The 57,008-nt window shown below is 67.2% G+C and carries 53 protein-coding genes (2 of these 53 cut by a window edge); 20 read left to right on the top strand and 33 right to left on the bottom strand.

The annotated features are described in order from the left end of the window. A protein-coding gene (gene ilvD, locus ACFWO8_RS21075; protein WP_378953509.1) for a dihydroxy-acid dehydratase crosses the window boundary here: on the top strand, positions 1–511 show its 3' end. It extends 1,331 nt beyond the left edge of the window; the window shows 511 of its 1,842 coding nt (coding positions 1,332–1,842); its start codon lies beyond the left edge, outside the window; the stop codon is at positions 509–511. Positions 512–696: 185 nt separating this feature from the next. Here the strand turns inward: ilvD and ACFWO8_RS21070 are convergent, their stop codons facing one another. Continuing rightward, entirely contained in the window at positions 697–1,554 is an 858-nt protein-coding gene (locus ACFWO8_RS21070; protein WP_378953507.1) for a DoxX family protein, read from the bottom strand. Positions 1,555–1,806: 252 nt separating this feature from the next. Between ACFWO8_RS21070 and ACFWO8_RS21065 the strand changes: the two genes are divergently transcribed. Next, positions 1,807–2,928 (top strand): PQQ-dependent sugar dehydrogenase, encoded by a 1,122-nt coding sequence (locus tag ACFWO8_RS21065; RefSeq protein WP_378953505.1) that lies wholly within the window; start codon positions 1,807–1,809, stop codon positions 2,926–2,928. A gap of 188 nt (positions 2,929–3,116) precedes the next feature. Here ACFWO8_RS21065 and gatB read toward each other — a convergent pair whose 3' ends face one another. The 9 genes from gatB to ACFWO8_RS21020 all read right to left on the bottom strand — a co-directional run bounded on the left by gatB (position 3,117) and on the right by ACFWO8_RS21020 (position 14,482). Next, complete coding sequence (gene gatB, locus ACFWO8_RS21060; protein ID WP_378953503.1) at positions 3,117–4,622, bottom strand: Asp-tRNA(Asn)/Glu-tRNA(Gln) amidotransferase subunit GatB; 1,506 nt, start codon at positions 4,620–4,622, stop codon at positions 3,117–3,119. Between the two features lie 45 nt (positions 4,623–4,667). Further along, positions 4,668–6,047, bottom strand: a complete 1,380-nt coding sequence (locus ACFWO8_RS21055) for an alpha/beta hydrolase family protein (protein ID WP_378953501.1) — start codon at positions 6,045–6,047, stop codon at positions 4,668–4,670. Between the two features lie 61 nt (positions 6,048–6,108). Beyond that, positions 6,109–7,143: an ATP-dependent 6-phosphofructokinase gene (locus ACFWO8_RS21050; RefSeq protein ID WP_378953499.1), complete on the bottom strand. Its 1,035-nt coding sequence runs from the start codon at positions 7,141–7,143 to the stop codon at positions 6,109–6,111. A 28-nt stretch (positions 7,144–7,171) separates the two neighbouring features. Beyond that, positions 7,172–8,062, bottom strand: coding sequence for a hypothetical protein (locus tag ACFWO8_RS21045; protein ID WP_378953497.1), 891 nt, complete (start codon positions 8,060–8,062; stop codon positions 7,172–7,174). A gap of 109 nt (positions 8,063–8,171) precedes the next feature. Further along, entirely contained in the window at positions 8,172–8,981 is an 810-nt protein-coding gene (fdhD, locus tag ACFWO8_RS21040) for a formate dehydrogenase accessory sulfurtransferase FdhD (protein ID WP_378953495.1), read from the bottom strand. An 83-nt stretch (positions 8,982–9,064) separates the two neighbouring features. After that, on the bottom strand, positions 9,065–9,235 hold the full coding sequence (locus ACFWO8_RS21035; RefSeq protein WP_378953493.1) for a hypothetical protein: 171 nt from the start codon (positions 9,233–9,235) through the stop codon (positions 9,065–9,067). 245 nt (positions 9,236–9,480) lie between these two features. Further along, complete coding sequence (locus ACFWO8_RS21030; protein WP_378953491.1) at positions 9,481–12,381, bottom strand: protein kinase; 2,901 nt, start codon at positions 12,379–12,381, stop codon at positions 9,481–9,483. A gap of 101 nt (positions 12,382–12,482) precedes the next feature. Next, positions 12,483–13,172, bottom strand: coding sequence for a response regulator (locus ACFWO8_RS21025; RefSeq protein WP_378953489.1), 690 nt, complete (start codon positions 13,170–13,172; stop codon positions 12,483–12,485). Next, positions 13,169–14,482: a sensor histidine kinase gene (locus tag ACFWO8_RS21020; RefSeq protein ID WP_378953487.1), complete on the bottom strand. Its 1,314-nt coding sequence runs from the start codon at positions 14,480–14,482 to the stop codon at positions 13,169–13,171. Before ACFWO8_RS21020 ends, ACFWO8_RS21025 begins: the two co-directional genes overlap by 4 nt. A 156-nt stretch (positions 14,483–14,638) precedes the next feature. On the opposite strand from ACFWO8_RS21020, the gene ACFWO8_RS21015 reads away from it, so the two are divergent. Genes ACFWO8_RS21015 through ACFWO8_RS21005 form a run of 3 tightly spaced genes read left to right on the top strand, consistent with a single transcriptional unit; the run spans position 14,639 to position 18,201 of the window. Then, positions 14,639–14,962, top strand: a complete 324-nt coding sequence (locus ACFWO8_RS21015; RefSeq protein ID WP_378953485.1) for a hypothetical protein — start codon at positions 14,639–14,641, stop codon at positions 14,960–14,962. Between the two features lie 27 nt (positions 14,963–14,989). Then, positions 14,990–15,712 carry an ABC transporter ATP-binding protein gene (locus ACFWO8_RS21010; protein ID WP_378953483.1) on the top strand — a complete coding sequence of 241 codons (723 nt, stop codon included), beginning with the start codon at positions 14,990–14,992 and terminating at the stop codon, positions 15,710–15,712. Beyond that, positions 15,709–18,201: an ABC transporter permease gene (locus ACFWO8_RS21005; protein ID WP_378953481.1), complete on the top strand. Its 2,493-nt coding sequence runs from the start codon at positions 15,709–15,711 to the stop codon at positions 18,199–18,201. The genes ACFWO8_RS21010 and ACFWO8_RS21005 overlap by 4 nt, the downstream gene beginning before the upstream one ends. 222 nt (positions 18,202–18,423) lie before the next feature. Here ACFWO8_RS21005 and ACFWO8_RS21000 read toward each other — a convergent pair whose 3' ends face one another. Beyond that, entirely contained in the window at positions 18,424–20,892 is a 2,469-nt protein-coding gene (locus ACFWO8_RS21000; protein WP_378953479.1) for a protein kinase, read from the bottom strand. 156 nt (positions 20,893–21,048) lie between these two features. On the opposite strand from ACFWO8_RS21000, the gene ACFWO8_RS20995 reads away from it, so the two are divergent. Continuing rightward, positions 21,049–21,945 (top strand): hypothetical protein, encoded by an 897-nt coding sequence (locus ACFWO8_RS20995; protein ID WP_378953477.1) that lies wholly within the window; start codon positions 21,049–21,051, stop codon positions 21,943–21,945. A 10-nt stretch (positions 21,946–21,955) separates the two neighbouring features. Here ACFWO8_RS20995 and ACFWO8_RS20990 read toward each other — a convergent pair whose 3' ends face one another. Both ACFWO8_RS20990 and ACFWO8_RS20985 read right to left on the bottom strand, forming a co-directional pair. Next, complete coding sequence (locus ACFWO8_RS20990; protein ID WP_378953475.1) at positions 21,956–22,621, bottom strand: response regulator; 666 nt, start codon at positions 22,619–22,621, stop codon at positions 21,956–21,958. 9 nt (positions 22,622–22,630) lie between these two features. Beyond that, a complete protein-coding gene (locus tag ACFWO8_RS20985) occupies positions 22,631–23,794 on the bottom strand; it encodes a sensor histidine kinase (RefSeq protein WP_378953473.1) in 1,164 nt (387 codons plus the stop codon). Positions 23,795–23,961: 167 nt separating this feature from the next. Here ACFWO8_RS20985 and ACFWO8_RS20980 point away from each other — a divergent pair, with 167 nt between their 5' ends. Continuing rightward, positions 23,962–24,726: a hypothetical protein gene (locus tag ACFWO8_RS20980; protein WP_378953471.1), complete on the top strand. Its 765-nt coding sequence runs from the start codon at positions 23,962–23,964 to the stop codon at positions 24,724–24,726. A gap of 40 nt (positions 24,727–24,766) precedes the next feature. Beyond that, complete coding sequence (locus tag ACFWO8_RS20975; protein ID WP_378953469.1) at positions 24,767–25,198, top strand: SRPBCC family protein; 432 nt, start codon at positions 24,767–24,769, stop codon at positions 25,196–25,198. Between the two features lie 104 nt (positions 25,199–25,302). On the opposite strand, the gene gatA is transcribed toward ACFWO8_RS20975, so the two are convergent. Both gatA and gatC read right to left on the bottom strand, forming a co-directional pair. Next, entirely contained in the window at positions 25,303–26,790 is a 1,488-nt protein-coding gene (gatA, locus tag ACFWO8_RS20970; protein ID WP_378953467.1) for an Asp-tRNA(Asn)/Glu-tRNA(Gln) amidotransferase subunit GatA, read from the bottom strand. After that, positions 26,787–27,083, bottom strand: a complete 297-nt coding sequence (gene gatC, locus ACFWO8_RS20965; RefSeq protein WP_101466314.1) for an Asp-tRNA(Asn)/Glu-tRNA(Gln) amidotransferase subunit GatC — start codon at positions 27,081–27,083, stop codon at positions 26,787–26,789. The genes gatA and gatC overlap by 4 nt, the downstream gene beginning before the upstream one ends. A 233-nt stretch (positions 27,084–27,316) precedes the next feature. On the opposite strand from gatC, the gene ACFWO8_RS20960 reads away from it, so the two are divergent. Further along, a complete protein-coding gene (locus tag ACFWO8_RS20960; protein WP_378953465.1) occupies positions 27,317–27,967 on the top strand; it encodes an amino acid-binding protein in 651 nt (216 codons plus the stop codon). Between the two features lie 5 nt (positions 27,968–27,972). Here the strand turns inward: ACFWO8_RS20960 and ACFWO8_RS20955 are convergent, their stop codons facing one another. The 3 genes from ACFWO8_RS20955 to ACFWO8_RS20945 all read right to left on the bottom strand — a co-directional run bounded on the left by ACFWO8_RS20955 (position 27,973) and on the right by ACFWO8_RS20945 (position 30,146). Next, on the bottom strand, positions 27,973–28,488 hold the full coding sequence (locus ACFWO8_RS20955; protein WP_378953463.1) for a GNAT family N-acetyltransferase: 516 nt from the start codon (positions 28,486–28,488) through the stop codon (positions 27,973–27,975). 70 nt (positions 28,489–28,558) lie between these two features. Further along, positions 28,559–28,903 (bottom strand): hypothetical protein, encoded by a 345-nt coding sequence (locus tag ACFWO8_RS20950; protein ID WP_378953461.1) that lies wholly within the window; start codon positions 28,901–28,903, stop codon positions 28,559–28,561. A gap of 19 nt (positions 28,904–28,922) precedes the next feature. After that, a complete protein-coding gene (locus tag ACFWO8_RS20945; RefSeq protein WP_378953459.1) occupies positions 28,923–30,146 on the bottom strand; it encodes an ATP/GTP-binding protein in 1,224 nt (407 codons plus the stop codon). Positions 30,147–30,388: 242 nt separating this feature from the next. On the opposite strand from ACFWO8_RS20945, the gene ACFWO8_RS20940 reads away from it, so the two are divergent. Beyond that, on the top strand, positions 30,389–30,700 hold the full coding sequence (locus ACFWO8_RS20940) for a hypothetical protein (RefSeq protein WP_378953457.1): 312 nt from the start codon (positions 30,389–30,391) through the stop codon (positions 30,698–30,700). Positions 30,701–30,759: 59 nt separating this feature from the next. Here the strand turns inward: ACFWO8_RS20940 and ACFWO8_RS20935 are convergent, their stop codons facing one another. From ACFWO8_RS20935 to ACFWO8_RS20910, 6 genes are all read right to left on the bottom strand, one after another. Continuing rightward, complete coding sequence (locus ACFWO8_RS20935) at positions 30,760–31,191, bottom strand: type II toxin-antitoxin system VapC family toxin (protein WP_378953455.1); 432 nt, start codon at positions 31,189–31,191, stop codon at positions 30,760–30,762. Then, positions 31,184–31,423: an AbrB/MazE/SpoVT family DNA-binding domain-containing protein gene (locus tag ACFWO8_RS20930; protein WP_378912555.1), complete on the bottom strand. Its 240-nt coding sequence runs from the start codon at positions 31,421–31,423 to the stop codon at positions 31,184–31,186. The genes ACFWO8_RS20935 and ACFWO8_RS20930 overlap by 8 nt, the downstream gene beginning before the upstream one ends. Before the next feature lie 68 nt (positions 31,424–31,491). Next, the gene (locus ACFWO8_RS20925) at positions 31,492–32,562 is read right to left on the bottom strand and encodes a methionine synthase (protein WP_378953453.1); all 1,071 of its coding nucleotides are present in this window, start codon (positions 32,560–32,562) and stop codon (positions 31,492–31,494) included. Between the two features lie 127 nt (positions 32,563–32,689). Beyond that, entirely contained in the window at positions 32,690–33,805 is a 1,116-nt protein-coding gene (gene mnmA / locus ACFWO8_RS20920) for a tRNA 2-thiouridine(34) synthase MnmA (RefSeq protein ID WP_378953451.1), read from the bottom strand. After that, positions 33,805–35,025, bottom strand: coding sequence for a cysteine desulfurase family protein (locus ACFWO8_RS20915; protein WP_378953449.1), 1,221 nt, complete (start codon positions 35,023–35,025; stop codon positions 33,805–33,807). Before ACFWO8_RS20915 ends, mnmA begins: the two co-directional genes overlap by 1 nt. Before the next feature lie 250 nt (positions 35,026–35,275). After that, positions 35,276–35,554, bottom strand: coding sequence for a hypothetical protein (locus ACFWO8_RS20910; protein WP_378953447.1), 279 nt, complete (start codon positions 35,552–35,554; stop codon positions 35,276–35,278). Between the two features lie 175 nt (positions 35,555–35,729). Here ACFWO8_RS20910 and ACFWO8_RS20905 point away from each other — a divergent pair, with 175 nt between their 5' ends. Both ACFWO8_RS20905 and ACFWO8_RS20900 read left to right on the top strand, forming a co-directional pair. Beyond that, the gene (locus tag ACFWO8_RS20905) at positions 35,730–36,161 is read left to right on the top strand and encodes an NUDIX domain-containing protein (RefSeq protein ID WP_378953445.1); all 432 of its coding nucleotides are present in this window, start codon (positions 35,730–35,732) and stop codon (positions 36,159–36,161) included. Positions 36,162–36,791: 630 nt separating this feature from the next. Then, positions 36,792–37,901, top strand: a complete 1,110-nt coding sequence (locus tag ACFWO8_RS20900; RefSeq protein WP_378953443.1) for an AI-2E family transporter — start codon at positions 36,792–36,794, stop codon at positions 37,899–37,901. An 18-nt stretch (positions 37,902–37,919) separates the two neighbouring features. On the opposite strand, the gene ACFWO8_RS20895 is transcribed toward ACFWO8_RS20900, so the two are convergent. Then, entirely contained in the window at positions 37,920–39,143 is a 1,224-nt protein-coding gene (locus tag ACFWO8_RS20895; RefSeq protein ID WP_378953441.1) for an MFS transporter, read from the bottom strand. A gap of 106 nt (positions 39,144–39,249) precedes the next feature. Between ACFWO8_RS20895 and ACFWO8_RS20890 the strand changes: the two genes are divergently transcribed. Next, positions 39,250–39,579, top strand: a complete 330-nt coding sequence (locus tag ACFWO8_RS20890) for a hypothetical protein (protein WP_378953439.1) — start codon at positions 39,250–39,252, stop codon at positions 39,577–39,579. Positions 39,580–39,602: 23 nt separating this feature from the next. On the opposite strand, the gene ACFWO8_RS20885 is transcribed toward ACFWO8_RS20890, so the two are convergent. Genes ACFWO8_RS20885 through ACFWO8_RS20875 form a run of 3 tightly spaced genes read right to left on the bottom strand, consistent with a single transcriptional unit; the run spans position 39,603 to position 42,829 of the window. Continuing rightward, a complete protein-coding gene (locus ACFWO8_RS20885) occupies positions 39,603–40,715 on the bottom strand; it encodes a hypothetical protein (RefSeq protein WP_378953437.1) in 1,113 nt (370 codons plus the stop codon). A 26-nt stretch (positions 40,716–40,741) separates the two neighbouring features. Next, the gene (locus ACFWO8_RS20880; protein WP_378953435.1) at positions 40,742–42,409 is read right to left on the bottom strand and encodes an MFS transporter; all 1,668 of its coding nucleotides are present in this window, start codon (positions 42,407–42,409) and stop codon (positions 40,742–40,744) included. Between the two features lie 42 nt (positions 42,410–42,451). After that, positions 42,452–42,829 (bottom strand): glutaminase, encoded by a 378-nt coding sequence (locus ACFWO8_RS20875; RefSeq protein WP_378953433.1) that lies wholly within the window; start codon positions 42,827–42,829, stop codon positions 42,452–42,454. A gap of 269 nt (positions 42,830–43,098) precedes the next feature. Between ACFWO8_RS20875 and ACFWO8_RS20870 the strand changes: the two genes are divergently transcribed. The 3 genes from ACFWO8_RS20870 (at position 43,099) to ACFWO8_RS20860 (ending at position 47,037) form a co-directional block, all read left to right on the top strand. Continuing rightward, a complete protein-coding gene (locus tag ACFWO8_RS20870; RefSeq protein WP_378953431.1) occupies positions 43,099–44,703 on the top strand; it encodes an SLC13 family permease in 1,605 nt (534 codons plus the stop codon). 201 nt (positions 44,704–44,904) lie between these two features. After that, positions 44,905–46,242 carry a M20/M25/M40 family metallo-hydrolase gene (locus tag ACFWO8_RS20865; protein WP_378953429.1) on the top strand — a complete coding sequence of 446 codons (1,338 nt, stop codon included), beginning with the start codon at positions 44,905–44,907 and terminating at the stop codon, positions 46,240–46,242. A 102-nt stretch (positions 46,243–46,344) separates the two neighbouring features. Beyond that, a complete protein-coding gene (locus tag ACFWO8_RS20860) occupies positions 46,345–47,037 on the top strand; it encodes a GAP family protein (RefSeq protein ID WP_378953427.1) in 693 nt (230 codons plus the stop codon). A 64-nt stretch (positions 47,038–47,101) separates the two neighbouring features. Here ACFWO8_RS20860 and ACFWO8_RS20855 read toward each other — a convergent pair whose 3' ends face one another. Then, on the bottom strand, positions 47,102–47,719 hold the full coding sequence (locus ACFWO8_RS20855) for a TetR/AcrR family transcriptional regulator (RefSeq protein WP_378953425.1): 618 nt from the start codon (positions 47,717–47,719) through the stop codon (positions 47,102–47,104). A gap of 60 nt (positions 47,720–47,779) precedes the next feature. On the opposite strand from ACFWO8_RS20855, the gene ACFWO8_RS20850 reads away from it, so the two are divergent. The 3 genes from ACFWO8_RS20850 to ACFWO8_RS20840 are packed head-to-tail and all read left to right on the top strand — an operon-like array spanning position 47,780 to position 51,646. Next, positions 47,780–49,084, top strand: coding sequence for a CapA family protein (locus ACFWO8_RS20850; protein WP_378953423.1), 1,305 nt, complete (start codon positions 47,780–47,782; stop codon positions 49,082–49,084). Then, on the top strand, positions 49,074–50,327 hold the full coding sequence (locus ACFWO8_RS20845) for a threonine/serine exporter family protein (protein ID WP_378953421.1): 1,254 nt from the start codon (positions 49,074–49,076) through the stop codon (positions 50,325–50,327). Before ACFWO8_RS20850 ends, ACFWO8_RS20845 begins: the two co-directional genes overlap by 11 nt. After that, a complete protein-coding gene (locus tag ACFWO8_RS20840; protein ID WP_378953419.1) occupies positions 50,324–51,646 on the top strand; it encodes an amidohydrolase family protein in 1,323 nt (440 codons plus the stop codon). Before ACFWO8_RS20845 ends, ACFWO8_RS20840 begins: the two co-directional genes overlap by 4 nt. 690 nt (positions 51,647–52,336) lie before the next feature. Here ACFWO8_RS20840 and ACFWO8_RS20835 read toward each other — a convergent pair. Continuing rightward, on the bottom strand, positions 52,337–52,873 hold the full coding sequence (locus tag ACFWO8_RS20835; RefSeq protein ID WP_378953417.1) for a DinB family protein: 537 nt from the start codon (positions 52,871–52,873) through the stop codon (positions 52,337–52,339). Between the two features lie 215 nt (positions 52,874–53,088). Between ACFWO8_RS20835 and ACFWO8_RS20830 the strand changes: the two genes are divergently transcribed. Then, positions 53,089–53,706 carry a pyridoxamine 5'-phosphate oxidase family protein gene (locus ACFWO8_RS20830; RefSeq protein ID WP_378953415.1) on the top strand — a complete coding sequence of 206 codons (618 nt, stop codon included), beginning with the start codon at positions 53,089–53,091 and terminating at the stop codon, positions 53,704–53,706. A 75-nt stretch (positions 53,707–53,781) separates the two neighbouring features. On the opposite strand, the gene ACFWO8_RS20825 is transcribed toward ACFWO8_RS20830, so the two are convergent. From ACFWO8_RS20825 to ACFWO8_RS20815, 3 genes are all read right to left on the bottom strand, one after another. After that, on the bottom strand, positions 53,782–54,216 hold the full coding sequence (locus ACFWO8_RS20825; RefSeq protein ID WP_378953413.1) for an ester cyclase: 435 nt from the start codon (positions 54,214–54,216) through the stop codon (positions 53,782–53,784). Between the two features lie 214 nt (positions 54,217–54,430). Next, complete coding sequence (locus ACFWO8_RS20820) at positions 54,431–56,005, bottom strand: GMC family oxidoreductase (protein ID WP_378953411.1); 1,575 nt, start codon at positions 56,003–56,005, stop codon at positions 54,431–54,433. Positions 56,006–56,028: 23 nt separating this feature from the next. Continuing rightward, positions 56,029–57,008 carry the 3' portion of an aldehyde dehydrogenase family protein gene (locus tag ACFWO8_RS20815; RefSeq protein ID WP_378953409.1) on the bottom strand. 736 nt of this gene lie beyond the right edge of the window, so the window shows 980 of its 1,716 coding nt (coding positions 737–1,716); its start codon lies off the right edge, out of view — the gene reads right to left on this strand; its stop codon occupies positions 56,029–56,031.

Below are 57,008 nucleotides of genomic sequence, written 5' to 3'. Positions count from 1 at the left end.
CGAAGACCTGTTCACCTTCGAAGGCCCGGCCGTGGTGGTCGAGTCGCAGGAGGACGCGGTGACGATGATCCTCGGCAAGAAGATCCAGCCCGGTGACGTGGTCGTCATCCGCTACGAAGGCCCGGCAGGCGGTCCCGGCATGCAGGAGATGCTGCACCCGACCTCGTTCCTCAAGGGCCTCGGTCTCGGCAAGGTGTGTGCGCTGATCACCGACGGCCGCTTCTCCGGTGGTACCTCGGGGCTTTCGATCGGCCACATCTCCCCCGAGGCCGCCTCGGGCGGTGCCATCGGCCTGATCGAGAACGGCGACCGCATCCGCATCGATGTGCACACCCGCGCGCTGGAAGTGCTCGTCTCCGACGAGGTCATGGCCGACCGCCGCGCGAAGATGGAAGCATCCGAGCGCCCCTGGCAGCCGCTGAACCGCGAGCGCACGGTCACCACCGCCCTGCGTGCCTACGCGGCGCTCGCCACCTCGGCCGACAAGGGCGCCGTCCGGCGCGTGCCGTAAGAACTACCGAAAGATGAACGGCGTCCCTCGAATTCGAGCGACGCCGTTCGTATCGGTACCGCTAGGCCCGCCTCCCCGCGAATTCTGGCCAGACGCGAGAGCGTGGTCGGCTAGCAAGGCGACCGACGGCCTGATCGCCGGTAGCGTCAGTCGGTTCCCGATGAGTTACCCATGTTCGTGCGTGATCAGTTCTTGCTGTCGAATGGACCAACGCCCTGGAACGGGTTGCCGCCGTGCAGGAACCAGAAGGTGAGGATGGCGGCGGCGATGGCCAGTAGGACCACTACGAAGGAGCCGTAGGAGGGGCGGGTGGCCCAGCCTCTGGTGCGGTCGAGGGACCAGCGGCCGGGGCCGGTGAGGATGATCGCCAGGGCGGAACCGACCAGGACGGAGTCGAGTTCGACGCCGGTGGGGGTGCTCGCGTTGTACTGGAAGCCGGGGACCATGCCCTGCTTCCACATCCACGCGTTCAGGATCGTGGCCAGGATGGCGCCCGCGGCGAGCGGGGTAGCCAGGCCGATCACCAGGAGGATGCCGCCGCCGAGTTCGCCCGCGATCACCAGGGCGGTCGACAGCGACGGGTAGTCCCAGCCGCCGCTTTCCATCATGGTCTTGGTGCCGTCGAGGCCGGGGCCGTGGAACCAGCCGGTCAGCTTTTGCAGGCCGTGGTAGATGAAGGTGTAGCCGACCACCAGGCGCAGCACGAACAGGCCCAGGTCGAGGGTGCCGCGGCGGGCCTCACGGTTGCGGCGCTGCAGGCGGACGGTGCCGGCCGAGGCGGCGGACGCGGGCGGAATCGTCGCGTATCCGTAATCGTCGTCGCCGCCACGATCGGTTCGGTTCGCACTCGCGCCGGGAACCTCGTCACCGGGGTCGAGACCGAGGTCCTCGTCGGTGCGTGGGATGTCCTTCGGATCCGGCTTACGCATCTGCGTCGTCGGCGAATCGAACGGGCTGGTCACCGGACGACCAGCCGCCGACGCGCCCTGCCCGGCCTGCGCCGAACCATCGGCCTGCGGATTGTCATTCGACTTGTCGGTCACCGACTCACCTTATGACGCGCTGTCGCGGCGCGCCGCTCTTCTCCGCAACGGGCGTGTCAGGCCCGCTCGACTGCCAGGCGCGTCTGACAACGCATTCCCGACGCAATGGGGCGCGTCAGGCCCGCAGGCGTGTCGGCAACGACTCACAGATGAGTTCGGACGCTTCCGGCAGCGGTGCCGGTAACGACTGACAGATGTATTCGGACGCAACGGGCGCGTCAGGCCCACGGCGGTGCCGGTAACGTCTGACATATGAGTTCGGGAATCGCGGGCCGCGTGGCAGTCGGGGTGGCACTCAGCACCGTTTTGCTAGCCGGGTGCGCCCGTTTCGACGAGTCGGCCTCGAGTCCGTTCACCACCGAACCGCAGCTGGGTGGGTCCGGCGCGGAGCCGAAGAAGCCGCAGGACGAGCCGTCGCAGGCGCCGCGGCCGACCGGGCCGTGTATCGACCCTGATCCCAATGTCATCGCCACCTGCATGGAGTCGGGCGCCGGGCTGATCGCGGTGGGCGAGGGTGCCTTCGTCGCGGAGCGAAAGACCGGGCGTATCCTGCAGGTGAAGGCGGTCGACCCGAGCACACCGCAGGAGACGCCGGTGGAGATCGCCAGCGTGCCCGTCGACGGGTCGGCCGACGGCGGCATCTCCGATATCGTGCTCTCCCCCACGTTCGGTGAAGACGGGCTGATGTACGCCTACATCACCACCGGCAGTGACAATCGGGTCGTCCGGCTGTCCAAGGGCGGGGCGGCCAAGCCCATCCTCACCGGAATTCCCAAGGGCGCCAGCGGAAATCGCGGCGCCCTGGAATGGTCGACGCCGACGCAACTGATGGTCCTCACCGGTGACGCCGGAAACCCCGGCGCGGCAGCCGATCCCGGCTCGCTCGGCGGCAAACTGCTCCGCTTGGAATCGCCGTCGGCGGGCGCGAACACCCCGCAGGTGGTGGCGTCGGGAATCGGCTCGGCCGGTGACATCTGCCGCGACGGCAAGGAAGGCATGTGGGTCACCGACCGCACTGCCGCCGAGGACCGCCTCCAACACCTGAGCCCTGACGGCACGCTCAGCGTCGCCTGGACCTGGCCCGACCATCCCGGCGTCGGCGGCTGCACGGCCACCGGCGACGGCGTCGGCATCGCACTGAGCGAGGGCAAGGCGCTGGCCGCCGTCACCGCCGACCCCACCACCTTCGCCGTCACCACCGCCCCCACCCTGATCGCCCAGGACAAGTACGGCAAGCTCCTCGGCGCCACCGCCAGCGCCGACGGCAGCATCTGGGTCACGACCACCAACAAAACCGACGGCGAGCCGGGCGAATTCGACGACCGCGTCGTCCGCATCCCGCCCCCGCAGGGTGGAGCAGGCGGCCCGGACTAAAAGGCAGCCGTCCGCGCCCCACGGGGCACGCGGACCGACCAGAGAGCGAAACGGCCGCCCGCCCTGCGAAAGCAGAACGGGCGGCCGGGTTTTGGTTCTTGACGACGGGCTGCGATCGACGAGCTGGACCTATCCGCGCCGCCTTCTCGACGTCGCGGCTGGGCCGGCCCAGCGCCGAAATCGCCGCGCTAGCTGCAGGCTGCGATGACCAAGTCGCGAACGCGAGCTGCATCGGCCTGGCCGCGCGTCGCCTTCATGACGTCGCCGACGATCTTGCCCGCGGCCTGAACCTTGCCGGAGCGGATCTTCTCGGCGATATCGGGGTTCGCGGCGAGCGCCTTCTCGACCTCGGCCTGGAGGGCGGAGTCGTCGCTGACCATGCCCAAGCCCTTGGCTTCGACGATGGCGGCGGGTTCGCCCTCACCGGCGAGGACGAAGTCGACGACCTGCTTGGCGACCTTGTTGTTGACGGTCTTGGCCTCCACCAGCGCGATCACCGCGGCGACCTGGGCGGGGGTGATGGGCAGCTCGGCCAGGGCGATATCGCGTTCCTTGGCCTTCTCGGTGAGGTAGGCGACCCACCAGGAGCGCGCCTCGTTCGCGGGCGCGCCTGCCTCGACGGTGGCGATGATGAGATCGAGGGCACCGGCGTTGACGAGATCGCGCATGACCTCGTCGGACAGGCCCCAGTCGGCCTGGATGCGGGCGCGCACCAGCCACGGGTACTCGGGAATGGTGGCGCGCAGTTCCTCGACCCACTCGGCCGCGGGGGCGACGGGCTCGAGGTCGGGCTCGGGGAAGTAGCGGTAGTCCTCGGCGGTTTCCTTGCGGCGACCGGCGGAGGTGGACCCGTCGGCTTCCTGGAAGTGGCGGGTCTCCTGGACGATCTCGCCACCGTCGGTGAGTACGGCGGCCTGGCGGCGCATCTCGTAGCGCACCGCGACCTCGACGCTCTTGAGCGAGTTCACGTTCTTGGTTTCGGTGCGGGTGCCGAATTCCTTGGCGCCGACCGGCATCAGCGACACGTTGGCGTCGCAGCGCAGCGAACCCTGCTCCATCTTCACGTCGGAGACATTGAGTGAACGCAGCACCTCGCGCAGCGCGGTGACGTAGGCGCGAGCGACCTCGGGGGCGCGCTCACCGGCACCGGTGATCGTCTTGGTGACGATCTCGATCAGCGGCACGCCGGCGCGGTTGAAGTCGAGCAGCGAGTGGCTGGCACCGTGGATGCGACCGGTCGCACCACCGACGTGCAGGGACTTGCCGGTGTCTTCCTCCATGTGCGCGCGCTCGATCTCGACGCGGAAGATGGACCCGTCGTCGAGGGTCACGTCGAGGTAGCCCTCGGTGGCGATCGGCTCGTCGTACTGGCTGATCTGGTAGTTCTTCGGCTGATCGGGGTAGAAGTAGTTCTTACGCGCGAACCGGCCCCACGGGGTGATCGAACAGTTCAGCGCCAGACCGATGCGGATGGCCGATTCGATGGCCTTCTCGTTCACCACGGGCAGCGAGCCGGGCAGGCCGAGGCACACCGGGCACACCTGGGTATTGGGTTCGGCGCCGAACTCGGTGGGGCAACCGCAGAACATCTTGGTCGCCGTGGACAACTCGACGTGGACCTCCATGCCGAGCACCGGCTCGTACCGGGAGATGACATCGGCGTAATCCATCAACTCGACCGTGGGTGCGCTCATAACGAGCAGTCTAGGTAAGCCCGCTGACACACTCGGCCGGTGGTCCTAGCGGGGCGGGACGCGCTGGGTGAGCCAGTCGGTGACGTAGGTGAGTACTGCCGGGTCGATGGTCGTCTCGATGGTGGCGTATTCGCTGGGTTTGCCGGTCGCGGTGGGCTGCATCATGTGGTTGAGACCAGGGAAGACGTGCACCGTCGCGTCGGGACCGGCGGCGAGGTTCTCGCGCATCGGGCCCTCGTTCTGGGTGAGGACGACCTGCTGGTCCTTGTCGCCGAAGAACGCCAGCACCGGCACGCGTAGCGCCTGCAGCGCCGGTTTCGGATCGTAGGTGATGAACGAGGTCATGTACGGGGTGTTGAACCCGTCGACCACCTGCTGGGGCGCGCGTTCGGCTACGGGCAGGGAATCGTTGTGCCGCTGGGTGAAGGCCTTGGCGCCCTCGATATCGCCCGCGCGCAGCAGCGCCGACCAGGCCGTGACGTAGGCGACCTGTTGGTCGATCTGGTCCTGCGGTGCGCCCGTCGAGGCCATGATCACTTTGTTCTGCTCGATCAGCACGTCGGCGCCGGGGACCGATGGGCCTGCCATCAGGACCGCGAAGGCGACATTGCTGTCCGGCAGCGCGGCGACGACCGGCGCGAGGTAGCCGCCTTCGCTGTGCCCGAACAGACCGACCCGGGCGGGATCGATCTCGGGGCGGGCGCGCAGGAACGCGACGCCCGCGGCCGCGTCGGCGGCCAGGTCGGGGTAGGTGGCGTCGTCGAGTTTTCCGCTGGTGCCGCCGACACCACGGTCGTCGGTGCGCAGCACGGCATAGCCCGCGCGGGTGAAGGTGTCGGCCAGCAGCTGGAACGGGCGATGGTCCATCAACTCTTCGTTGCGGTCCTGCGGTCCACTGCCCGTGATCAGCAGGATCGCCGGAAACGGGCCGCTGCCTTCGGGTTCGGTGAGGGTGCCCGCGATGGTGATGTCGCCGTTGCGATAGGTGACGTCCTCGCTGCGGTACGGGTACGGGGGTTTCGGATCCTGCGGGCGGGGCGGGCTCTCGATCTTGCCGCGCTGCAGCGTGACCGGTGCCTTCTCCCCGAACTGGACCCAGTCGCCGACGAGCCGGTCACCATCGAGTTTGCCGCGGAAACCCGGGTCGCCCGGTACGTCGGGAATGTTGAACTCCACCCGGTCCGGTTCGGTACGAACGTCTTTCAGCGGCGCCTCGCGCACACCCTGAACCGGGATGTCGATGGTGGCCGACCCGTCCTCGGCGAAACTCACCCCGATCGCGATCGGCTGCCCCGGCACCTCGATGTCACCGTGCCAGCTGCCATCCACGGAGGGGGCCGCAACGTCGTCCGAAGCCTCCGAACACCCCGCCACCAGCGCGGCGACGACGAACAGAACCGAAACGATCACTCGACCGGTGCGCATGAACCCCACGGTACCGACGCGCACCGACAAAGTTCGACAACCCGGGGCAACCGGGCCGATATCAGCCGAAGAAGGCCGACGCCTCACTGAGCCGTTCCGGCGGAACGCGTTTGAGCTGCTTGGTCGCCTCCGACAGCGGAACCAGCCCGATCTTGGTGCCGTGCAGCGCCACCATCTGACCGAAATGTCCCGCGTGCACCGCCTCGGCGGCGTGCACCCCGAACCGCGTCGCCAGAATCCGGTCGTAGGGCGTCGGACTGCCACCGCGCTGGATATGGCCGAGGACCGTGGTGCGGACCTCCTTGCCGATGCGGCGTTCGATCTCCGAGCCCAACTGCTGGGCCACCCCGGTGAACCGCTCGTGGCCGAACTCGTCGATCCCGCCCTCGCGCAGCGCGAATCCGGAATCGGGCGCGGGATGCGCGCCCTCGGCGACCACGCAGATGAAGCTCTTGTCGCCCCGCTGGAAGCGGGCCTTGATCATCGCGCACACCTGCGCCACGTCGAACGGTTCCTCGGGTACCAGGGTCAGGTGGGCACCCGCGGCGATACCGGAATTCAGCGCGATCCAGCCCGCGTGCCTGCCCATCACCTCCACCAGCATCACCCGCTGGTGGGATTCGGCGGTGGTGTGCAGGCGGTCGATGGCCTCGGTGGCGGTCGACAGCGCGGTGTCGTGGCCGAATGTGACGTCGGTGCAGTCGATGTCGTTGTCGATGGTCTTCGGCACGCCGACCACCGGCACGCCCTCGTCGGCGAGCCAGCTCGCGGCGGTGAGGGTGCCTTCGCCACCGATCGGGATCAGCGCCTCGATGCCGTTGTCGTCCAGGGTCTGCTGGATCCGGCCGAGGCCCGCGCGTAGCACCTCAGGATTGGTGCGCGCGGTGCCGAGCATGGTGCCGCCCTTGGTGAGCAGCCGGTCGGTGCGATCGTCGTTGTGGATGCGGATCTTTCGATCCTCGAGTAGGCCGCGCCAGCCGTCTTCGAAACCGACGATGGCATCGCCGTAGCGTCCGTTCGCGGTGCGGACCACAGCCCGGATCACCGCGTTCAGACCTGGACAATCCCCGCCTCCGGTCAAGACTCCGATGCGCATGCCGTTCATCTTGCCGCACCGGCGCAGATCAGGGGCAGTGACCTCCGGCGAGCTCACTCAGGTGTCCCGAGATGAGCGTCGCCATCTTGTCGAGCATGGCCATACCGTCGTTGAAACTGCCCGAATCCGGTTGTGCGGCGAAGGCGATCGCGATCCGGCCCGTGGGTGAATCGATCAGTCCGAACTGACGGACGAGGTACTTACCCCCCAGGTCGGGACCCCAGCCGCCCTTGAACTCGGCGCTGCCGAACGCGCCGAGACCCCAGTGGTGGCTCGCGATGATCTGCTGCATCAGCCCCACCACGCGCTCGCTCTGCGGTATGCACGGCAACTGCGAGGCGAAGCGCACCTGGTCCGCCAGCGTCCATTCGGCCTGGCCGTAGACCGACACGTCGGCACGGGTGCGCGTCGTCGGCACTGTGGTGCGCGCGTCGCCGCCTTCGCGCAGGACGCCCTCCACCGCCTTGGCCGCGTCGGCGCCACCGCCGAGCGAGGCCCACAGGGTGTCGGCGGCACCATTGTCCGAGGCGGTGATGGCGGCAGACGCGTACGACGAGTAGGCAGCACTGTTGCGCAGGGCCGCGATGGCCAGCGGCACCTTGATCGTCGACCAGGCCGGCCCGGATGACCAGGTGCCGAAGGTGACCATCGTCTTGCCGCCCACCGGCATGACCGCCAGCCCCGCGCTGCCACGGAATCCTTGCTGGAGCTCGGCGAAATCGGCAGCCAGGCTGCCCGGCATCGCGATGGAGAAGGTGCCGTTGCCGGCGCCGGGATCGGGATCGGCGACGGGAACCGTCGTTGTCACGCGCGGTGGGGCGGCCTTCGGCTCGCTACCGCAACCCGCGGTGGCGAGCACGGCCACGCCCACTATCGCGGACAGCACCACCCAGAAGCGGTGGCGTCGTTCATTATTCATGATCTGAAGCATTTTCTTTTGTAAACTCCCCCGGGGCGTTCGGTGCTGGCGACCCGTACCGTTACCGTACTGCGACATATGCCGATCGCCCACTTCGAGCGGTCAACCCTCAGGTCAGGCGGTGTTCGCCGGTGTAGATATTCATCGTCTCGGCACGGAGGAACCCCACCAGTGTGAGATCGGACTCAGCGGCCAGGTCGACGGCGAGGGCGCTGGGCGCCGACACCGCGGCCAGGATCGGGATCCCGGCCATCACCGCCTTCTGAGCCAGTTCGAACGACGCGCGACTGCTCACGACCAGCACCGAATCGTGCGCGGGTACCCGGTTCTCGCGCACCGCCCAGCCGATCACCTTGTCGACGGCGTTGTGCCTGCCGATGTCCTCACGCAGGGCGAGCAGGGTGCCGTCGGTGGTGAACAGGCCCGCCGCGTGCAGGCCACCGGTGGACTCGAACAACTTCTGCCCGGCGCGCAGCTGTTTCGGCAGTTCGGCAAGGGTGTCGGTACTGATCGACACGGATTCGTGCGGGATCGGGAAGCGACTGTGGGTGCGCACGTCGTCGAGGGCGGTCTTGCCGCAGAGACCGCAACCACCCGTGGTGAGGAAATTGCGGGTGTGGATCGGAACCTGGTGGCGTAGACGCAGGTCGAGGACGTTGTAGGTGTTGTGGCCCGCGCTGTCGGTGCCCGCGCAGTAGCGGGCGCTGACGATGTCGTCGGCCGAACCGATGATGTCCTCGCCGAAGAGGAAGCCGTGGACGAGGTCGATGTCGTTGCCGGGCGTGCGCATCGTGACGGTGAGCGATCGGCCGTCGACCCGGATTTCGAGTGGCTCCTCGACGGCGAGCGTGTCGGGTCGCTCAATCCGCCCGGTTGGGGAAAGGCGGGTCGTCTTGCGCCGTGCGGTGACTCTGCTCATCCCATGACTCTGCTCAATGCGCGGGATCTGATCAACACGGCTTACCGATCAGCTGATCGGCCCGACCGCATCCAGGCGCCGGGTCAGTCGTCCTGGTCGTCAGCGGCTTTGTTGCGCGCCTTCGCGATCTCGAGCGCCTTCTCGGCGGTGGCCTGATCCGGGTAGGGGCCCATTCGGTCGCCGTACCAGCAGGTTTTGCCCTGTTCGGCCTTGTGGTGCTCGAGGCAGTAGTACCACGCGTTGTCATCAGCCATGCCAGCCAGTATGCAACGTTTCGCATACCGGTGTCTCGAAGGCGGTACCTCGGGAGTCGCGGACAAGTTTCACGCCGCCGAGCAAGTCGAGCTCGGGCGGCGTAGGCGCATGTCGCGGCGCCAACCAGCTGCGCCGCTCCACGGTGGAGGCCGACGGTGAATCGGCTCGGGGACACAGTGGTCGCTTCGGCGAGCTGAGGGTAGTTGTGGCCGCGGCCCCCTGTCGGGGCCGCGGCGGATTTGTGTCAGTAGACGTACACCACGGCGTTCTCACCGCCGGTGCAGGTAACGAGTTTGCCCTCCGGGGCGCACGTCATCGTGTAGGTGCGGCCGGTCACCGGGCTGGTCGCCACCACTGGGCGCGCGCCCGAGCCGCCGCCTGCGTAGGCCTCCCGGACCGCCTCGGCGAAACCACAGCTGGTGACCTCGCTGCCGACGGCGACCTTGCTGTAAGTGCCGGTGGCGGAACCGGATTCACAGGGTTGCGCGCCTACCGGCAGGGTGACCGGTCCCGCCGAGGTGGTGGGAGCGGCGGTGGTCGCGCGCGGGGTGGTGCCCGCGGGTTGGCTGGAGCTGCCCGGTGCTTGCGAAGTCGGTGCGGCCGCGGAGGTTTCGGCGGGTTCGGCGACCGACATCATCCGCCAGCCGATCGCGCCACCGACCGCGAGGACCACCACGGCGAGGACACCGACCAGGACCGGGAGCAGGACCGATCGTCGGCGGCCCGAATCCTGGTGCGCCCAGGCCGGATCGGGGCCGTACGCCGGATCGGGGCCATAGGCGGGATCGGGATCGTAACCGGGATCGTAGGCCGGATCACGGTAGGCGTGGTCACCGTAGGCACTGGGCGGTTCGTCGTAGTCGGAGTACGCGTTCTCCTGACCCGCGTACTGCCGGGTCGCCGCGGCCCGCGCCGGATCCTCGAACTCCGGGGCGGCTTGATGTGCGCCGAAAGGTGCGGCGCCACCACGGTATTGGTGCGTCGGCTGCGAGCGCTGCGGATCCGGTTCGTCGGCGAGGCTCCCACCGTAATGCTGGGTCGGCGCCGACCGTCGCACCTCGGCGGGGTCGTATTGCTCAGTCGCCGGACTGAACTGCCCGTGCGGGCCACCGAACCGGTCCTCGGACGCCTCGTCGAATCGGTCAGCGGGACCACCGAATCGGTCTCGTGGATCGTCGAGATCGCCACCGAACTTCTGCGTCGGCGGCGCGAAACCCGCAGGCGGATTCGACGCGGATGGATGGTATTGCTCGGTCGGCGGGCCGAACGATGCCGGATCGGCCTGGTCATCGGCGAACCGGCCGGGACGGCCATCGAATCCGGTATCCGGCGCACCGCCGAAAGACCCTCCGGGACTGGCGAACAGGTCCTCCGGGTCGTTCTGGTCACCACCGAACCGCTGCGTCGGAGGCGCGGGCAGGTTCGAGCCGGGTGCGCCGAATTCCGGTGCGGGAGCGGGGAAGCGGGGGTTGGGGTTCGACGCCGGGGCGTGGTATTGCTCCGTCGGCGGGGTGTACGCGGCCGGGATCGGGTGTTCGCCGGAGTAGCGCTGGGTAGGGGCTGCCCGGTGCGGCTCCTGGCCGTATTGCTGAGGTGGGAGGCGGTGCGGGCCGGTCGGCGCCGGGTAGTGGGTAGCCGAGGCGGGGCGCGGTGGCTGCAGGAGCGGAGCCGATGTTTCGCCCGGCTGCGCACCGTCGTAGAGGTGCGCGTCAGGGAAGGGGCGCATCCGCGGGAGGCCCTGGTCAGGGGTGTAGGCCGGTGGCGGCTCTGGGGCTTCCGGCTCCTCGGCCGAGGGGAGAGGGGTGAAGTGGGTGTCGGCGGCCCGGATTTCGGCGGGGCCGGTCGGCTGGATCACCGCGGGGATCGAGATCTCGCCGGTGCCCTCCACGGGAATGCGGCGGAAGCCGGTGGTGTCGTTGGCCCCGGCGCGTGCCTCGGGTGGGCGGATGATCAATGTCGGCTGGGCACCGGTCGCGGTCGACTGGCTGCGCGAGGTCTCGACGCCACCGGTGGCGGTCACCGCGCCGATCACGCGGAACTCCCCCGTCGGCGTCGGCACCTGCTCGACGATGTCGGGCTCGTCCGAGTCGGGTGCTCCCGTGCGGGCATCGGCTCCAGCGGCACCACCGGTCGGCGACCCGGCGGCACCACGTCCCGCACCGGCGGCGAACCCGGCTGCGGCGGCGAACCCGCGCCCTGGCCCAGGCGCGGAGCCCGGACCGCCGGTCGGCGAACCAGCGGGCCCCCGCAGCGTGGCACCGGACGAAGAACCTGCGGTCACATCATGACCACCGGGTTCGCGGCGGGCTCCGGTGTACGACGCGAGCGCACCCGGAGGTGGGGGCACGGGCGCGCCGCCATCGCGCATGGCCGAAGCCAGCGCTCGACGAGCGGCGACAGCCAACGCACCGGCCGACGCATACCGATCGGACGGGTCCTTGGCCATGCCGGTCCCGATGACATCGTCGAGTGCGCCGGGTATCCCGTGCAGTAACTCACTCGGACGGGGCGGCGCCTCGGACAGATGCGAGCGGACTAGCACACTCATGCTCGCGGCCGGGAAAGGCGAAGCGCCGGTGAGGCATTCGTGCAGCACGCAGGCCAGCGAGTAGACGTCGGCGCGGCTCGAGATCGGGCCGACATCGAAGCGTTCCGGCGCCATGTAGATATAGGAGCCGACCGCCATCCCGGCCTGGGTGACCGCACTGTCACCCTCGGTGTGCGCGATGCCGAAGTCGGCGAGGTAGGCGAAATCGGCGGGCGTGACCAGGATGTTGGCGGGCTTCACATCGCGATGCACCAGGCCACCCGCGTGGGCGGCATCCAGCGCCGCGGCGATCTGTTCGACGACAGCGACCGCGCGTTCCGGGCTCATCGGCCCGCCCCCGCGCAGCACCGTCCGCAGATCGGTGCCGGGCACCAAGCGCATATCGATGAAGAGGACCCCGTCGATCACGCCCCAGTCGTGGATCGGGATGACGTGCGGTTCGGCCAGCTTGGCCGCGGCTTGGGATTCCCGGCGGAACCGGACCTGGTATGCCGGGTCCTGTGCCAGCTCCTGCGCCAGCAACTTCAGGGCGACCACTCGATCTTTGCCGGTGTCGTAGGCCTCGTAGACCTCGCCCATCCCGCCTTTGCCCAGCATCGACCGCAACTCGTACGGACCGAATCTGGTCCCCGCCCGTGACCCAGGTGCGTGCACCGGCGTCCGCCTCCCACTTCTGGCAGGTCCGCCGGACCTGCTTCTCAGTAGGAAGATTCTCCCGGTGTCACTACGCCGTGGTCAAACGCGAACACGATCGCGGCGGCTCGGTCGCGCAGGTCCAACTTGCCGAATATGTGTCCTACGTGGCTTTTCACCGTCACTTCCGAGATACCGAGTTCAGCGGCGATCTCGCTGTTGACCCGGCCCGAGCCGATCAATTCGAGCACTTCGTACTCGCGGGCGGTGAGTTCGCCGAGTCGGCGATCGGTGCGAGTACCGACCGGTTTCACTGTTCGGTAGGCCGTGAGCACTCGTCCCGTCACCGAGGGGTCGAGCCAGGCGCCACCGCTCGCCACGGTGCGGACCGCGCGGATCAGATCCTCGGCGGGCGAGTCCTTGAGCAAGAACCCCGCGGCGCCCGCGCGCAACGCACCGGAGAGCAACTGATCGTCGTCGAAGGTGGTGAGCACGAGGACCGGCGGAGCGTCGGGGCGGGCCCGCAGCAACCTGGTCGCATCTATGCCGCCGACCCGCTTCATGCGCAGATCCATCAGCACCACATCGGGTCGTTGGGTGGCGATCGCGGCGGCGACCTCGTCGCCGTCGGCGCACTCGTTGATGGTGAAGCCGTCGCGGCGGCGCAGGATGCGGCGCAGTCCCCCGCGCACGAGTTCCTGATCGTCGACCACGAGCACTGTCACCAACTGCTCGATCGGCGAAGCGGTCGTCACGTGTCCTCCTGGAGTTTGTTCCACAACTTGCCGGGCAGCATGGCCGAGATGGTGGCGCACGAGCCCGTTCTCATCGGGAAGCCGACCCGCACGGTCCAGCCGTCGTCGCCATTGCCCGCGGTGATCTTCCCACCCAGCAGTTCGGTGCGTTTGCGCATGCCGCGCAGTCCCATCCCGGTGTCGCGGCGTGGCACGGGCCCGAGCGGCAGCGGATTGGACACGATCATCGTCGCGGCCTCGGCGGTGACGTCGAGGCGGACCGTGGCGGCGGTGCCCGGCGCGTGTTTGGTGACGTTGGCCAGTGATTCCTGGCCGATCCGATAGAGCGCGTGGCCGATGGCGCCGGTGACGGTGGCCAGCTCGCCGGTGCGTGCGTAGTCGACGGTGAGCCCCGCGCGGCGGAAGTCGCCGACGAGCTCGTCGATATCGGCGGCGCCCGGCTCGGGGGCCAGCTGGGCCGGGCCCGCGTCGAGCATGCCGACGGTGCGCCGGATGTCGGCCATCGCCTGCCGGCCGAGGCGTTCGGCCTCGACGAGCGCTTCCACCGCCTCGGTGGGGTCGTCGTCGGTCTGCAGTGCGCGCCGGGCGGCGGTCAGGTGCAGCAGGGTGATCGAGAGTGAATGGGCGATCACATCGTGGACTTCGCGGGCGATCCGGCGCCGCTCCTCGTCGGCGGCCTGACCGGAGCGGATCGTCTGATTCTCGCGTTCTTGATACAGGAACCGCCGCTGGTACTGCAGCAACACCCCGACGAACATGCCGAGCAGGACACCGATGACGTACATCGGTAGCCCTTCCAGCGGCTGCTCACCCCACTTCAGGTGCCCGGCGATGTCGAACGCGATCAGTTCGAGGATGGCGACCAGGGTGAATCCGATCGACCACCCGCGGGACGCGACCGCGGCGACCTCGCCGGCGACGATCACCAACACGAACGGCGCGAAGTCGGCGGTGACCGGCTGTAAGAGGAACAAGCCGCACGACAGCAGGGCTGACGCCTTCAACAGCATCGGGTGCGGGTTCACGTGAAAGAACGCGAACAGGGGTATCGGCAGGAACGCGGTGGCCATGGCCAGCAGCGGCAGCGGGCTCGGGAAGTAGGAATGTCGCTGGATCACCGCCGCACCGGTGACCACCAGCAGTGCCAGGTCGGCGGCGAGGATCACCGCGGGTGGATAGTCGTAGGGCAACGATTCGATGCGTTCGCGGACCGTGGTGAGCAGACGTGACACCCCGGCCTTGGCCGCGAACCGCTGCCGCAGGCTCGGCCGGCCCGGCGCCTTCGCGGGGATGGCGTGGCTCACATCCATGATGTAAGGCTAGTCGCCACCTACCGGGCGAGCATCGTCCCGCGAACGGTACCGATCTCCTACCGCGGTAGGAGAAGAAGTCGGGTCCCCGGCACGACGATTCGGCATTTCACCGCCCGTAGCGTGTGGTTCACCCGCTCACGGAAGGTGAAGCCCATGACCTGGACCGATCTGCACCACCGCACCGAGATTGTGCACACCGTGCTCGCAAGGGCCGCGATCGACCCGAACGACCCCGCACTGTTCGCCGGCATCGCTGAACTCGACCGGCTCTTCGGCGGCGTCGACGGCCTGCTGCAGGCACTGGCCAATCGCTGGGACAATCATCTCCACGTCAAACTCGAACTCGCCGAGATCGACGGCTGCACCCCGATGGAGGCCTATCTCGAGCTGGCCGCCGAACAACCGGCCCTGCGTGCACTTCTCGACGCACGCCCGGCGATCGGGCAGACTACCCGCGACCGCGCACTCGCACGCTGAAACTCGAAACTCATTGGGGGACAAGATATGCCCGACATCGAATCGCAGGAGCAGCCGATGCTGGAGTTGACCCGGGTGGTCAAGCAGTATCGCGTCGGCGATCAGGAAGTGCGCGCGCTCGACGAGGTGAGCATGCGCATCGAGGCAGGCCAGTTCACCTCGATCATCGGCCCGTCGGGTTCCGGCAAGAGCACCCTGCTGCACCTGCTCGGCGCGCTCGACCGCCCCGACGAGGGTTCGATCCGCTTCCGCGGCGCCGAGATCGGCGATCTCGATGAAGACAAGCAGGCTGCGTTCCGCCTCGAACAGGTCGGCTTCGTCTTCCAGTTCTTCAACCTGCTGCCGACCCTGTCGGCGTGGGAGAACGTGGCCGTCCCGAAATTGTTGGACGGCACCGGATTACGCAAGGCGAAGCCGCGCGCACTGGAGTTGCTCGACCTCGTCGGCCTCGGCGATCGGGCGCAGCATCGGCCCGCGGAACTGTCCGGTGGGCAGATGCAGCGCGTGGCGGTGGCGCGGGCTCTGATCATGGATCCGCCGCTGATTCTGGCCGACGAGCCGACCGGCAACCTCGATTCCAAGACCGGCGCCGCGATCCTGACCCTGCTCGGTGACATTACCGCGCAAGGTAATTCGGTCGTGATGGTGACGCATGACATGAGTTCGATCGACTATTGCGACCGGGTGATCACGTTGCGCGACGGCCGGATCGGCGCCGATGAGCTAGCCACCGCGCGGGTCGACGCATGATCGCCGCGGCATGGGATCGATTGCGGCTGTTCAACTTCGGTGAACTGCTCCGCCATCCCGGCCGTACCCTCTTGTCGGGGGCGGTGATGGGGGTATCGGCGGCGTTGATCGTGGCGGTGCTGAGTATTTCCGGCTCGGTCACCGGGTCGGTCGACAAGCTCACCAAGGGTCTGGCAGGCACGGCCGAACTCGAGATCACCGGGATCACCGATGCGGGATTCGAACAGTCACTGCTACCCCGGATCACCGCGACGCCCGGGGTGGCGACGGCGGTGCCGATGCTGCGCGGGACGCTGGGCGCGGGCCCTGATCGGGCGCTGCTGATCGGGGCCGATCAGACGATCGGCGCGCTCGGCAGCGATCTGGCGGGGCCGATGTCGCAGTACACCACCAAGCTGCTCGGTACCGAGCGCGGCGTGCTGGTCGGCGCGGCCATGGGCCTGCGCGAGGGTGACCCGGTGCGGATCGGGGCAGGCACGGCCAAGGTCGCCGCCGTCCTCGACTCCGAGGCGACCAATCGGCTCAACAGCGGCCACGTGGTGGCCGGTCCGCTGCCGCTGATCCAATTGCTCACCGACCGGGTCGGCAAGCTCGATTCGGTGCAGATCGTGGTGGAACCCGGCACCGATGTGGCCGCGCTGCGCACCGCGCTCACCGAAGCGGTGGACGGGCGGGCCGTGGTGGCCGAGCCGAGTCTGCGCACCGCGCAGGCCGGTGGCGCGATTCAGATCATGCGGTATTCCACGCTGATGTCGTCGGCGGCGGCGCTGATCGTGTCGGCCTTCCTGATCTACAACGCGATGAGTATGGCGGTGGCGCAACGCAGGCCGACGCTGTCGCTGTTGCGGGCCATCGGCGGCAAGCGCGCGCCGATGGTGCGCGATCTGCTCGTCGAGGCGGCGATGCTCGGGCTGATCGGTGGGGCGATCGGCGCGGGGATCGGTGCGCTGATGGGGCGGTTCGCGATCGGCAGGCTGCCCGCCGCGATCGTGCAGTCGGTCGAGGCGCGGACCGAGTTCCAGGTGCCGAACTACGCGGTGCCCGTAGCGATTTCCGCGTGCGTGGTGGCGACGGTGCTGGCGGCGTCGATCGCCGCGCGGCAGGTATACAAGGTCGCCCCGGTCGAGGCGTTGGCACCCGTGGAGGCCAGCGATGCCGCGTCGGCCAGTTCGGTTCTGCGGTGGGTCGCACTGGCCGCAGGCCTGTTCCTCGGTGCGGCGGCGGTGGTCATCGCCTTCCTCGACCTCGGCCGTCTGTCGCTCGCCGCGATCACGCTGTCTTTCACCGCGACGGTGTTCCTGTGTTTCGCCGCCACCGGACCGATCGTGCGCGGGTCCGCGGCGATCGCCCGCTGGTTCGGTGCGCCGGGCGCACTCGGGGCGACGACGCTGGAACGCGCGCCACGCCGTGTGTGGGCTACCGCGATGACGGTGATGATCGGGGTCGCGGCGGTGGTCGCCCTCGGTGGAGCGGCGGGCAACATGGTGAAGTCGGCGACCGATTCGTTCCAAAGTCTCGGCGACACCGACCTCTACGTGAGTCCGAGCCCCGTCGAACAGTTCCCGACCGGCCCCGTGCTGCCCCCCGGTTTGGCCGACCGGGTCGCGGCCGTGCCCGGTGTCGAACAGGTGAACCCAGCCCAAATGGCCTTCGCGACCATCGGCAGCGGTCGGGTGATGTTGCAGGGGTATCCGCCGAGCACCTCCGACACCCGCCTCGGCGCGGTTGACCCGGCGGTGATCGATCGGATGGAGCGGCGCGAAGGCGTTGTCATCACCCGCGACGTCGCCCGTTCGCTCTCGCTCGCCGTCGGCGACGAGATCACCATGCCCACCCCTTCCGGTAAGCGGAAAACGGCAGTACTGCAGGTGATTCCGTACTTCACCGCGGTATCCGGGGTGGTGATGATGAACCTCGACCAGATGCGGGAGTGGTATCAGCGGCCCGGTGAGACGATCCTGTCGATCCAGTACGTGCCGGGCGCCGATCCCGACGCGGTGCGGGCCGCGGTGCGCGCTGTGGTCCCCCAGGAGATCCATGTCGACAGCGGCGACGACATGGTCGACGCGATCTCCTCGAGCGTCCAGCAGGGTGCGGCGATGAGCAACATGATCCTGTGGATCGTCGTGCTGGTGGCGACGGTGGCATTGCTGAACACCCTGATGCTGTCGGTCCTGGAGCGACGCAGGGAGCTGGGGGTGCTGCGCGCCATGGGCACCAACCGCAAGTTCCTCCTGCGCTCGGTGCTGGCCGAGGCCGCGGGTATCGGATTCATCGGCGCGGCAATCGGTCTCGTCGTCGGCATCGCGGTGCAATACCTGGCCACCGTGGGGATCGGCCATGCGATGACCATCGACATCGTCTACCGTCCGAGCCCGGTGATCGCGGTCTACAGTGCGGTCGCACTGGGCCTGGCACTGCTGGGATCGATCCCGCCTGCCCTGCGCGCGGCGAGGATGCCGATCGTGGCGGCGCTGGCCGTGGACTGACGTTGGTCGCTGCGGCATCAGGTGTCCCTGCCTGGCGCCGCAGCGACGACAGGTCGACCGTCGCGGCGGCGGCCGTGAACCCCGAGCCCGCGCCACACCGGCGGGCATCTCGTCCGACGCGGCGAGCGACTGAGCCGGCGACCCTGAAACAGTCGCAGGCGGGTCGGCGTGGTGGCGCTCTGTGCGGTAGGAGGCTGATCCCGCACGGTCAGCGGTTATCGATCAGAGGGGGACTTCTTCCCACCACGCGATGACCTCGTCCTGCGCGGAGGGGCGTGGGGCCCCGCCGGTGCCGCTGCTGCCCCGGCGGCTCACCACGACAAGATAATTCGCGCGATCCGAGTCATCGGGGAAGCTCAGCACCTGATGCGCGGTCTGCGTGCGAGTGCTCGCCGGATCCTGAACCACCCACCGCTGCAACGAGAACGGCACTCCGTCCTTGTCCCCCGCATAGCGAACCGTCGCGGGCAGCGCCTCCGACACCGACCGCGCCTGGCCCGCGTTCGCGTACTCCAGCACCAGGTAGCTCACCGCACCCGCCTGATTGTCGGCCCGCTCGCACTGCCATCCGGCAGAGATCGGAGTCCACTGCAGCGCAGGCTCTTTCCACGCCAACTCGCTGACATCGCGCACCCCCACACACCGCGTCCCCCGATACCCCACCCCATCACCCATCTCCCCCTGCGGAACCAACGTCGGAAACACCCGCCGACCACTCGAGAACGAATCCTCCGCCTCCGCAACCGAACTCGACGGCTTCTTCGCGCCGCCCTCCGCGTCGAGATCGCCGTCGTCATCCCCCGGCAAGACCACGACAACCAACGCGACAACCAACGCCACCAACACCAGAACCAGCGCCACCAACAGCACCCACCCGAACCGCTGTATCCCCGAAACCCGCCGAGGCACCGCCCAATACCCCCGCGAAGGACCCTCCCAAGGTCCCCCCTGCCCTGGCTGCGCCGCACCGGGCTGCCGACCCGCACTACCCGGCTGACCTACGCCACCCTGCCCCACACCGCCCGGAGGCATCGCCTGGCCCGCCCCATCCTGCTGCGAGACGCCCTGTGGCGGTAGCTGTCCCGCTCGGTCTGCGTTCGGTGGTCCAGGGATCGACGTCACCTTGGTCAAGGCCGCCGAATTCGCCGCATCCAGTTCGCCCGCATCGGGCGTCGACATGACATCTGTTGCCGCAGTGGCGGATACCTCGTCCAGATCCTCGCCGTCAGCAGCCGAACTCCCGCTGACGGAGCGCGCGGATCCCGGGCCGCGGTCGCCGCCGATCGCCTCACCCCCGCGGGATCGCTCCAGCGGGGACGCCACAGGCTTGTCGAGAGATATCGAGCTGGACGGTGTTCCTGCCCCACCGCGGGGTGGCGCGGGTGCGGGCTCGGCAGTCGGCTCCTGATCCGCAGGCGACCCAGACCTACTGAGCGGTCCAGCGCTCGAGTCAGCCGACGAAACCCCACCTGGAACAGGCGGTTGCACGCCAGACGGCCGCGCACCGGGAGGTTCCGCGTCCGACCACTGCCCGCCAGACGGGGGCGCCACGAACTGCCTTCCCGGTGCAGGCATCGCGGGCGGTACCGCATTCGGCGGTGCGGCAACGGGACCAGCGGCCGCGTGCGGAGCCGCGGACTGCGCAACCGGTCGCTGGACCGCCGCCGGCGGGACAGCGGCGGGCGGGCGGGACGGCGGCTGCCAATTGGGTTGTGGCCCAGGCTGCATGGGTGGGCCTTGGTAAACGGGAGGCGCCATCCCCGGTTGCGGGAAGGGTGTGGCCGGTCCGGGCTGCGGGGCAGGCGGGTAGTAGCCCGGCGCCGGGTTCGCGGGTGGACGCGGCAGGACAGGCGGCGTCTTCGAGGTCAGTGCCTGACGTGCCGCCTTGGCGAACGCGACACACGAATCGAACCGCGCCGCAGGATGTTTCGCCATCGCGGCGGCGAGCACAGCGTCCATGATCGGCGGTAGACCCGCGCGCCGCAGCGCCAAGGGTGGCGGCGGGGCATAGAGGGTTCCGCGGATGATCTCGTTCGGGTCGGCGGAGTCGAAGGGCGCCAACCCGGTAAACAACCAGTACAGCGAACACGCCAGCGAGTACTGGTCGGAGCGGTGGTCGAGGTCGGCGCCGGTCATCTGTTCCGGCGACGCGTAAGCCAGTGTCGCGGTGAACATTCCCTGCTGGGTGAGGTGGGTGGAGTCGGCGCGCAGGCGGGCGATGCCGAAGTCGGTGAGGAAGACCCGCTCGCCCTGGCCACCGGTGGAGCGGGCCAGCAAGATGTTGGCGGGCTTCACATCTCGGTGCAGCACTCCCCTGCCGTGCGCGTAGTCCAGTGCGTCGGCGACGCCTTCGATGATCTGCACGGCTCGCTCGGGCGGCAACGCCATCGGGTCGACGGTCGCGGCGTCGATCCCGTCGACGTACTGCATGCTGATCCAGAGCTGTTCACCCTCGGTCCCCCGGTCGTAGACGGTGACGATGCCGGGATGGTCGAGCCCGGCGGCCAGATCGGCCTCCCGTTCGAACCGTGCGCGAACTCGCTCGTCGGCGAACAGGTCCCGGTTGAGCAGCTTGAGCGCGGTCAGCCGATCCAGGCGCGGATGCCGGGCCAGGTACACCGTGCCCATGCCGCCCTGGCCCAACATCGCCTCGATGGTGAACCCGGCGAACACCTCACCGATGTCGTGCACTGTGACCCCCTTCCAACCGTGTGACCACGCTCATTCGAATTCTCGCCGAAAATCGGTGAAACTTGCTAACGGTCGTCCGGTAGCGTCCGGACGCGTTTGACGAGAAGTTTGCACCGCCGAAGCACACACGCACTGGGTGGTGGGGAGGATTCGGTGGTGAAGTCGACCGGAAAGGCGGCTGCCTGTCGCAGGCTGCTGCTCGGTGGGGTGCTGGCAACCGCCGTGCTGTCCACCTCGTGTACTACGCCCGGCACCCCGACGGCGGTGAGCGCGCCCACCGTCACCGTCAACAGTGAAGACGCCTGGCATCCGGGATTGTCCATCGTGGCCCCCGATTCGCTGGCGGCGGAGTTCACCCTGCTGCAATCGACGCTGCCCGGACAGGTCGGCATGGCCTTGATGCCGGTCGGCGGCGGCCGGATGACGATCTACGGCGACTGGTCCACCGGGATCGCCTGGTCCACGATCAAGATCCCGCTCGCGGTCGCCGCGTTGCGCCACGATCAGGACCAGTCGATCTTCGAGATGGTGCAGGCCGCGATCACGGTGTCGGACAACGACGCCGCCGAAGGCCTGTGGGAATCCCTCGGTGACGCACCGGAAGCCGCCGACGCCGTGCAGCAGATCCTCGACGAGGCGGGCGACGCGGCGACCGGAAAAGCGGGCACCCATACCGAACTCGACGTCACCGCCTTCGGTGGCACCGAATGGTCGCTGGCCAACCAGGTGCGGTTCGCGTCGCGGCTGCCGTGCCTGCCGCAGGCCGAGGTCGTCACCGCGCTGATGGGCGAGATCACCGAGGAACAGGGCTGGGGTCTGGGCCTGCTCGACAACACCGAGTTCAAAGGCGGCTGGGGTCCCGACGACGTCACCGGGATCTACACCGTGCGCCAGTTCGGACTGGTGCCCATCGGCAGCGGTCAGCTCGCGGTGGCCCTTGCGGCGCAGGCTGATTCGGGTTCGTTCGACGACACCACCGTGCTGCTCGATCGGATGGCGCTGCTGCTGGCCCGGCACCTGCCGAACCTGCGCGGCGGTGTCTGCCCGCGCTGAGCGCACCGGCTCAGCCGGGAACGACCAGGCCGGATTCATACGCCAGGACCACCGCCTGGGCGCGGTCGCGCAGCCCGAGCTTCGAGAACACCTTGGAGACATGGGTTTTCACGGTCTGCTCGGCCACGAACAGCGCCGCGGCGATCTCGGTGTTCGACAACCCCTTGGCTACCAGTTCGAGCACCTCGCGTTCGCGTGGGGTCAGCGTGCCGAGCGCCGGCGCCGGGGCAGTGCGCACCGTATTGCGCCTGCGGGTGACGTCGGCGATGAGCCTGCGGGTGATGGTGGGCGCGAGCAGCGCCTGACCATCGGCGACCACCCGCACCGCGCGCACCAATTCCTCGGCGGGCGCGTCCTTGAGCAGGAACCCGCTCGCACCGATGCTCAGCGCCTCGTAGACGTAGTCGTCGATGTCGAAGGTGGTGAGCATGAGCACCCGCACCGGCGGATCGAAATTCGCGGTGAGGATCGCACGGGCGGCGTCGAGGCCGTTCATCTCCGGCATCCGCACATCCATCAGCACCACATCGGGACGCAGCCGCTTGGCCTCGGCCACCGCCACCTTGCCGTCGGGTGCGTCGCCGACGACGCTGATATCGGTCTGCGCGCCCAACAGGGCACCGAAACCCTGGCGCACCATCGCCTGGTCGTCGGCGATCAAAACGGTAATAGCCACCCAACCACCCTAGTGGGTGGGCAGTTTCACCGAGACCTCGAATCCGCCGGTGAGTGTGGCCCCCGCGTGGAGTTCACCGCCGACCGCGACAACGCGGGTGCGCATGCCGTCGATGCCGTGACCACCGCCCGCACCGGGTTGCGGCACCGTGGCGGTCGCGGCGTTGTGCACGGTCACGCCCACCTCGCCGGGGATCACCGCCACCGCGACCTGCACCGCGGCACCCGGTGCGTGCCGAGCGCAGTTGGCCATCGATTCCTGCACCACCCGATAGACGACCAGGCCGGTCGTCTCCGGCACCGAATCCAGATCCCCGGTCACCGTCCAGTCGACCGGCAGACCCGCGCGCAGGGCCGACGCGCACAGCGCGGGCACGTCCGAGGCGCGCGGCTGCGGCGCGTGTTCGGGCAGCTGGCCGTCACTGCGCAACACCCCGAGCAGGCCCCGGATCTCGTTGAGCGCGGTGCGGGCGGTGGCGCCGATGGATTCGAATTCGGCACGCGAGGCCTGGTCGAGGTCGGTGATCCGATACGGCGCGGTCTGCGCCTGCACCACCACCATCGACATGTGGTGGGCGACCACATCATGCAGGTCACGGGCGATGCGCGCCTTCTCCTCCAGGATCGCCCGGCGCGCGCGCTCGAGTTCGGTCACCTCTTCCTGGTGCTCCAGCTTGCGCCGCGAGGCCAGCAGGATCCGCACGAGATAGCCGAACAGGGCCAGCGCGCCGAACCCCATCGCCCAGCCCCACAGCGGACCGGTCTCCGAGCCGGGCATGGTGGTGGCGAACAGCATCGAGGTGGCCGCCCACGCGACGACCACGATCGGCACCGAGGCCCGCAACGCCACCGCGAACAGCAGCACGAACAGCACGATGACGTGCACGACCTGGAAGGGCAGGTCATTGTCCGCGCCGGGCTGCATACCGATCGAGAACAACAGCGCGGCTCCCGCGGAGATCGCCCAGCCCATCGCCGGGTTGACCCGCACGAACAGAATCGGGAAGGCCGCCAGTGCCGACAGCAGCGGCGCGGTGACCGGTGACACCTCATGGGTCACGAACAACGTCGGCCACGCGATGCTGTACAAAATCAGCGCGACCAGCACCGTTGCGAAGTCGAACCAGGTGCGCGCGGGTACTCCTCGCGCGGCGGGGCGCAGTGGTGCGGTCATGACAGTGAGCCTACGAACCGTCCGGTCAGCGGACCTCATACCCACGAACCGAATACGACCCCCTACCCTGGTGTGACCCCGGCGCCGGGTCTGCCACCCGCGCGCCCCGAAAAACAAGTCCGCAGCGGGATGCCTGCCGCGCGACCCGCTCCTTACCGTCGGAGGCCATGAACACCCCGCTTCGCCCGGTACCCGCCGCTGTTGTGGCCCGTACCGCAGACACCGCAGCCTCCGAGCCGACCCCCGCCGCCGCTGGACAGCACCGCCGTCGTAGCGGCGTCGCCCTGTGCACGGCCGGACTGGCCATGGCAGCGGCCGTGGTCATGTCGGCACCGGGCGCCATGGGCGGCACCACCCCGGACAGCACCGAGAACGTGGTGGCCGCCGCCGCGGTGCGGGCGCTCAGCGACGACAGCCCCGACGCGACTTCGCTGATCCCGCGCGACTTCGGCTACAAGTTCGGCTACGACCCCGCGCCGCAAGACGGCCTGCTGGTGAACCCGAACGGCGACTGCTCCTCGCCGGTGACGCTGCCCGCCGAGTTCGAGCCCGCCTGCAAGGCCCACGACCTGGGCTACGACGTGCTGCGCTACGCCGAGCGGATCGACGAACCGCTGGGCGGGTGGGCGCGCCGCTCGGTGGACGCGGCGCTGAACCGGCGCATCCACGCGGCCTGCGAGCTGCGCGACGACGAGTTCTCCCGCGCCCGCTGCGCCGTGATGGCCGATATCGCGTTCACCGCCGTGGACGTGAACTCGCGACGCCAGGAGTACGGCGCACCGGTGGTCGAGAACGTCTTCGCCCAAACCGACCCGGCCGACCGCCCCAACCTCTGGCCGCTCGCACGCACCGTTCTCGGGTTGTTCGCGGTGACGGCGGCCTCGGCCGTGATCATCGACGCGCTGCGCAAGGTACGTCGCCGGTTGGCATGATCGGGTTGCCCAAAACTAGAACATGTCCTAGTTTTCACCCATGGCCCTAGTCATCGACGAAACGATCGAGATCGACGCATCCGCCGCGAAGGTGTGGGAGGTGCTCACCGATTTCGAACGCTACGGCGAGTGGAACACCTTCTGCTACGAGGCGTCGAGCACGCTGGAACCCGGTTCGGCCATCGATATGCGGGTCAAACTCGGCAGCAACCGCAGGCCGCAGCGGGAATGGATCCGCACCCATACCCCCGGCGTCGAGTTCAGCTACTCGATGAAGTCGGTACCCCTGGGCACCTTGCACAGCCTGCGCTCGCACACCGTCGTCCCCCTCGGTCCCGACCGGTGCCGCTACGAGTCACGGTTCACCCTCGCCGGCTGGTTGAGCCCGGTGGTGACGCTGGCACTCGGCAAGCATTTGCGCGCGGGCTTCACCGCGATGACGGCGGGCGTCGGCAGCCGCGCGACCGCGTAGGCACCTGACCGCCCGCTGTGCGGCCGGGATCGAGCCGAGGAGATAACCAAAAGCGGGGCGCGCCAGATTCTTTCGAACCGGCGCACCCCGCTGATGGGATTTTCTCAGACGCCGCTCGGGCTCGGCAGCGCACCACGCGCCGCTTCGTAGGCCGCGCCGACCCGGTACAGGCGGTCGTCGGCCAACGCGGGCGCCATGATCTGCAGACCCACCGGCAGGTTGTCGTCGGCCGACAGACCCGACGGCACCGACATGCCGGGGTGGCCCGCCAGGTTGGTCGGCAGGGTGCACAGGTCCGACAGGTACATAGCTAGGGGGTCGTCGACCTTCTCGCCCAGCTTCCACGGAGTGAACGGGCTGGTCGGCGAGACCAGCACGTCGACCTTTTCGTAGGCGGCGTCGAAGTCGCGCGCGATCATCGTGCGGACCTTGAGGGCCTGGCCGTAGTAGGCGTCGTAGTAGCCCGCCGACAGCGCGTAGGTGCCGATCATGATGCGGCGCTTGACCTCCGGCCCGAAACCGGCCTCACGGGTCAGCGACATCACCTGGTCGGCGCTGTGGCTGCCGTCGTCACCGACGCGCAGGCCGTAGCGCATGGCGTCGAAGCGCGCCAGGTTCGACGACACCTCCGACGGCATCACCAGGTAGTACGAGGACAGCGCGTACTCGAAGCTCGGGCACGACACCTCGATCACCTCGGCGCCCAGTTCCTTCAGCACCGCGACCGCGGCGTCGAAGGAGGCCAGCACGCCGGATTGGTAACTGTCGGAATGCAATTCGCGCACCACGCCGACGCGCACGCCGGTCAGGTCACCGTTGGCACCTTGCTTTGCGGCCGCGACGACGGGCGCCACCGGCACATCGCGCGAGGTGGAGTCGCGCGGGTCGTGCCCGGCGATCACCTCGTGCAGCAGGGCGGTGTCGAGCACGGTGCGACCACACGGACCACCCTGATCCAGCGATGACGCGCACGCGATCAGGCCGTAGCGGGAAACGGTGCCGTAGGTGGGCTTCACGCCGACCGTCGCGGTGACCGCGGCGGGTTGACGAATAGAGCCACCGGTATCGGTGCCGATGGCAAGGGGTGCCTGGAACGAGGCGAGCGCCGCCGCCGAACCGCCACCGGAACCACCGGGGATGCGGGTGGTGTCCCACGGGTTGCGGGTCGGGCCGTAGGCGGAGTTCTCGGTGGAGGAGCCCATCGCGAACTCGTCCATGTTGGTCTTGCCGAGAATCGGGATGCCCGCGGCGCGCAACCGCGAGGTGACCGTCGCGTCGTACGGCGACATCCAGCCCTCGAGGATCTTCGAGGCGCAGGTGGTCGGCATGTCGGTGGTGGTGAAAACGTCCTTGAGCGCCAACGGAACTCCCGCCAGCGACGACGCGGGGGTTTCGCCCGCGGCGAGCGCGGCATCGACTACAGCGGCCGCGGCGAGGGCTTCGTCACCCGCGATGTGCAGGAAGGCGTTGAGCTCACCGTCGACCTTGCCGATGCGATCCAGATGCGCCTGGGTGACCTCGGTGGAGGACACCTCCCCACCGTGGATCTTGCTCGCCAGCTCGGCAGCCGACAGCTGCGTCAACTCGGTCATTCGCCCTCTCCCAGGATCTGCGGAACCAGGAAACGCTGTTCTTCCACGGCGGGCGCCTGGTCCAGCGCTTGCTCGGGAGTGAGGCCGGGCGTGACCACATCGGGCCTGGTCACATTGGTCGTCGGGTTCGGCGACGCGGTGGCGGGGACGTCGGCGGCGACCTCGGTGATGGTCTGCACGTGGCTGAGGATCGAATCCAGCTGACCGGCGAACTGGTCGAGTTCGGCGTCGGTCAACGCCAGCCGGGACAGCCGGGCGAGGTGAGCGACCTCGTCGCGGGAGATTGCGGGCACCGCGGGACCCCTTTCGGCTTCGGTGGGCAGTATCGGTACAGCCTAATTGGCGACCCCGACGGGTTTTTACGCGCCCGCCCCGCACGTCGGACGCACCCGCCTGGCACGAAAGTTCGCGCATGTCGCGCCGATGGGGTCATACTTCGGGTCGAGAACCCGCGTTCAGGGGTGTAAGTATTGCTTCACCGGGTATTCGTCTCGAACAACCCCGGCCGGCATGGAAAGGAACGCACGTGTCATACCTGCTCCGCGTGCAACTTCCGGATCGACCGGGAAGCCTCGGCTCCCTCGCACTCGCCCTCGGCGGGGTCGGCGCGGACATTCTCTCGCTCGATGTCGTGGAACGTGGCGCCGGCTTCGCGATCGACGATCTCGTCGTCGAAGTCCCCACCGGCGCACTGCCCGACACCCTCATCACCGCCGCGGAATCGGTGCGCGATGTGCACGTCGACTCCATTCGCCCGTACTCCGGCGTGCTCGACACCCACCGCGAGCTCGAACTGATCGACCAGGTCGCCAGCGCCCGCGACGACCGCCTCCAGGTACTCGTCGACGGCTGCCCCCGCGTGCTGCGCGTCGGTTGGTCCACGATCATCGGCATCGGCCCCGCGGGCGCCTACCGCATCGTCGGCAGCCCGAGTGCCCCACAGACCCAAGCGGGTTCGGCTCCGTGGATGCCTATCGAGAAGCCGATGTGGCTCGACGCTGAGGCCGACTGGGTGCCGGAGATCTGGCGCGACATGGACACCAAACTCGCCGCCGCCCCGCTGGGCAACACCGGCAGGGCGCTGCTCCTCGGCCGCCCCGGTGGGCCCGACTTCCGCCCCTCGGAAGTGGCCCGGCTCGGCTATCTCGCCGGCATCGTGGCCACCGTGCTGAACTGACCGGGTCAGCGCAACGCGAGCCGCATGACGAACAGCTGCAGTCCGTCATGGGTGGCCCAATCGCGTTCGGGGACACCGACAAAGCCGAGCCGCTCATAGATCCGGTGCGCGTCGACCATCGAGAACATGGTGGTGAGCGCGACCGCCTCGAAGTCGCCTGATTTCGCCTCGTCGATGACGGCGCGAACCAGTTCGGTGCCGACACCGAGTCCGCGTGCCTGCTTCGACACCGCGAGCATGCGGAACTCGAGTTCACCGGGCTGGGCGATCTCCGCGTAGCGCGTGCCGGGCTTCGCGACGGTGAGCGAGCCGACGACGAGGCCGTCGTGTACGGCGACCAGGACCTCGGCGTCGGCCGCCCGGTGGGCGACGTCAGCGAGTTCCCGAACGTAATCGTCGCCGTCGGGGACGTAGCCGTCGCCCACGTACACGTCGACGGTCAGCGCGGCGATCGCGTCGTATTCGTCGGGGTGAGCGGGGCGGATCAGAAGTCCGGTGGTCTGGCCGTCGGTACCGTGCATCCCGAAATGATCCCATCTGGACGCTTGTGAGCTCCGACTCACCCATGCCTGGCGAGGTCGGTGAGGTCGCTCAGGAGCCCAGGTAAGGGCGCAGGCCTGGGTGCTCGGCGTGCCAGTCGTCCGGGTTGTGGGGTGGGTAGGCGATGGCGAGGTGGTCGCCGGGGGCGGGCCAGTGCGCGGCATCCCAGGCGAAACGGCGATAGACGACCTTGCCGGTGACCGAGGGGCCGGTGACGGTGCCGGTGATCGTCACGTAGTGCTCACCGATCATCGCGGGCAGTGGGCTGACACCGGTCACAGAGAGCGACCCGTGCTCGAGGCCGGCCCTGCCCCGGCCCGTCCGTCCGGCGACAACGGCACCGATCGTCACCACCAGCATCGTCACCAGCGCTGCCGCCATCACCACTTCGAGCATGCGCCCATGCTAGGCCCGGCTACAGCGGCGTGAGCTCGCTGACCCCCAGCGAGCGGCGCACCTGCCACACGGCGGTGCGGGTGCGCTGGGAGCGTCCGTTGCCCCGATCGATCAGCGCGCGGTCGGCGGTGGTGTAGATCAGTTGCGCGCCACGGGAATTGGTCTCCGGGTTCTGGAACAGCTGGACGAGGCGGTCGGTCTCCTCGACCGGCAGGCCGCCGCCGAGATCGTCGACCGCGAGCACCTGGCCGGTGTCGAGGGCTTCCAACATGGCAGGCAGCACGCGCAGCAGCGAGCGGGTTGCGGTGGATTCGTCGGCCAGTTCGAACGGCACATCGATGCCCTCGTGCACCACGCTCAGCCCCGCGCCGCGACGGTCGACCATGCGCCGGTACAGCGCGTCACGCGCCGCGCGCAGCGTGCTCAGCTCCCGTTCCACCAGAATCTGCTCGGGGTGGTCGAGATGGCCTGCCAGCGCGCCGATTTCGGCGTCCAGATCACGCAGATAGTCCGCGTACATCGGATCGTGTTCGGCCACGAGCAGATCCTCGATCCCGAGGTCCGCCGTGCGCAGCAGCATCAACAGCCGTGCCGCGTTGTCGGGCGAACGGGAAATGTGGCTGCCGAGGTCGTGCGCGAGCGCGTCGGTCTCGACATCGCCCTGCTGCACAGCCAGATTCGCCGCGAACCACCGATACGCGGGCACCAATGCCTCGGCGTACATCTGCCCCGCCAGACTCAACAGCAGAGCGTTCGGCCGCACCAACGGCACCAGCGCCGCCACCCCGTACCGGGCCGCCTCGAACATCGGCCCGATCTTGACCTCGTCACCACTGCGTTCGAACACGATCCGCTTGCGCGACCGGGGATGGGTGTACAACCACTCCGCGACCACATCGACGTTGTCGAGCCGGAACCCATAGGTATAAGGCACGCCTTCAGCGACGAACCCCGCGACGAATTCCGTTGGGCGATCGGCGAACCCGAGATGTGGTCGGCGCACCGGACCCGCGTACGGGTCCCATCCGCTCACGGAATTCAGTACCGCGTCCCGCATCTGCCCGAGCGCGTCGATGAAGCTCGTCTTCCCGGCGGCCGCCACCCCGTGCACCGCCGTCACCGGCACCGCCAACGGCCCACCGGCGCCCTTGGTCAGCCGCAACTGCTGCGCCTGGGCCAGCGATCCATGATTGGTCACCTGAAAACTGCGCAGCAAGGGCTGTCCCGCCTCTCCGTGAATCATGGCCAGACTAGAGGACCGCGGGACATACCGACGCGGCAGGCGGTTCGGTGTGTATCCGGTTGGCCCGTGCCCGGTGAGTTACCCATGTGCTCACGTGTTGATCATGGCCGGTCGCGTTCGGCCGCGACTTCACCGCTTGCCGCGCCACACGGTCGCCCCGTCCCGTAGTCTGACCGGAATTCACGGAGAGGCGGGACGGCATGGCGGTTCGGATGATGGTTCGTGGAGTTATCGTGGCGGCGGTGACGGCAGGTGCGCTCGTGCCCGCGGCACTGGTGAGTGCGCCGAGCGCGATGGCTGATCCGTGCCCGACGGGAACGGCGCGGGTGTTCCTGGGTAACTCGACCAACTCGTGTCAGGGTGCGGGCTCGGTCTCCTACACCGAGGCGCCGGTGTCGAAGGTGTGCTCGATGGCCAGCACCGATGTGACGGTCGAGATCCAGACCAACATCAAGAAGCGGCCGCTGCGCACTCAGGAGCTCAGCAATGGGCAGTGCGCGTCGTTCGATATGAAGACCCAGATCGGCAACACGGTCACCGTCACCCCGAACTGACGCGACCAGCTGGGTGGGCGAATCCGGAGTTCGCAGATCCGGATGCGCACGTCGCGGGCTCATTCCGGCGCGATGACCTCAACCGTGGGGAAGTAGGTTCGGTACCTCGCCGCGTCGCGCGTGAGCAGTCGGTACCCGCTGATCGCGGCGTGGGCACCGATGTAGAAGTCGGGCAGCGGTGACCGCTTGTCGCCACCCCGCCGACGGTAGGCGAGGAAGGCTCTGGCAGCGAGGAAGGCCGCGTCCCAGGGCAGCGGCTCACGGTCGAAGGACTGGGGCGGCAAGGCAGCCTCCACTGATTCCTTCGTCGCGTAGCCGATCGAAACCTCCGCGTAGATCAGCGGATTGATCACCACGCGACCGACGTTGCGCGCGGCGGACAATTCGGATGCCGACCATTGTTCCCACGTGGGGTCGCCGTCCAGCACATCGATGAGCACGCAACTGTCGACCAAGGTAGCGTGCCGCAGCGCGGTGACCGATTCAGTCACGCAGCAGCGCCATGATCTCGTCGGTCGTCAGGCCTGCGACTTCGGGATTGTCGAATCGGTGCCGTCGCATCTGACGAACGAGCCGCTCGCCGGGGCTATCCGCGCCGCCGCTCACCACGATGCGCAACGTGCCGCCGTCTTCGATGACATCGAGCTCATCACCTTCTTTCAGATTGAACCTCGACCGCAGCTCGGCAGGGATGGTCACCTGACCGTTCGCATTCATCCGCATGTCAGCCTCCATCTAATAGGTAATGACGTAATAGATGATAACTCCGCAGTTCACCTGATGGAACACCGCTATTCGAAGGTGATCGACTCCGGTTCTTCGGCGAAGGCGCGGGCTACGTCTGCGGTGAGGGCCAGCGCCTTGCGGGCCCAGGGCAGGGGCGCGCCTGCCAGGCCGCAGGAAGGCGTTACCAGGATCTGGGTGGCCAGGATCGCGCGGGGGAAGCCGAGGCGGTCGATGAGGCGGACGGCGGGTTCGGCGATGTCGCGCCACGTGGTCGACGCCGCGGGTGGGGTGGTGGGGGTCAGGCCGAGGGCGATTTTCTTGCCGGAGTCGATGATTTCGCCGAGGGCGTCGAGGTCGGCGGTGATGATCGTCGCGGCGTCGAAGGAGATCGCCGCCGCCGCTGTGCGGCCCAGGGTGGTGAGCGGGGGCCGAGAAGCGCAGGTGTGCAGTAGGACTGGCGAAGACTGCGCGTTGATGACGGTGTCGAGGATGTGCAGGGTGTCCGGCTCCGGCAGCGCACGGATGGTGTTCAGGATGCTCGGACCTTGCAGGGAGCCCTCGAGAACTGTGGTGAGCTGGGGTTCGTCGAGTTGGATGACCACCTCGGCGCCCAGCCGTTTGCGGATCTCGGCAGCGTGGCGGATCAGCCCTTCGGCGAGGGATTCCGAAAGATCGCGTAGGGCACCGGAATCGGTGAGGATGCGATGCCCGCCGGGCAGTTCCACCTCGGCGGCGAGGGTGAGCGGACCGGCGGCCTGGATCTTCACCACCCGCCCGGTGCCTGCCGAACCCGCTGTCTCCCATGCCTCTTCGATGGCGTCGAGATCGGCGTGCATCAGGTCCCGCGCACGCCGCGAAACCCCGGTCGGGCGGGCGGCCAGGCGGTAACCACGAGTCGTGGAATCGAAACGCAGGTCGACCAGCAGCGCCGAGACACGGCCGATCGTGTCGGCGCCGATGCCACGCTCGGGCAGTTCGACCAGGTGCGGGAGGGCGGGCAGTTCGCCGATGATCGTCGCGGCCGCCTCGCGCGGATCGGTGCCGGGCCACGAGCCGACGCCGGTCGCGATCCCACCGACGAGCAGGTCGACAGGCTCCGGCGCCTCCCGGGAATTCTCGCTTCGCCAGAGTGTCACGCGCTCAACACCTTTCGAGTCGTCGGACGCCGGTCACCACCCGGTCGGTGAGGACACCACGCGCCACGGACCGCGCACGCCGACCGTACGACGCACGGACCCGCCTTCCGCTATCTTGCCCGCACGCTCAGGCAGAGGCGTCGGCGGCGTCCGCCGAGATCTCGGTGCGGTCGGTGCCGTTGATGGTGCCGCTGCCGATCACGGTGTCGCCACCGTCGGTATCGGGCAGGTACAGCACGATGGCCTGGCCCTTGGCGACGCCGGTGAGCGGCTCGCGCAGCCTGGCGACGAAGCCGTCACCCTCGGGCTCGACCACGGCAGGCGCGGTCCCACCGTGCGCGCGAACCTGCACGACACACTCGACCGACGAGGTCGGGCGAACACCGGAGGTCCAGATCGCGCGGTCGGCGGTGATGACGTCGACCTGCAGATCCTCGACCGAACCGACCTTGACGGTGCCCGAATCGGGGTCGATTCCGGTCACATAGCGGGGCTTGCCGTCGGCGGCGGTGTGGCTCAGGCCGAGACCCTTGCGCTGGCCGACGGTGAATCCGTGCACACCCTCGTGATTACCGAGCACCGTGCCGTCGGAATCGACCAGCGCACCGGGCCGGATGCCGATCTTGGCGCCGAGGAAGGCGCGGGTATCGCCGGAGGGGATGAAGCAGATGTCGTGGCTGTCGGGCTTGTTGGCCACGGCCAGCCCGCGCTCGGCCGCTTCCTCACGGATCCGCGGCTTCGGGGTGTCACCCACCGGGAACATCGCCCGCGCGAGCTGCTCGGCGGTGAGCACCGCGAGCACGTAGGACTGATCCTTGTCGGCGTCGACAGCGCGACGAAGAACACCCTCGTCGAGCCTGGCGTAGTGCCCGGTGACCACGGCATCGAAGCCGAGCGCCTGCGCGCGATCGGCCAGCGCGGAGAACTTGATCTTCTCGTTGCAGCGCAGGCACGGGTTCGGGGTCTCCCCCGCGGCGTAGGCGGCGACGAAGTCGTCGATCACGTCTTCCTTGAAGCGATCCGCGAAATCCCAGACGTAGAAAGGGATTCCGAGCACGTCGGCGGCGCGGCGCGCATCACCGGCGTCCTCCTTGGAGCAGCAACCACGCGACCCGGTCCGCAGCGTGCCCGGGTTCGCCGACAGCGCCAGATGCACCCCGACCACCTCGTGCCCCGCGTCCACGGCCCGCGCCGCGGCCACCGCGGAATCGACACCACCGCTCATCGCAGCGAGAACTCGCATCAGGCACCTCCTCTAGCGCCGGCCAGGCCTGCGGCCCTGGCCCGATCGATGACCTGCGGCAGCACGGTCAACAGTGTTTCGACATCGGCTCCGGTCGACGTGTGACCGAGCGAGAAGCGCAGCGAACTGCGCGCCTGCCACGGGTCCACACCCATCGCTATCAGCACATGGCTGGGCGAGGCGACCCCCGCGTTGCAGGCCGATCCGGTCGAGCATTCGACACCGGCGGCGTCGAGCAGCATGAGCAGCGAGTCACCCTCGCAACCGGGGAACGTGAAGTGAGCGTTGCCGGGCAGCCGATTTGTTGGGCCATTGAGCACTGCCTCCGGCACCGCGGCCCGCACACCGTCGATCAGCTCGTCGCGCAGCGCCCGCAACTGCTGAGCGCGCGCGGGCAGGTCGGCGACGGCATGGCGCAGCGCGGCGGCCATCCCGATCGCCGCGGCCACATCGGAGGTACCGGAGCGCAGGTCACGCTCGTGTCCGCCGCCGTGCACCAGCGGCACACACGGCACGTTGCGGCCGAGCAGCAACACCCCGATCCCGTGCGGACCACCCACCTTGTGCCCGGCCACGCTGAGCGCGGCCAGCCCGCTCGCGGCGAAGTCGACCGGTATCTGGGTCACCGCCTGAATGGCGTCGCTGTGCATCGGAATGTCGAATTCCTGTGCAACAGCGGCCAATTCGGCGATCGGCTCGATGGTTCCGACTTCGTTGTTGGCCCACATCACACTGACAAGCGCCACCTCGTCGGCATGCGCCGCGAGCACCTCACGCAACACCTGCGGCGACACGACACCGTCGGCGTCGACCGGCAGCCAGCTCACCTGCGCGCCCTCGTGCTTCTCCAGCCACTCCACAGCATCGAGCACCGCGTGATGCTCGACCGCGCTGGTGACGATCCTGGTGCGCCGCGGATCAGCCGCCCGACGCCCCCAGAAGATCCCCTTGACGGCCAGATTGTCGCTCTCGGTGCCCCCGGAAGTGAAGATCACCTCGGACGGTCGAGCACCCAGATCAGCCGCGATCGACTCGCGCGCCTCCTCCAGCGACCGCCGCGCCGCCCGCCCCGAACCGTGCAGCGAGGACGCATTCCCGACCGCCCCCAGGGCAGCCGTCATCGCCTCGACCGCGGCAGGCAACATCGGAGTGGTCGCCGCGTGATCGAGGTAGACCGTCTTGGGCGCACCGTTGACCGGACCCGAATAAGCCGACTTCATGACCGACAAAGCCTATACCACCGCTGACCTGGTCATCTTCGGGGTCCACCCCTGCTTTCTACGATTTTTCTACGATTTACCCAGGATTTCCAACACGTGTATCACCTACTTTCATTCCCAAATCGTCGATGAGCAGGCCAGCGAGACGGTCGAGACAGGCTGGGTGCGAAGGAGCTGAGCTGGCGGACCGCAGCTGCCCGCTGGACCGGGGCTGCCGCACAACGGCCGACAACGGCCGTTAGCGGCGCCGCTACCGTGACAAACCCCATATTCCGCAGGCAAAGGACCGGCGGCGCCACTGCTGCGTGCACAGGCCGGCTTCGAGAACTTCGTCGTCCTGATGACCAGCCGTCCCGGCACCAGCACCTTCGATCCCACCGTCCCGAACAAGATCCGCACCCTGCGGACCACCTTGCACAACCTGCACCTCAATGGTCTCGAACTCGTCGCCGACGGTGCCATCACCACCATCACCGCAGATAATCGCCGCCGGAGCCGACACACTCGTGGCGGGCAGCGCGATCTTCAACTCGGCCGAGACCGACCTGACCACGGCGGTTCACCGACTCGCTCACCCAGTCCTGACCGACGCCATCGTGCGGGAGCACTGACCGAATCAGGAGACAGTTGTGCGAACAAGCCGCGCGAACAAGCTCGTGTCCGCTACGGGTCCTGCGAAGAACGTGTTCCTCGAAAAGGGATACATGACACCCAAAGTCGACGTCCGAGGCGGCGTCTTCGATGACCAGGGCCGCATCCTGCTCATCCGCGACCGCAGCGACGAAAGATGGACTCTGCCAGGCGGCTGGTGCGACGTCCTGGAACCACCCTCACTCGCAGTCGAACGCGAAGTCGAGGAAGAATCCGGAATCACCGTGCGCGCCAGCAAGCTCGTGGCACTACACGACCGTGACGTCCAAGGCCACCAGCCTGCCTTCCCCTACCACGTGTACAAGCTGTTCTTCCTGTGCGAGACCATCTCCCACGGCCAACCCAGCCCCGTCGAGACCATGGAGATCGACTGGTTCGACATCGACGACCTGCCTGAGCTGTCGACCACCCGCGTACTCGACACCCAAATCCGACTGCTCCACGACCACTGGAATAAACCAGACCTGCCAACAATGTTCGACTGACCGCTTGCCGCCACACCCCGAGGTACCAGGGCACTGAAGGCCAGGTCTTGGGCCTCGTTACTGACTGCGGGGCTGATGGTAGATCGCGGCCCGTTCCCGCCGGTCGGGCGCTGGACGATGCCGATTTGCAGATTCACGCGCCACCGACATGTGGGGTGTCAGAGGTTCTGTCTGGCCATCAGTCCCTGCGATTGCCGCGACATACAGCGAGCAACAATGCGCCGGGTTCGAGCAGAAGCACCGCCCATGCAGTGATCGATGCCATAAGCATTCGGTCTCGCAGTACTTGCGGGCGCTTGGCGATCACGGCCGTCGAACTGTCCGGATACTTCGACTCCGGCATGCACGGCTGGCGAGGGTGGGCAATGACATCACGTGCGCTGTGGGCCGGGATGGTGACGATCTGGTCGTGGAGCCGCTGGACGCGGACGGAAACCCTCGCGCAGTCGAGGTGTTCGGGACGCTGCAGGTAGACCTACCGACCATCGTCGGCACGGATCGTGGTGTGTTAGCGCCGTCGGTCAGCGTCGTGCTGTGGTTTCCTGGTCTGGTCTGGCCGCCCAGCCCGCACGGAGTCCGCAGGCTGTTCGCGTCAGCCGGTCATCGTCGCAACCGGACGAGGAGGTCTCTGTGTCGAACAGCGGTAACGCGGCGATGCAGCCCGCTTGCCCGGACAGGAACCAGACGAGGCCCGCGTTGCGGCGGATCGGCCTCGCGAGCTGGTCGATACTGGGCATTCTCGCGCTGGCGGTGGTCATCGCGGTGGCGCTGGGCGCGGTCAGCGGCATCCTGATTCCCTTGGTGATCGCGGTGATCGCGGGGATCGTGCTGGAGCCACTGGTGGAGCTGCTGAAACGAGTCGGGCTCCCACCGGCGCTGGCGGGTGCGGGGGCAGTGTTCGCCGCGATTGCCGCAGTGGTGTGCACCATCGCGATTGTCGTGTGGGGAATCGTGCGTCAGTACAACGAGATCCACCGGCAACTTGCACTGGGATGGGACGCGTTGCTGGTGTGGGGTCGGGGGCTCGATATCGAATCTTCGTGGTTGGAGCATGCCCGCACCGCGGTCCAGAGTCATCTTCCGCAGCTGGGACAGGGGCTGGCGGGGATCGTTACCAACACCTTCTACGGCGTTATATCGCTGATCGTCGGCACCTTCTTCGCGGTGTTCTTCCTGTACTTCACGTTACGGGACGGCAGCCGATTCCCTGTCTGGCTGGCGCGGAGCACTTCGCTCGACCCCGCCGAGGTCGCCGCGGTGGTCTCGCTGACAAGGGAATCGGTGCGCGGGTATTTCAAAGGCACGGCAGTCACCGCGTTGATCACGGCACCGATTTTCATGATTCCCTTGCTGCTGTTACGGATTCCGCTAGCGATCCCGATCTTCATCCTGTACTTTGCACTGTCGTTCATCCCGTTCGTCGGGGCCTGGATCACCGGTGCGTTCGCGGTACTGATCGCCTTCGGCGCCGCCGGACCGACCGCGGCCCTGATACTCACGGTGACGTTCGTCATCTCCAACGGCAGCATTCAGAGCGCGGTGAGTTCCTGGGCACTCGGGGCATCGCTACGACTGCACCCGGTGGCGGTACTGCTCGCCACTATGATCGGCGGTACTGTCGCCGGCCTGATCGGCATGGTGCTCGGCCCACCGCTGCTGGCCGCGGTGGTCAAATCGACTGCGGCCGTGCGGCAGTACCGCGCGGCGCCCGGATCCACGCGGGCACCGGCGGTCGATTGATGGTCTGTGTCGACGAGGTCATGCTGATGTGCCGGACCGCATCGAGGGCGGCCATATCAGCGACGCAGTCAGGGCCGCCAGGGTGGCCAACACGGCCAGGCTCACCGCCGCTCCCGTCTGTCCAGCGACCACCCCGACCCATCCGGCCAGAGGATAGGTCAGGAGAAAGCAAGCATGCGAGACCGAGAATTGTGCAGTGAACACCGAGGCACGAGTCATCGCATCCGAGCGTGCACGCAACAACCGCTTCGACGGTGTACTGACCAGTGATGTACCCGACCCCAGCACCAGCCACGCCAGGGTCAGCAGTAACCACCAGGTGAGCGACGGAGTCGCGCGAACTGTGATGACCGCCGCGGCCGCGAGTCCGATCACCATCAGCGCACAACCGCTCAGCATCAGCGCCCGGTCACCGATCCATGCCAGTGCACGCGGAACAGCCAGAGTCGCCGCGATCGAGCCCGCACCGTAGCAGGCCAGCATCAGCGCCACCTCCGAATCCGATCCTGCGAACAGATCCAGCACGTAGACAACGGTATTGACCACGACCAGAGCCGTTGCGGCCGCAACGACCATGTTCATCGCCAGCAGTCCGCGCAGAACCGGATCGCCTGCCATGATCCGTGCGCCACCGGTAATGCGCACCATCAGCGGCATCGACCGATCCGCAGGCTGGACCTGCGGTAGCTTCGTCCTCGCGACGATTGTCGCGGATATGACGAACCCCGCAGCGGTGCACACGAACAACGAGTTGTAGTGCACGAGGGTCAGCATGGCCGCGGCCAGCAGCGGACTCAGCAGCGACTCCGCGTCGTAGGCCAGTCGAGTCAGCGACAGCCCCCGGGTGTAGTCGTCCTCGTCGACCAGCATCGCCAGAATCACCGTTTGCAACGCGGGCGTGAAGGTAGCCGAGGCCGCTTGCAACACGAAGGCCAGCACATAGATCTGCCACACCGCGCCGACGAATGGCAGGCACAGGGCGATTCCCGCGCGGACCACATCCGACGACACCAAAAGGACCCGGCGTGGTATCCGGTCGGTCAGTGCCGAACTCACAGGTGCCACGAAGACATAGGCGATCATCTTGATCGCCAGCGCGGTACCCAACACCGCGCCCGCGTCGTCGCCGGCCAGATCGAAGGCGAGCAGTCCCAGCGCCACCGTCATCAAGCCGGTTCCGATCAACCCGGTTACCTGAGCGAGGAGCAGCCGGCGAAACCCACGGTGGCCAATGATCTGCAACAGGTGCCCGTCCCTTCTCTCCGATGCCGGTCAGGCTGGTGGCGCACAGCGATCGGCGGGCGTGCCGCTGCGCCGCCGATGTGGGTTGACGGCGCACACTGGACCTATGGGAGCCTTATGGATCTCGATCGGATCAGCAGCGATTCGCGCCAACGAAGTGGCCGAGGTCGCCGTGGCCAAGGCGAGTCGTGTGATCGGTGGGCGAATCGGCCGTGAACAATTCTCGGTGATTCTTCGTTCCTTCCGCGGATCGCAGACCTCGGGCAGAACTGTCTCCCGCACAGTGTGGAGCCATGCCGACGAACACGCCGCCGCTGTCGTGGCGCACCGGTTGATCGAGCATCTGATCATCCACGCGGACTCGGCGGGGACATTGCGTGTCCTTCGTTCCGGGGAGATCGAGTTCAACGAAGTCGAGCGCGGCGACGCTGGCTGACCCTTGTCCGCAGCACTAGCCGGCTACATCGAATACCGCAAAATCGCGGCCGCAGGCCCGTCGCCGGGGACTTCGCTTCCACGCACCGCCAGTACCCGCCCGTCGGCCAGCACTACGCGCCGCGCGATCTCGTCGAGGACGTCGGGACCGTTCATGGATTCGGCGTCGATATCGACCTCGAGTGCACCGTCCTGTGCGGCGATAGTCCCCGCGACGGTGGCGTCGATGTCGACGAACAGCGTGTCGATCATGTTGTAGGTGGCGGCCCGGGCGATGTCGGCGAGGTCGGTCAGTGCTCGTCCTTCCCCGCGCCGGGTGGCGAACAGCTCCGCCAGCGCGGCGAGTTCGGCCTTGTAGTGGCGGTCCAGGATTGTTCGCGCCAGCGCGGCGAGTTCATCGTCGCCCAGATGCTCGGGGTTGCCCGGCAAGGATTCCTCGAGCAGGTCCGGGTAGCTGTTGACCGATCGGAACAGCGCGTCGGTCGGCTCGGTCGCGGCCAGAATCAAGGGGGTGTCGCGACCTGCGAGGATCGGGCGCAGCTGCTGGTCAACGGCGCGTGCGTACTGGCGTACTCGCATCTTGCGGCCCTCGCTACCCTGGACGCGGCCTTTGGGTGCCCGATCGCCCAACGACGACTTGCCGGCGTGATCCGCCGCGCTGGTCGGCATGTCCTTCGGCGTGACATCGGCTGCGGGCCGGTCGGCGTCGGCTTGCACCAGGCGCGCGGCGCCATCGGAGAGTGCGAGGATGAACGCGGTCTGGGCAAAGGTCACCGACCGCAGCAGCGGCGTGAGCTGGAATCGGTCTCCGACGGAAGTGGATTCGGTGAGCCGGTTGGGGAGTCGATAGGTCCGCGCCCGGGTCGGCGTGGCGAGCACGACGAGGGTCCGCGCCTGGTAGCGCCAGAATTCGTCGTCATCGATCAGGTCGTCGAGCTCCTCACTCAACGCCGCGCGAGCCCCGGGGTCGGTCACCAGGGACAGTACGTCGCGGACCTGGTTGGAGAACGCTATGCGGTGCGCGTCCGGATTGGCTGGGTCTCCTTCGATCGGAGTGTAGATCGATACGCACCACGGCTCGAGAGTTGATGCGAGCGCAGTGATCTCACGGCGGGTCGGGATGTCGGTGTACAGCATCGTGCCTCCGGATGGGTTGTTGGGGATCAGTGGACAGTTCTCCGATCAGCGGTTGGCTGGTCTTGGTTGTCTGGTCCGGTGGCAGCGGGGTCGGGAATTTCGCCGGGCCGGTAGTCGGGCAGACGGCTCGCGGGCACGATGGCGAGGGCGCTGAGCCCGGCCAGGATCAGCAGACCGAACTTCAGGGTGCGCAGGCGGGCGTCCTCGTTGATCGCGACCGCGGCGTCGATCTGGTCGGGGGAAGCTGTGGTCGTGGCGAGGACCTCGCGCAGCGAGTCGTTGCTGACGAAGTTGACGTTGTCCAGATCGACCTGCTCGATCAACGAGTCGGGAAGGGTGACGTCGTCGGTCACCTGCTGGCCGACGAAGATGCTCAGGACTGTGACCAGCAGGGCGCCGACCAGTGCTGTGCCGACTGCCGAGGCCAGGTTCTGCGTGGTTCCGCGGATGGAGCCGACGTCACCGGCGAGTCTCTTCGGTGCGGAGGTGACCAGCACGTTGAAGACCAGGGTCACCAGTGCGCCTTGGCCGATGCCGAACACGATCAGCCCGGCGACGGTCGGGACGGTTTCCCAGTTGTTGGTCACCACGAAGGCCAGCCACACCAGCGCGAGGGTGGTCAGCCCGAACGAAGCCATGCCGATCGCGCGGGGTGTATAGCGCTGGTACGCGCGCACGACGATGGTGGCGGTGATGAAGACGGTCAGGTTGAACGGCATCATCGCCAGCGCGGTGTCGAATGGTGAGCGGCCCTGCACGATTTGGATGTAGAGCGGGACAGTGAAATTCAGGGCTGCCTCGAGCGCGACGACGGTGAACATCGCATAGATCGCGGCGCGTTCGCGCGAGCTGGCCAGGACCGAAAGATCGACCAGGGGCTGCCGACCTGCCTTGATGCGGCGCAATGTCCACATCAGGAATGCTTGGACCCCAACGATCCCGAGCACGATCGCCACCGGCGCCGGCGAAAGTCCGAGCATGTCCCACGGTGCCGCGGGTTTGGCGAAGACCACGCCCCAGGAGTTGAGGTTGTTGAAGCCGACGGTCAGCAAGACGACGCCGACACCGATCAGGACTGCGGCGACCAGGTCGATGCGCGTTGCTGGGTTGCCGGTGTCGGAGCGCAGGGTGAAGCTCAATGCGAAGACGAGCACCGCGATGGCGAACACCAGGACATACATCGGCCGCCAGCCGACCAGAGTGCCCAGCGCACCACCGATCAGGAACGAACCGACACCGGAGATCGCGCGCGCGGACCCCAATGATCCGATGGCGGTGGCCTGTTGGGTGCCGTGGTAGTTCTCGGTGATCAGCGCGACCAGAGCGGGCACGATCACGGCCGCCGAGGCGCCGGCGACGGCTTGCGCGGCGATGGCCCACCCGACGGTGGGTGCGAAGGTCATCATCAATGCCGACACCGCGAAGGTGGCAACCACGACGCGGAAGATGGCGACCCAGCCGAATCGCTGCCCGAGCTTGGCACCGACCATCACCAACGCCGCCACCGCGAGCCCGTAGGTGACGATGGTAGAGCTGACCACCGTGGGAGCGACGTCGAAGTCCTCGACCATCCCGCCCAGCGACACCGGCAACGCGGTGACGTTGACCGACATCAAAACTTGGGCGAAGAACAGCCCGACCATGGGCAACCAGGACGCACGGTCATTGACGGGTGCTGCCGGTGTCGCGGTCATGGCCGCACACTCCTGTCGGTCGGCGGGTGGAGGCGAAGACGTTCAGTCCCAGTGCGCGCGAGAGGTAGTCGGTATAGCAACCACCGAATTGAACGCCAAGCCGGTGTTGTTCACCCCGACCCGCCCGCGCACCACTTCGTGGCCGCCTTCCTCGCAAACCAGTGCGTAGACGAACGCTTTGGCGATGGACTGGATACTGAACTCGACCACGCCGGCGGCGTGCGTACCACCGTCTACCTCGGCTACCACGACGCCGGACAGCGTCGGTCGGCATGGGCCAGTGATGTAGTCGGCGACTCGCCCCGCTGTCTGGTCGCGGTATCGCTCCAAGGCGACGGCGACAAGATCATCGATCTCTTCCCCGCGAGGAGGCGCACCCATGGAGACCACCTGCTCGACATCCGATACCTGCATGTCCATCGCGCCTCCCTCTGCGGCCGAGTAAGCCCACTCTGCGAAGCGCGCGAGCGTCACCCTCCGGTGAGATCCGCCGACGCATGTCCGAAACCGCACCATCGAGTATCGCCCCCATGCGCCGAGAATCGGCTGTCTGACACTCACTGTTCTGAACCGGTTGTCCGACAGAATTCGCCGGCCATCGTGTGATTGCCGCGCGATAGCGGGGTTGGTCAACGCTAGAGTGAGCCTATGATCGGTGCCGCGGTCACCCGCTGTGTGTCGAATGATCGGTGCGCCGAGAACGGGTGCTCGACGACGCTTCGGGCCGACGGCTCATGACGGGGCCGATTGCGACGACCTTCGTCGTCCTCACCGTGGCGATCGTGGCGTTCATGTCGAATCGGATCCCGCCCGGGGTGGTCGCACTTGGGGTGGCGTTGGCGCTTTACCTCACCGGCACCATCGGTTTCGAGGACGCCATCGCCGGGTTCGGCGATCCGGTAGTGGTGTATCTGGCGGCGCTGTTTGTGATCAGCGAGGCGATCGACGCCACCGGCGTCACGGCGTGGGTGGGCATGCAGTTGATCCGCCGGGTCGGGTCCGGGCGCACCGCGGTGCTGGTGGCGGTGATGCTGCTGTGTGCGGCGCTGACTGCGCTGATCAGCGTCAATGGCGCGGTCGCCGCGCTGATTCCGGTCACGGTGATGATCGCGGCCAAAATCGTGCAGCGACCGGCGCAGCTGCTCATGCCGCTGGCTTTCGCCGCGCACGCCGGGTCGATGTTGACCCTGCTGGGCACCCCGATCAACGTGATGATCAACGAGCTCGCCATCGACGCGGGAGCTCGGCCGTTCGGGTTCTTCGAGTTCTCGCTCGTCGGTATCCCGTTGCTCATCGGGACCGTGACGATCGTGGTGTACCTCGGGCCTCGGGTCCTGCCGGATCGGGTCGCTACCGACGCGCCGACGGACCTGAGCCGTTACGCCGAGACACTGGCTGATCATTACGAGCTCGACCCCACCCAGACGGCGATCTGCGCCGCCGGTGGGGCGGCGGAGGTGGTCATCGCGCCGCGCTCGGAGTTCATCGGGGAAAAGGTGTTCGCCGGGATGCGCACCGACTCCGGGGATCTGGTGATCCTGGCCGTCTACCGAGGTGGGGACCGACTCACCCGGGCCAGGCTGCGGGTGGGCGACATCATCGTGCTCAGTGGCAGTTGGGACGCCCTGGATGAGCGGGCGTCCCATCCTGGCCTGCTCACCGTCACCGAACCATCGCGGCTGCGCCGTCAAGCGACCCGCTTGGGTCCGCGTTCCTATGCGGCGGTCGCCGTTCTCGCGGTGATGTGCGCGTTGCTCGTCGTCGATGCCGCCCCGGCGGCGATCGTGGCGCTCGGTGCTGCCACGGCGATGCTCGCGCTGCGGGTGATCACCGTGTCCCAAGCCGAGCACGCGATCTCGCTGACGACATTGGTGATCGTGGCGGGCATGATCCCGATGGCCACCGCTATGCAGTCCAGTGGTGCGGCGGAGCTGATCTCGCGCACCTTGCTCGACCTGGTCGGCACAGGCTCGCCGCTGCTGCTGCAGTTCGGGATCGTGGCGGTGGTCATCGTGCTCGGCCAGTTCATCAGCAACCTCGCCACCGTGTTGATCGTGGCACCGATCGCCGTGTCAGTCGCCGCGGCGACTGGGATCTCACCGTTGCCGATGCTGATGGCGATGACGGTCGCCGGTGCTGCCTCGTTTCTCACGCCGATCGCCACGGCCGCCAACCTGATGGTGGCGCCACCCGGTGCCTACCGGTTCGGTGATTATTGGAAATTGGGACTGCCACTGGCCGCGTTGTTCGCCGCGGTCGCTACCTTTCTCGTGCCACTGATCTGGCCGTTCTGATTGTCTCGGCATCGCCATCTGTGGTTCCGACGTGCTCGGCCTGCTCGACCGCCGCCGCGGGCTCGACGAGCACAGGAGGCCTCGTGTGTGGCCGCACCGACACCCGTAGCCGTGAATTAGCCATCACTTACTGCGTCCCGGTATAGGCTGTGAGCCTGGATCGACACGCCACGGTCAGCATTCTCGCGAGAGGACATCGTCATGCCGGAGGGCACCATCGACATCGACCGCGCGACAGCACGGTTCGCCACCTTGTTGCAGATCCCGACGGTCACCACCCAGGACGAGAACGACACCGACTGGGCCCAATTCGCGACATTCCGCGAGACACTCGAAACTCTGTACCCGCTGATAGCCACGAAATTGCACAAGCAGATCTTCGCCGACCACACCCTGCTCTACCACTGGCAGACCGGATCCACCGCGGACCCGATCGTACTCATGGCGCACCAAGACGTCGTCTCCGCCGGCGACCCGGACAGCTGGACGCACCCGCCCTTCTCGGGCACCGTCGCGAACGGAGTGATCTGGGGCCGCGGCGCCATCGACGACAAGGGCCCGCTGGTCTGCATCTGCGAAGCCGTCGAAGACCTTCTCGCCCAGGCGTTCACCCCCGACCGCGACGTCTATCTACTGTTCGGGCACAACGAAGAAGTAGCTGGCGACGGCGTCCCCACCGTGGTGGAATACTTCCGCCAGCAGCACATTGTGCCCGGCCTGGTCATCGACGAGGGCGGCGGCGTGGCCGGCGACCTGTTCCCGATCAAGGAGAAGATCGCCGTGATCGGCACGGCGGAAAAGGGCATGCTCGACCTTCAGCTGACCGCGGTGGATCCCGGCGGCCACGCCTCCATGCCCGGTAAGCAACCAGCTACTACCCGCATCGCCCTGGCCTTGGTGAAGGTGGGCAACTTCAGCTTCCCGCCCCAGCTCACACCACCGATCATGGAGATGCTCACCATCATCGGCGCACACTCGAGTGGCCCACTCGGCGCGGTACTCGCACGCGCCGACAAGTTGCAGTGGCTGATCACCGCGCTCATGCCCCGTTCCGGTCCGCTGATGAACGCGATGATCCGCACCACCGCGGTGCCCACGGTGCTCGAAGGGAGCAAGGGCAACAACGTCATGGCCGAATCGGCGCGCGCCGTGCTCAATATCCGCATCCTCACCGGGGAAACCGTCGCCGGAACCGTAGAACGCGTCCGCAAACTGATCAATGACCCCGACGTCCGGCTCGACATCCTCAACTCCTCCGAGCCGACCCCGGTCTCACCCACCGACGGACCCGCCTTCGAGCGCGTCAAAGACGCTGTCTCGGAAACATTTCCAGGGACAGTGACATCGCCCTTCCTCGTTGTCGGCGGCAGCGACGCACGCCACCTCGCCCAGATCAGCGACTACGTCTACCGCTTCTACCCGTTCGAGCTCGACGCCGAGACACGCGGCCTCATCCACTCCACCGACGAACGCCTCACCGTCGACGCCCTCGAACACGGGATCCACTTCTACGACGCTGTCCTGCGGCGCAGCCACTGATTCACCCCGAGCCGAAAGCGGCTACGGCATCACGTGCTGCCGAAGATCGCCTTCGGAGCGGATTCACCGATCGGCTCGGATTGGTTGACTGGGAGGATCGTCATGGTCAGCGCGTTGGGCGAAACATTGACCTACGCCATCGGATTGGCGCTCAGTCCGTTCGCAGTGACCACCGGGATAGTTTTCCTGTTAGGTGACCGGGGCCGCACCAAAGCAGCACTGTTCGGTCTCGGATGGTTCGCCGCACTCGCTGTCATCACGACCGTCGCGATGCTCGTCGTCGACAGCGTGGATGACGACTACCCCGAACAGACCGCGGACGGAATCGACATCATCGCACTGGTCTTCGCCGCACTGTTCTTCGCCCTGGCAGTCGTCGCCTGGATGAAACGCCCATCATCGACCACCGCTGAGGCATCGAAGTCGGCGTCGGGCAAAGGCGGCCTGCTCGATCGACTGGACGGGTTCAGCCTGGTGGGTGCTGTGGGCCTCGGACTAGCTCAGGGGTTCCTCGTGGTCAAGAACATCCCGTTGGGAGTCAGCGCCGGGGCGGCGCTCGGCTCAGCAGGCTTGAATACCGCGGAGTCGGCTGTGGCAGTGGCGATCTTCGCGTTTCTCGCCACGCTGGGTGTCGTCGTCCCATTGGCTGCCGCAGTCCTCGGCGGCCAACGGATCAACCCAGCTCTCGCGCAAGCGAGAGCGTGGATCGACACGAACATGACGGCGATCACGATCACAGTGTTGCTCATCCTCGGCGCTTATTTCCTCGGCCAGGGCCTGCGGCTCACCGCCTGAACTGCCGATCGTCGCAGGACCCGGTCGGTAGTCGTGGTGCCGAGTCCGAAATCCGGCTCGATACTCACTCTGCGTCGAAAGCGGCGACAGCATCAGCCATTTCGGCGGGGGTTTCCTTCGCCCCGCCCCGCAGCCATTCGAACAGCAGGTTGAAGTACCCGCCCGCGTTGAACGCCAGCGCATACCGCAGCTGCGCGACACCCGCATATTTCGGACTCCGACTCCGCTCGAAAATCATAGGAATATGTTCGTTGAATTTCTGCAGCACGAGGCTGCTCATTCCGCTCGCGGCGAGCAGGCGCAGGAATTCGGCGTGGTCTGTCCAGAATTCGAAATATGTCAGCGCGACCGCCCGCGTCTGCGAGAGATCGGCGGGCAGGAGCCGGTCGACGTACTCGTCGACCAAACGCCGCGCATGCATCGAAATCAGCTCGTCCTTGGTCGCGAAGTTGCGGTAGAAGGTCCGGCGTGAGAGTTGCGCACGCTGAGCGATATCGGTGACCGTGATCTCGACATAGGGCTTCTCGCGCATCAATTCGAACAGTGCGTCGATCAGCCATGCCTGCGATCGCGCCGCGATCGGATTGACGGAATCACTGCCTTTCGCTATGCCCACGGCACTGTCACACTTTCTCGTTATCTGTAGCACTCGAGACGATCTCGTTGACTTCCCGGTGGCCACGTCGCCACACTTGTAAGTGTCACACATGTGACATGTCAAGGCGATATGGGAGAACGTGACATGCTTTCGCGACTGGTCAAAGCGATCTTCTGGGTCTACGGACTGGTATATCGAGGCAAGACCACGACCTCACGACCCGTGGAAGGCAACGCAGGCACCATGAGCCTGTCCGACAAGCTCTGGTGGGGACACAAGTTCTTTGTCGCGGCGGTGGAACACGCCGAGCCCGGTCGCGGAATCGAGGAATACTTCGCGGGCCAGAACCTGCGCTTCGACCTTCCCGACGACTTCACTCAGGAGCACACGGCAACCTTCTCCTCCGCCGGTGACCTGCTCACCTCCGAACACATCCGGCCCGACAACACACCCCATCTATTCGACGACGTCGCGGACTTCCTCTTCGATGTCGACATGGCTGTCGCGAACCTGGAAACGCCGGTCGCACCGTCGCGCGTGGTCGGCGCACCGCCGAAAAGCATCCTGTCGGCACCTCCGCTCAATACCTCACGAGAAATGCTGGACGTCTTCGGCCGCTTCGGATTCTTCTCCACCGCAAACAATCACTCCCTCGATCAGGGACCGGCGGGCGTGCGCGAAACAATCGACGTCCTCGACGAGGCCGACTTCGGCCATGTCGGCACCGCGCGCACCTACGCCGAACGCGATGAGATCCCCGTGATCGATATCGGAGGAATCCGCGTGGCGTTCCTCGCCTACACCTTCTCGGTCAATGGCGCGACGGCACCGGCGGGCGAGGAATACCTCGTGAATTACCTGCGACTGAACCTGCCCGATGTCGATATCTCGATGGTCGAGCGGCACGTGCAAATCGCCAGAGAAAATCTGAAAGCTGATGCGGTCGTTGCCTGTGTGCACTGGAGCCTGGAGTTCGAGTCATACCCGATCCAGACGGTGATCGATAACGCGCACCGCCTCGCCGAACTCGGCATCGACGTGATCCTCGGCAATCATCCCCACGTCATCCAGCCGATGCAGCGTCACCGGTTCACAGACCCACAGACAGGACTCGACAAGGACGGACTGATCGTCTACGCGCATGGCGATCTGGTGTCCTACGTGGACGCCGTCCCGAACTCGATGCTGGGCAACATCGTCCGATTCACGCTCAGCAAAGGACGTCGCAACGGGCAGCCGACCACCATCATCACTGACGTCGATTGGCGACCGATCTATCGCCGAGCGCAATTCGACGCACACGGCCGCTGCACCGACTTCCGCATCCACGATCTCGAGGCGCTGGTCGAGCACGCGGAAACGACATCGGCAGTCGAACGCACCGAACTGCGGCGTCTGGCGAACCTGGCGGCCCGCGTTCTCCCGCGGCGAGCCCACAGTGCTCGCTGACGACCGGCGGCTCGGCGAGCTCGGCGCACTGCTCCTGGATGCCGGAATGTCGGTCACCGATGTCCGCGCGTCGATGGAATCGGTGTCGGGCGCCGCGCTCGGCGAGCACCCACTCGAGTTCGCCGCTCTCCCTGATATGGTCATCGTTTCCGACCGAGATTCCGGCGCCGCGACAGTAGTTCGATCCCACGGTGGCGCACTGACGTTCCAACAGGCGGCTCAGGCCAACCAGCTGGTGCGCCGCGCGACGACTACACCGGTAGCACGAGGTGAGCTTCTCGATCGCATCGACGATATTCGACGGTCACAGTCACCGCCGACCACCTGGAACTGGGCCTTGGGCAGCGCGCTCATCGCCGGTGGGCTCGCCCTGACCTTCCGGTCCCCGTGGTGGTCGATCCTGGCCGCCATTGTCATCGGGGCCGTTGTCGGCCTGGTCGCCTCGATGCTGCGCGGCGAGAATGCCGTCGCGGTCGCACCGTTCGTCGCGGCGTTCCTGTCCACCGTCTCGATCGGGGTGACAGCGTCAGTCCTCGGGTTGGGCCCCGTGCCGTTGTTCGCGGTCTGCGCACCGATCGCCATCCTGGTGCCCGGGGTTGTCATCACCAACGCGCTACTCGAGTTGACCGCCACCGACATCGTCACCGGCGCGTCGCGCCTGGTGTATGGGCTGATGATGCTCGGTTTCATGTACGCCGGAATAGTCGCGGGCGCCGCCGCGACCGGACTACACATCGATCAGGGGTCAGCGACGCTGATCGGTGAGATCGCGACGGTTACCGGCGGCAGCGGCTGGCACGCGCTGCCGGGGCTGCCGTTGACGTGGATCGGCGTCGCGTTGCTGTCCATCGGCATCGGTCTCGCGTTCGGATCGGGCATGCGCCTCACCGCGTTCAGTGTCGTGATGATGTCGGCCACTTACTCGCTGTTGATCGCCGTGACTCCGCTGGTGGGCAACGTTGTCGCCACCGGTATCACCGCGGCTGCGCTACTGGTCATCGCTCGGATTCTGGAGCGATTCACCGATGTCCCGACGGCAGTCTCCTATCAACCCGCCTGGCTGCTCTTGATCCCGGGAACGGTCGGCCTCGCAGCCCTGGCATCGCTGAATACCGCTTCCGCACAAAGCATTTGCGCCACGTTTGTCAGCTTGTGCCTCGGCACCAAAGCCGGTGCCCTGATCGCGGACCTGCTCACACCGCAACGGCACCACCGAAACCACGCACGAGAAGAGAAGCCATGACCACAGCACCATTCGCCATCACCTCCACCACCATCGTCACCGGCGACCACGCCGGCACCGTGCTGCCCGATCACACGATCGTCGTCGGAGACTCCGGGCTCATCGAGGCCGTCGGTCCCACCACCTCCGTCGTGGTCGCCCCGGAATACGCCCGCGTCGACGGCACCGGCAAGTTCGTCGCCCCCGGCCTGATCAACGCACACGCTCATTTGTTCTCCGACGGCAAACCGCTGTCGCCGATCCTGACCAACAAGAAGCTGGAGGGCCCGGTCTCGAAGTTCTTCCACAGCCCGATCGGCACCGTGATCGCCAAACGCCGCACCCGAACCAACGTCGAGACCCAGTTGCACTCCGGCGTCACGACCATCCGCAGTCTCGGCGACGTGGCCTACGAAGTCGCCGCAGTGCGCGACGAGATCACCGCCGGCAAGTGCCCCGGACCACGCGTACTCGCCTCCGGACCATTGCTGGCCGTCAGCGGCGGACACGGCGCACCCGTGATCGCGCTGGTCAGCGACAACCCGTGGGACGCGCGAAAAAACGTTCGCATCAACCTGCGCAACGGCGTCGACGTCATCAAGATCGCCGCGACCGGCGGAGTCACCGACGCACGCACGATCGGTGAGGCCGGCCGACCACAGATGACCGAAGAAGAGATGACGGCGATCTGCGACGAAGCCCACCGAGCCGGCCTGGTTGTCGCAGCGCATGCGGAGAGCCTGGCCGGAGTGAAGGCGGCGCTACGCGCGGGCGTGGACACCATCGAGCACGGCAGCGAGATGGACAACGAGATCATCGACCTGTTCGGCGACAACCCCCGAGCCCTACACGGCCGATCAGCCCTGGTCCCCACGCTGATGGCCGCGCTGCCACTGGTCAAGCTCGACCGCGCCGACACCGGAATCACCCCGATCGTCGCAGCCAACGCCGAGATCGTGCTCGACCGAATCATCTCCGCCGTACACGCCGCCCAGAAGAACGGAATCCGCATGGGCATGGGCACCGACTCATCGGTCACCTACGTCACCCACTACAACACCTGGCGCGAAATCGACTACGTCATTCGCTACGCAGGCCTGAGCCCCGCTACCGCCTTCCACGCCGCAACCGGTGCCAACGCCGCGATCCTCGGTATCGACGACGTTACGGGCTCGGTGTCGGTAGGAAAGTCCGCCGATCTGGTCCTTGTCGATGCCAATCCCCTCGACGACCTCCGCACGTTCACCAACCCGAATATGGTCGTAATGGCGGGCACCCGCATCGAGCGGCCCGGCGTCCAACGATTCGACGACCTCGACGCACAACTCGATTCCTTCTGATTCGACTTTGATCGACTCGGCGTCGTGCTCAGATCTGGTCCCGTCGACATGTCGGAGTCACTGCGTGGCGGATGTCAGACCTCGCGCGACGGCGCGTGTTCGGGACAGAAAAGAGAACAGGCCGTAGAAGTTGACCTTGATCGCGGCCGCGCCCCGCGGTGTGGTGTGTGCTGGTAATGCGGCCATGTCCGGGGGGCGGGACGGCAAACGGCCCAACCCAACGTCACCGTCCGCCTACTGCCGAAAATCGGCTTCGATCACCAATTGCCGATAACCACAGGCCGTCTGCACCTATCCGTACCGGCGGTCCGTGTGGGTATCAGATTGAATTGGAATCCGCGACGACCAGGCGTTTTCCGGTTGCCCATGTTTTGTGCGCCCTGCCGGGGGTGCGAACCTGCGACCGCCTCTCGCGACAGGCAATGGGACCCAGGATTTCTAGCGCTCACCCATGTCTCTGGTTGGACGCTCGTGGGCTGCAATCCCCCATCCCGGTCACGGGCTACCGGCTTCCATCGCCGGTGTTCTACGATTTTTCTACGATCCTCAACCAGAGAGTCGCTGCCGAATATTCCCCGATGCGGACCACCAGGGGGTCTACGACCAGGCCAGAGCGGGCGCGGAGGCACCCGCGTAGGAACCGCTATTCCGCCTCGACGTGACTCATCTGAGGTGTCGACGCCGTGTCGTTCAGCCGGGATTCGTGATCGTCAGCTGGCGGGCGTGGTGATCGAAATGCCGACCTGGATAGCGATAGACGTCTTCGAGCGTCATCCAGGCGCGGAAGTACGGGTCCCACCGCGTCGGGAAATGCATGCCACGGTGCAGGCTTGCCTCCGATTCGCGGGCAAGGCGAGCTTGCAGGGCCGCGATCACGCGGTCGAGCTTCGCGCCCATCCGCCGCCGGTTGTAGACGCGCGCGGCGGCGCAGGAGCCGTGGTAGTTGACCGCATGGAACGGAGTTGTCGCCGCGTCGAGCAGCCGCGCAAAGGCTTTGCTGCCCCGGTCCGGTAGTCGCCCGAACACTCGCACCAGCGGCAGCAGTCGCTGCACGACCATGTAGCCGAACACCATGTGGAACAGCAGCTGCTCGTTGGTCCACCGCGTCCCGTTGGTCGGGGCCGCCCACTCGTCGGGCGCGGTCGATGCCAGCAACCGGTGGAACTCGCTGCGGGCCCGTTCCAAGTCAGCGGCGATCGCCGCACGATCGACAAGATCGGCAGCCATCGGCGCTCACCCCTATCCGGACGAATGACCTCGATTCCCTCGTATCCATAATGCGCACAGCGTGGCGCGCGGTCGTCACTGCGCCTGCGATTCGGTGACCTCGGCGGTATGCCGGCTGACGCTGGTCACCGAGGGCTCGAGGCGCAACCGGCTGACGTCGGCCTCCATCTGCCGTTCATCGCGATCGAAACAACCCTGCCCCCCAGGTGACCTTGATGTCGAATGGCTCGATCTGTACGGTCGGCGAGCTCGCTCGTGAAGACTGTGGCGGTAGTCCCGATCAGGACGCGCCGCCGACCGACATGGACGGATCGGCGCATCGGCCGACCAACGGACAGACTATTGCCCACGGCAGGAAGGCGAAGACGATGGGAAGCGACAACCCGACTATCAAGGAACTCGCTGTCAACGAATGCTGGGCACTACTGCGTACTGGGGAAGTAGGCCGCCTCGCGGTGTGGGTGGATGACCATCCGGACATCTTTCCCCTCAACTACGCGGTCGATCACGGAACTCTGGTGTTTCGATCCGCGGGAGGCACCAAGATATCGGCCGCGTTGTCGGATGCGCCCGTCGCGCTGGAAGTCGACGGCTACATCTCTGGTTCTCACGAAGCCTGGAGCGTGGTGATCAAGGGACGCGCCGAAGGGATCCGTGAGATCGGTGATGTGATGGACACCGTGGATCTGCCCCTCTTTCCGTGGCAGGCCGGGGCGAAGAATTTCTTCGTCCGGATCGTACCCACCCTGGTGACGGGTCGCCGGTTTCCTGTTGTCGACCCGGCCGCTTGGCGGACTCCCTTCTCGAACGTGCGACGTTCTCCTTCGGAGTAGTGGCGCCGGTCGCTGCGAAAGCGCCCGCCGGCCATGATCCGACGGGTCATCTCGAACGGTCGGCTACGTTACGAGTCAGTTCGCCGCCGAATGCGCTGACGGGACAACGCCGAGTTGCTGCATCATCCCGAGGGTGTCCCAGGATGCCCAGCTCTCGACGATCTTGCCGTCCCGGAAGCGATTGATGGTGATTCCCTGCACAACTGCCGATTTGCCGGTGGCGGGCATACCCATCATCTCGCCGTCATTGATTCCTGATCCCGTCCATCGGGTCGTGACGAAGTCGCCTTCGGCGATCTGTTCGTTGATCAGGAACCGTTGCTCCGAGAACGCCGTGAGATACATCTGCACGAGCCGTCTGAGACCGGCGGGGCCGTGGATCTCCTCGAACGGGTTCTGCGGATCGTGGTTGATGGCGTCGTCGGCGATCAGCTCGTCGAATACATCGAGGTCTCGCGCGTTCCACGCGTCGAAGATGCGCTTGGCCGAAGCCTTGTTCTGCTCTGACATGGCGTTTCCTATCCAGTAGTTACGCCGAACCGGCGACGAGGCTCGTAGTCGCTACAGGCAGGATTCGCCGCGCCCGGCGTTCAGCATGGTGTGACGCGGCCGCGCTGCCGAGCATTCAGCTACCCGCCGGTCGCAAACCTTGAAGCCGGTGTACCCAATTTATTGTGCGCCTTTTTCGCAAGCAAGGTAAGGGGCGACAGAGAGCGTGAGTACCTCAGCGGAGGAGGTCGGCTGCCTTCTCGCCGATGACCACCGCCGGGGCGTGCGTGTGGCCGCGGATGATGGTCGGCATCACCGAGGCGTCGGCCACGCGCAGGCCGTCGAGACCGCGGACCTTCAGGTCGGGGGTGACGACGCTGGCGGCGTCGGTGCCCATCCGGCACGTGCTGGTCGGGTGGTAGAGGGTGTGGGAGTGCCAGGTGAGGGCGTCCGCGAGGGTTTCCTCGACCGTCGGCTGTTCCCGTTTCGGCTGCAGGAATCGGCCGATCCGGGAGCCGAGCGGCGCGGCGGTCACGATGCGGTGGGCGACACGCAGGCCGGCGAGCAGCGCCGCGCGGTCGGCGCCGTCGGGGTCGGACAGGTATCTGGGGTCGATGAGCGCCTTGGCCATCGGGTCGGCGGAGGCGAGGGTCACCGTGCCGCGGCTGCGTGGCTGGAGCAGGATCGGGCCGATGGCGATGCCGTGGCCTGGCGCGACGCCGATCCCCTCGTCGTAGAACGGTGCGGGCCCGAAGATGATCTCGAGGTCCGGCAGTTCGAGTTCGGGCCTGCTGCGCACGAAGCCGTACGCCTCACCGACATTGGACGTGAGCATGCCCTGGCGTCGTAGGAGGTAATTGAGCAGCTCCAACGGCTTCTCCGCGGCGAACAGAGTATCGGAGTCGACGGCGAAGCCGAGCAGTGAGATCAGGTGATCGGTGAGGTTTCGGCCCACCTCGGGCAGGTGGTGCACAACCGGAATGCCGTGGCGCCCGAGCTCTTCCCGGTCGCCGACACCGGACAGCTGCAGCAGCTGCGGGCTGTTGATCGCCCCACCACACAACACCACCTCCTTGCGGGCGCGCACGGTCTGGGTGGTGCCGTCCACGCGGTACTCGACGCCGACCGCCCTGGTGCCCTCGAACAGGATCCGAGTGGCCTGCGCGCCGGTGAGTACGGTCAGATTCGAACGCTTGCGCGCGGGCTTCAGATAGGCGTCCGCGGTGCTCCACCGGGCGCCGCGTTTCTGGCACACCATGGTTTGCGTGAAACCTTCTGGCTGCGGCAGATTCGCGCGCTCTCGTTGGAAACCGGCGTGCTCGGCCGCGGCGAGGAAGTCGTCGGTCCATTGGCGGGCGCTGCGCTGGTGCGAGATCCGCAGCGGTCCGGAGCGGCCCTCGTCGGATTCGGTGGCGTCCTCGACGGACTCGATGCGCCGGAAGTACTCGACCACGTTCGCGAACGACCAGCCCGGCCCGGCGGCCCGAGCCCATTCGTCGTAGTCGGCCGCGAAACCGCGGACCCACATCATCGCGTTCATCGACGACGATCCACCGAGCATCTTGCCGCGCGGCCAGAAGACCTGGCGATCACCGAGTTCGGACTGCGGGGTGGTCAGGTAGTTCCAGTCGACATCGGTCTGGAACAGCTTGGAGAACGCCGCCGGGATGTGGACGGCCTGAGCCTTGTCCTCGGGGCCGGCCTCCAGGGCGATGACACTGGTGGCCGAGCGCTCACTGAGCCGTGCGGCGAGCACCGCGCCCGAGGAACCGGTGCCGACGACTACGTAGTCGGCGATGCTGTTGTTCATCTGATTCTCCAGGGAAGTCGGGCTCAGCCGCGCAGGGCGGAAGCGAAGATCTGGGGCAGGCGCAGCCAGCCGGGGTCGGCGCCGAATCCGGCGAGCAACCGGCCCGTGCTCGCGGCGGTCTTGTTGCCGACGAACCACGGCGGCTTCGGCGAGATCGCGAGCTCGCCGTGCAGCAGCGACCGCGGCGCCGGACGGAACGGGCCGCGCACGACGGTGCGTTCCACCCGGTCGATCAGCCACGCGTTGTGCACGACCCCGATGCCGCTCTGCACGTCGTCGATGGTGTGGCCGGGGAAGGCGCCCCACGACGCGGTCGGCGTCAGGTAGCCGACGCCGGTCCACGCGTTGATCGCCACCGTGCCGTAGCGCAGGTCCTCGATCAGCTCGTCGAAGGTCGCACCGAGATCGGCGATCGTGCCGGGATCGGCGATGATGTTGACGCCGAGCGTGCCGACGAACGCCTCGTTCGCGGTGCGGGTCGCCGCCCTGGTGAATTCCGCGCCGGTTCCCGGCAATTCGACCACGCCCAGCACCGGCGCGAAGTACTCCTCGGCCAGCAGCGGCTCGGCCGCGGACGGCGCGACCCCGGTGACCAGCAGCCGTTCGCCGTTCGATCCGAGCCGCTCGGCCCGGGGATAGGACTCGCGGGCCCTGGCCACGCGATCGTCGCTGCCCGGGTAGTACGCGCGGCGGGCGGGTGCCTGCGCGAGCGCGTCGCGCACCGCGGCGAGGAATTGGTCCTTCTGCGCCCAGTCGGCGGAGATGATCATGGCCTGGGCGGCGACGCAGTTGTAGCCGCCGTTGTGCAGTCGCTGGGTGGCGACATGCTCGGCCTGGAAGGCGATGTCGGCCACGCTCCAGTCGCCCGGCAGCACGATCGTCGGTGACACGCCGCCGAGCTCGCTGGTGACCGGCTTGGTCAGCTTCGGTGTGCCCGCCAGTTTCCGCTCGGCCGCCTCGGCACCGACGCCCCAGACGATCGCGTCGTGGGTGCGCGCGCTGC

This window comes from Nocardia sp. NPDC058480 (genome assembly GCF_042720495.1).
GTDB lineage: Bacteria > Actinomycetota > Actinomycetes > Mycobacteriales > Mycobacteriaceae > Nocardia.
The sequence above is the reverse complement of the archived record's forward strand: the minus strand, read 5'-3'. Positions and strand labels throughout refer to the sequence as shown.

What these genes read in the sequence shown, in the direction of transcription:
- ACFWO8_RS20840 (WP_378953419.1), top strand. Translation starts at nt 50,324, where the DNA reads ATGACCACAGCACCATTCGCCATCACCTCCACCACCATCGTCACCGGC.
- ACFWO8_RS21010 (WP_378953483.1), top strand. Translation starts at nt 14,990, where the DNA reads ATGCCCGACATCGAATCGCAGGAGCAGCCGATGCTGGAGTTGACCCGG.
- ACFWO8_RS20930 (WP_378912555.1), bottom strand. Translation starts at nt 31,423, where the DNA reads ATGCGGATGAATGCGAACGGTCAGGTGACCATCCCTGCCGAGCTGCGG.
- fdhD (WP_378953495.1), bottom strand. Translation starts at nt 8,981, where the DNA reads ATGAGCAGAGTCACCGCACGGCGCAAGACGACCCGCCTTTCCCCAACC.
- gatA (WP_378953467.1), bottom strand. Translation starts at nt 26,790, where the DNA reads ATGACCGAGTTGACGCAGCTGTCGGCTGCCGAGCTGGCGAGCAAGATC.
- ACFWO8_RS20835 (WP_378953417.1), bottom strand. Translation starts at nt 52,873, where the DNA reads ATGGCTGCCGATCTTGTCGATCGTGCGGCGATCGCCGCTGACTTGGAA.
- ACFWO8_RS21055 (WP_378953501.1), bottom strand. Translation starts at nt 6,047, where the DNA reads ATGCGCACCGGTCGAGTGATCGTTTCGGTTCTGTTCGTCGTCGCCGCG.
- ACFWO8_RS20975 (WP_378953469.1), top strand. Translation starts at nt 24,767, where the DNA reads ATGGCCCTAGTCATCGACGAAACGATCGAGATCGACGCATCCGCCGCG.
- ACFWO8_RS21030 (WP_378953491.1), bottom strand. Translation starts at nt 12,381, where the DNA reads ATGCTGGGCAAAGGCGGGATGGGCGAGGTCTACGAGGCCTACGACACC.
- ACFWO8_RS21045 (WP_378953497.1), bottom strand. Translation starts at nt 8,062, where the DNA reads ATGAATAATGAACGACGCCACCGCTTCTGGGTGGTGCTGTCCGCGATA.
- ACFWO8_RS20955 (WP_378953463.1), bottom strand. Translation starts at nt 28,488, where the DNA reads ATGCACGGTACCGACGGCCAGACCACCGGACTTCTGATCCGCCCCGCT.
- ACFWO8_RS20865 (WP_378953429.1), top strand. Translation starts at nt 44,905, where the DNA reads ATGCCGGAGGGCACCATCGACATCGACCGCGCGACAGCACGGTTCGCC.
- ACFWO8_RS21020 (WP_378953487.1), bottom strand. Translation starts at nt 14,482, where the DNA reads ATGGATGTGAGCCACGCCATCCCCGCGAAGGCGCCGGGCCGGCCGAGC.
- ACFWO8_RS20860 (WP_378953427.1), top strand. Translation starts at nt 46,345, where the DNA reads ATGGTCAGCGCGTTGGGCGAAACATTGACCTACGCCATCGGATTGGCG.
- ACFWO8_RS20820 (WP_378953411.1), bottom strand. Translation starts at nt 56,005, where the DNA reads ATGAACAACAGCATCGCCGACTACGTAGTCGTCGGCACCGGTTCCTCG.
- mnmA (WP_378953451.1), bottom strand. Translation starts at nt 33,805, where the DNA reads ATGCGAGTTCTCGCTGCGATGAGCGGTGGTGTCGATTCCGCGGTGGCC.
- ACFWO8_RS20980 (WP_378953471.1), top strand. Translation starts at nt 23,962, where the DNA reads ATGAACACCCCGCTTCGCCCGGTACCCGCCGCTGTTGTGGCCCGTACC.
- ACFWO8_RS20880 (WP_378953435.1), bottom strand. Translation starts at nt 42,409, where the DNA reads ATGACCGCGACACCGGCAGCACCCGTCAATGACCGTGCGTCCTGGTTG.
- ACFWO8_RS20875 (WP_378953433.1), bottom strand. Translation starts at nt 42,829, where the DNA reads ATGGACATGCAGGTATCGGATGTCGAGCAGGTGGTCTCCATGGGTGCG.
- ACFWO8_RS20945 (WP_378953459.1), bottom strand. Translation starts at nt 30,146, where the DNA reads ATGATTCACGGAGAGGCGGGACAGCCCTTGCTGCGCAGTTTTCAGGTG.
- ACFWO8_RS21050 (WP_378953499.1), bottom strand. Translation starts at nt 7,143, where the DNA reads ATGCGCATCGGAGTCTTGACCGGAGGCGGGGATTGTCCAGGTCTGAAC.
- ACFWO8_RS20885 (WP_378953437.1), bottom strand. Translation starts at nt 40,715, where the DNA reads ATGCTGTACACCGACATCCCGACCCGCCGTGAGATCACTGCGCTCGCA.
- ACFWO8_RS20850 (WP_378953423.1), top strand. Translation starts at nt 47,780, where the DNA reads ATGCTTTCGCGACTGGTCAAAGCGATCTTCTGGGTCTACGGACTGGTA.
- ACFWO8_RS20915 (WP_378953449.1), bottom strand. Translation starts at nt 35,025, where the DNA reads ATGAAGTCGGCTTATTCGGGTCCGGTCAACGGTGCGCCCAAGACGGTC.
- ACFWO8_RS21065 (WP_378953505.1), top strand. Translation starts at nt 1,807, where the DNA reads ATGAGTTCGGGAATCGCGGGCCGCGTGGCAGTCGGGGTGGCACTCAGC.
- ACFWO8_RS20950 (WP_378953461.1), bottom strand. Translation starts at nt 28,903, where the DNA reads ATGCTCGAAGTGGTGATGGCGGCAGCGCTGGTGACGATGCTGGTGGTG.
- ACFWO8_RS20825 (WP_378953413.1), bottom strand. Translation starts at nt 54,216, where the DNA reads ATGTCAGAGCAGAACAAGGCTTCGGCCAAGCGCATCTTCGACGCGTGG.
- ACFWO8_RS20830 (WP_378953415.1), top strand. Translation starts at nt 53,089, where the DNA reads ATGTCGAATGGCTCGATCTGTACGGTCGGCGAGCTCGCTCGTGAAGAC.
- ACFWO8_RS20905 (WP_378953445.1), top strand. Translation starts at nt 35,730, where the DNA reads ATGACACCCAAAGTCGACGTCCGAGGCGGCGTCTTCGATGACCAGGGC.
- gatB (WP_378953503.1), bottom strand. Translation starts at nt 4,622, where the DNA reads ATGAGCGCACCCACGGTCGAGTTGATGGATTACGCCGATGTCATCTCC.
- ACFWO8_RS20985 (WP_378953473.1), bottom strand. Translation starts at nt 23,794, where the DNA reads ATGACCGCACCACTGCGCCCCGCCGCGCGAGGAGTACCCGCGCGCACC.
- ACFWO8_RS21035 (WP_378953493.1), bottom strand. Translation starts at nt 9,235, where the DNA reads ATGGCTGATGACAACGCGTGGTACTACTGCCTCGAGCACCACAAGGCC.
- ACFWO8_RS21005 (WP_378953481.1), top strand. Translation starts at nt 15,709, where the DNA reads ATGATCGCCGCGGCATGGGATCGATTGCGGCTGTTCAACTTCGGTGAA.
- ACFWO8_RS20890 (WP_378953439.1), top strand. Translation starts at nt 39,250, where the DNA reads ATGGGAGCCTTATGGATCTCGATCGGATCAGCAGCGATTCGCGCCAAC.
- ACFWO8_RS21015 (WP_378953485.1), top strand. Translation starts at nt 14,639, where the DNA reads ATGACCTGGACCGATCTGCACCACCGCACCGAGATTGTGCACACCGTG.